We start from the raw sequence: 55136 nt of genomic DNA, 5'->3' as shown, positions 1-55136 counted from the left end.
GTCAGCCATGTCTCGCCGGACAACGCGACGACGCTGAAGTCGATGATCGACAGCGGCTGGCCGGAGTGGCAATCGAAGGGGCTGGTCGAGCTGTTCAACCTGTTCGGCGACAATCTTGCCGCCGTCGTCTCTCCGGACGGGGAGCAACTGCTGGGACGTCCGCTGACGACCATGGGCGCCTATGTCGCGGCCCACAAGGCTGCCTTCGTCTGACGCCGCAGCCTGAATACGTTTGATTGGCGATGGCGCCCCCGCAAGGGGGCGCCTGCTGCTTTTGCGGGATAAGCCAATGCCCCGCACGCAAGCGAAGGAGGGGGCTACGTGATTAACGGGGAAACGAAAAGCTCGGGGTGAGCGCTGCATCCGATTCGCGCCGGATAATTGCGTGCGCTCCTTTCAAAGGGAATTGAAGCTTCGTGCTTATGCCTTGACGGCATTCGGACAATTTGCCGAACTCTGGTTGAGTATCCGCGGAATTTCGAGGACCAGATAATCGATCAGTGTCCTCACCGAGGGCAGGAGGCCCTTCCGGCTGATGAAGGCCGCATAAACGATCGCGGGCCGGGTGTGCCAGTCGGGCAGCACATTGACAAGCTCACCGGTCAGCAGCCATGGCATGCAGATGTGCTCGGGAAGAAGTGAAACCCCGAGCCCTTCGAGCGTGGCCTTGCGCAGCAATTCGAAATCGCTGCAGAACAAACGCGGCGTGAGGCGGAAGTTGCGTGTCTGCCCGTCCGGTCCGACCAGTTCCCAGACATCTTCATCGGCATCCTCGACCATCGACAGCGTGGGGAGGCTCGCCAGGCAATCGATGGTGGGCCTCTGTCCGAAGGTCGCGAAGAATTGCTGGCTCATCACGAGCACGAGCCTGCTGTATCCCAGCGGTCGAACGATCAGGTTGTGGTCGTTGTCGAGGCGCGATCGGGCGCGAATTGCGATGTCGACCCGATCTTCGATGAGGTCGGCGCGGCGATTGATGACTTTCAATTGCACGCGAAGCTTCGGATATCGCTTCATGAAGCCGGGCAACAGATCCTCGACGAGATTCTGGATCAGTCCCTGAGGACAGCTCACCCGAACGATTCCCTGCGGCTCGGCATGGGATTGTGCCGCCGCCGCTTCGGCTGCCTCCGCGCCCGCCAATATGCTCTGGCAGTGCTCATAGAACGCGCGCCCGACATCGGTCATTCGCGACTGGCGCGTCGAGCGTTCGAGCAGGCGGACTTGCAGCCGTTCCTCGAGCTTTGCCACGCGTTTGCTCAAGGTCGCCTTGGGTACGCCGATCTGGCGGGCCGCAGCGGAAAAGCCGTGGTAGGTCACTACCGCGTGGAAATAATAGAAATCGTTCAAGTCGTGCATGGCGGCCAGTGAGGTATGCCTCACGCACGATTATATGCCTTAGCGCTGTAGCGAACTGTCTCCGCGGGGAAACAATGTATCCCGTTTTCACGTCCTTATCACACCATTGGTGCGGACCTAGAATCCCCACGCCTCGATAAGGGGTTTGTCATCAATTGTCAGGGTGCAATTGCGCGTGCAATTCGCGGGAGTGCCCTCCTAATACATGAGCAAACTTCGCAGTGTGCGCGGATCGGCCGTCCTGCATGAATTTCCCCGTGGGCGATCATTCCGCGCCGCAATCAAGAATTTCCTTCTGAGCCCTCTCTTCGGCGCGTGGTGCGCCGAGGCGGATATCGGCCGTTATCGGGGCGACGCGACTTCCAACAGATAGATGGTTTTAAAACGTTCTGGAGAACATGAAATGCGCAAGCTCGTAATTGCACTCGGGTCGGTCGTTGCCTTGAATTCGATGGCGGTATTTGCCGCCGACGAGGATGCCGCAGTGGGATTGCTGCGCAAGAGCAAGTGCCTCAATTGCCATGCCGTGGAAAGCAAGAAGGATGGCCCGGCGTATCGCGAGGTGGCAGCCAAATATCGCGGCAAGGCAGAGGCCGAAGACAAGCTCACCAAGCACATCACGGTGCCGAACAAGGTGAAGATCGACGGGCGCGAGGAGCCGCACCAGATGGTCAAGAGCAAGGATCCGGAGGAAATCCGGAATCTCGTCAGCTGGATTCTTTCCCTGTAAAGCGCCTTTCGATCATTGAAGGCGCGCCATGAAAAAAATACTGAACCGGATTGGCGGCTGGCTGGCCAGGCGCAATCCTTTCCTGCTGATCGGCATTACCGTCGTCGCAACCATTGTGGGCGTGGCCGGCGGATCTGCGGCGATGGACTACACGATGACGGAGGCGTTCTGCACCTCGTGTCATGAAATGCGCAACAACGTGTACGCCGAATACGGCGGCTCCATCCATGACACCAACCGCACCGGAGTGCGGGCGATCTGTCCGGATTGCCATGTCCCGCGCGAGCCGGTGGATAAATGGATCCGCAAGGTCAAGGCGGTAGGGGAGCTTTACCAGCATTTCGTCGTGGGCAAGATCGATACCAAGGAGAAATTCCGGGAGCATCGGGCCGAATTGGCGACGAACGTGTGGACGCGGATGAAGGAAACCGATTCGCGCGAGTGCCGTCACTGCCACACCGCGACCAAGATGAGCTCCGATCTGCAGACCGAGACGGCGCAGGCGCGGCATGAGAAGGGGCGCGAAGAAGGCCTCACCTGCATCGACTGTCATTTCGGCATCGCCCACAACGAGCCGAAGGGCATTACGCCGGCCGACATCGTCGTGAAGCAGAAGTTGTAGCAGCCGGGACGCCCGGCCCGATCGGGGGCCGGGCGTCTTTTAATTTCAGGGAGTCAATATGTCAAAAACAAGCAGGATGGTGATCGTCGGGCTCTTCGCCGTGCTTGGCTTCGTCGCCAACGTCCACGCTGCGACGGAAGGCGGCGCCAGGGACAAGGTGCTCAAGGGCGACCAGGTATGCACCCGGTGCCATGACGGTACGGAATCGTATCCGGTGTTCGATATCGGCAAGACCAAGCACGGCACCGTTGCCGACGGCCGCACCGGCAGCTGTACCGCGTGTCACGGCGCCAGCGAGACCCATATCCGCATTCCCGAGGACGCCACCGAGCGCCCGCAGCCGACGGTGAGCTTCGGTGCCAAATCGAAGACGCCGGTGGCCGAACGCAATGCGCAGTGCCTGAACTGCCACTCGGGCGCCAAGCGCATGCTCTGGCAGGGCAGCACGCACGAGCAGGAAGACCTCGCCTGTACGTCCTGCCATCAGGTGCATGCCCAGCACGACAAGGTGCGCGACAAGCAGACGCAGCCGGAAAAGTGCTTCACCTGCCACAAGGACAAGCGCAACGAGATCAACAAGGCGTCGCGCCATCCCATCAAGGAAGGCAAGGTCGCCTGTTCGGACTGCCACAACCCGCATGGATCGGCCGGCCCGAAGCTGATGGCCCGCGATACCGTGATCGACACTTGCTATGCGTGCCACGCGGAGAAGCGCGGTCCCTTCCTGTGGAACCATCAGCCGGTCACCGAGGATTGCGCGATCTGCCATAACCCGCACGGCAGTTCCAACGCCCGCCTGCTCAAGCAGTCGATGCCCTTCCTGTGCCAGGAATGCCACGAGCCGGGTTCCCACCAGGGGATCGCGCCGTCGTCGCGCACGAACGCCTCTCTCGCGCTGCCCCAGCCCGACATCGCCAGCGCCCGTCAGTGCGTCAACTGCCACACCAATCTGCACGGTGGCAACAGCCCGCTGAATAGCTCGGTCAATCGTTCGCTGGTTCGCTAAGGGAGGACACATCATGAAAACGCAACACATGCACAGCCTCCGCCTGAGCGCCGTCGCCGCGGGCCTGCTGCTCGCCTTCGGGTCGGCATCCGCGCAGGAAATGTCTGCCGAAGAACTGGCGCTGCTGACGCGGCCGGAAAGTTCGGTGAGTGTCGGCGCCGGCTATGTCGGCGGCAGCGGCAGCCGCTTCGGCCTGTACACGGGACTGGAGGACGGCGACACGGCTTTCCTCGGCAACGTCGACGTCAACCGGCGCGACGATGCGACCGGAACGTGGCTGCGCCTGAAAGGGCGCAACCTCGGCTTGGACAATCGCGACCTGCGGATCGACCGCGAGCAGCAGGGCAACTGGTCGTACTTCCTCGAATACGGTCAGATCGAACGACACGATCCGTTGACCTTCACCACGCCGGTTCGCGGACTGGGCAGCACCGAGCAGACGGTCAACGTCGGCGGGCCGATGCTGTCGTACACGCCGGAAGTGAAGCGCGAGACCACCACCCTCGGGCTCGGCAAGCAGCTCGGCGGCGGCTTGAGCGTGCAGGTCCGCTTCCGCAACGAGCAGAAGGACGGCGACCGGCATTTCGGGTTCTACGATCTCGGCGTGGGACCGAAATTCGCCGCAGAACCGATCGACCAGACAACGCAGGAATTCGAGGCGACGCTCGGTTACGTCGGCGACCGGCTGCAGCTGTCGGGCGGCTACCTGGGCTCCTTCTTCCGCAACCAGGACAAGGCGCTGCACCTGAACGGCGCGATCGGCGCGGAATCGGCGTTCAATTCGCACAGCATCTCGCTGCCGCCGGACAACGAGGCGCACAACGTGCATCTGTCCGGCGCGTACCGCTTCTCGCCCACGACGCGCGGCATGTTCAAGGTGTCCTACACGCAGGGCCTGCAGAACGACAGCTTCGCGGTGCCGAACACCTTCGGCCATGACTCGCTCAATGGCCGGGTCGATACCACGCTGGTCACCCTCGGGCTGGCGTCGCGGCCGACCTCCGCGATGACCCTCAACGCGAACCTGCGTTACGAGGACCGCGACGACAAGACCCCGCGCCGCCAGTTCTTCGATCCGGCCGTCCGCTTCTACACCGGCAGCGGCTTCTACCACGACACCTCGCGCCGGACGGTCACGGCGAAGCTCGACGGCACCTATCGCCTGCCGGCTTCAGTGAGCCTGTTCGGTGGCGTGGAGTGGGACGAGCGCACGCGTGAAGTACCTTCCAGCCGCTCGCTCGACTGGCGCCGCAAGACTACCGAATGGTCGGCGCGCATCGGCCTGCGCCGTTCGCTGGCGGAGAACCTCAACGGCAGCCTGAGCTACATCCACAGCGACCGCTCCGGCGGCTCGTACCGCACGACGAGCAGCTATGCCTTCGGCGACTTCTTCTCCGGCAACGGCCTCATCGGCGGCGAGCCCAACCTGAGCACGCAGTACATCAACCCCATCCACTGGGCCGATCGCAGCCGGGACAAGGCGAAGCTGAGCCTCGACTGGTCGCCGCTCGAGACGCTGGCGGTGCAATTCGCCGCGCAGTACTCCAACGACGACTACAAGTCGCACAAGGGATCGCCTGCGGGTAACGACCGGGGCAAGGCGGTGACCTACTCGGCCGACGCCACCTGGTCCCTGTCGGACGACAGCAAGCTCAGTGCCTGGGTGTCGCAGGACGACTCGCGCATGCTGCAGCGCACGGTCATGGGCTACGACAGCAGCGTGCCGCTGTACCTGTGGCGTGCCGACCTGCGCAGCGAGGGCACCAACGCCGGCCTGCGGGCGCAGATCCGCGCGACGGCGAAGCTTGCGCTGGATGCCGAGCTGCGCTGGGCCGACAACCGCAGCGAATTCAAGCTGCGCAATGCGGGCGGAGCCGCGGTGCCCGACATCACCTACCGGCAGACGACGCTCAGCCTGACCGCCGATTACGCGCTGGCCCGCGATCGCGGCCTGAAGCTGCAGTTGATGCACGACCGCTGGCGCGTGAGCGATTCGACGTGGACGGGCGAACACGTCTACGTGGATGGCACTACAGCCAACAGCAGCGCCGACCAGAGCATCAACTTCATCGGCCTGTCCGCGTACTTCAAGTGGATCTGACGGTCAGGGCCGTGTAGCGGCCGGCCGTCGCGGCGGCCTGAAATCCAGGTGGTGGTGGTTTCCGTGAGAGTCCTGCCGGGCTCTCACGGTTTTTTATCCGGTCGGGCACCCGCCCGATCGTCCCGTCATGCGGGAACGATGCGGCGGCCATGCAATCACCCGGGGTGTGTCCGCACCGCGAAAGCCGTTTTCGACAATAATTGCGGGACACGACTGATCGCGGTCTTCGGACGCGGTCGAGTTTTCTACTTTGATTGGCTGGAACAGCCAGCCCCGATTGGAGCCAAGTGATGCGCCTGTTCTCCGCAATGGTACTTGCCTGTTTCTCGATTGCCGCCCACGCTGCCGGCCCGGTGGCGGAAACCCTGCCGTCCGGCGTCACGCTCGAGCGCTACAAGGAGGGGACGGGCACTGCGCCGACGAAGACCGACGTCGTGCGTGTGCATTACCAGGGCACGCTCGCGAACGGACGGGAGTTCGACAGCTCGTACAGCCGCGGACAGCCGGCCGAGTTCCCGGTCAGCGGCGTGATTCCGTGCTGGACCGAAGTGCTGCAGCTGATGAAGCCGGGCGGCTCGGTGCGCATCACCTGTCCGCCGCAGACGGCTTATGGCGCGCGCGGAATCCCCGGGACGATCCCGCCCAACAGCACGCTGACCTTCGTCGTCGAGCTGCTCGAAGTCAAGCGGTAGATCACTCGGGCGGAATGGAGTTGTAACCTTTCGCTCGCACATTGCCTCTAATCTTCAGCAAGCGGAGGGGTACGCCGCATCCCGCGTGATGATGCCTCTCCCGGCCGAGGAGGAGTGCATCATGAGCAAGCCTATCGATCCCGCTGCCGCCGCGCGGAAACCGGCCGCACGTCGCGTTCTCGCGGCGTCCGGATTCACGCTGTCCGCCCTCGCGGCGGCAGTGGCTCTTGCCCTGTCGGCGACGCCGGCACTCGGGGACGCGCAGCCCGGAGGGAACCGGCATTCGGGGCAATACATCTTCCGTTTCGACACCTTCGGTGACGAACAGTTGTGGACCTCCGTGTTGCGCATGCACGAGGTGATCCCCGCGGCGGTGAGCCCGGCCACGGCGCTGGCCGTCGGATTGAAAGTCGATGCGACGGCGCTGCCGCGTAACTTCCTCGCGAAGCACGATCTCAACGATCCGAAGACGACGGTGGAGTTGCTGCGACGCAATGCGGTAGTCGGCGTCGTGGGAAAGGTGAAGGGGCGGCGCCTCGTCTCGGTGGGGATCACGTGTGCGCTGTGCCACTCGACCGTCGACAACTCGGTGGCTCCCGGCGTAGGGCGGCGCCTCGACGGCTGGCCGAACCTCGACCTGAATCCGGGCGCGATCATCGCGCTGTCGCCCGCGTTGCCCGAGGAGGTGAAGGCGGTCTACAACTCCTGGGGCCCCGGCCGCTACGACCCGCGCTTCAACATCGACGGCATCAACGGGCCGCTGGTGATCCCGCCGGCCTACGGACTCGCGGGCGTGCCTTTCGAGACCTTTACCGGCGACGGTCCGATTTCCTACTGGAACAACTACGTCGCGGTGACGCAGATGGGCGGGCACGGCAGCTTTTCCGATCCGCGCCTGGGCATATCGATCGAGCAGACACCGGATCTCGTCACGCCGAAACTGCCCGCACTGCTGGCCTACCAGTTGAGGCAGCCGGCGCCCCGCCCGCCGGAGGGCAGCGTGAACGCCGGGGCGGCGCAGCGCGGCGCGGCGCTCTTCAACGGCACCGCGCGCTGCGGCACCTGCCACATCGCACCGACCTACACCGACGTGCAGAACGGACCGGATGCCGACACGCCGCTGCTGCACGATGCGGCCGAGACGGGGATGGACCCGGGTTATGCGCGGCGCACGGCGACCGGGAGGTACCGCACCACGCCGCTGCGCGCGCTGTGGCAGCATCCGCCGTATTTCCACGACGGCAGCGCCCCGACGCTGGGGGCCGTCGTGGATCACTACGATACGCATTTCGCGCTGGGACTGACGCCCGAGCAGAAGGCCGATCTGGTGGAGTTCCTGAAGTCGCTGTGAGCGGCAGGGCGGCAATTTTCCGTCGGGAGCAGAAATAGTTCATTGACGCCGGCAGGTGGGGGCGACACAGTGGCGGGCATGAAGATCACCATCGTTCCCGCCATCCACCTGCTTCACGAAGCCGCTCACGCCACGCTGGCGACGCATTCGACGCAGCTCGCGGGCTACCCCTACGCGACGGCGCTGCCCTGCGTCGTCGACGCGGCGCAGCGTCCGCTGTTCTGCATCAGCCTGCTTGCCGAGCATACGAAGAACCTGCTCGCGGACCCGCGCGCGAGTCTTTCGGTGGTCGGTACCGAGAACGGCAGCGTCCAGGCCGGGGTGCGCATGACGCTGATCGGCGACGTCGAGCGCTTCGAACCGTCGGCGGAGCTGCTTGCGCGCTATCTGCGCTACCAGCCGGACGCGAAGCAGTACCTCGAGCTCGATTTCGCCTTCTTCCGCCTGCAGCCGAAGCGCATCCGCTATATCGGAGGGCCGGGAAAGATGGGCTGGATCGAGGACGAGCGCTGGGCCGGGCTGCCCGTGCTTCCGGAATCGACGGAGGCGGATCTGCTGCAGCAGCTCGCCGGCAGCGTGCCGGCCGGCACGCATCTGCTCGGGATGGACTGCTTCGGCGTCGATTACGCCGTGAACGGGCAGCGTGCGCGCCAGCGCTTCCCCGAGGTGCGCAGCGCCGAGAACCTCGCCGCCACCGCGCCGCGCATCGTGGCCGGGCTGCTGTGAGCGCGGGCGCGTCGGGATCCCGGTCGGCGTCGTTGCGGGCGGAACGGGCATGACCTCGATCGAAACCACCCTCGCGTTCTTTGCCGTGTCGGTGCTGCTCGGCGCGGCGCCGGGGCCGGACAACCTGTTCGTGCTGATGCAGTCGGCGATGCGCGGGCGCAGGGCGGGAATGCTGGTCGTGCTGGGGTTGTGCACCGGCCTGCTGGGACACACCGCGGCAGTTGCCGTGGGCCTCGCGGCGGTGTTCGCGGCGTCGCCAACGGCCTTCACGGTGTTGAAATTCGTCGGTGCCGCCTATCTGGCGTGGCTCGCATGGCAGGCGCTGAGCGCGCCCGACGGGGCCGATCCGGCCGTCGGCGCGGCGGCGCCGGACGGCTGGCGCATGTATGTGCGCGGGATCGTCATGAATCTGACCAATCCCAAGGTGATCCTGTTCTTCCTCGCCTTCCTGCCGCAGTTCGTCGAAACCGGCGCGGGGCCGGTGGCGCTGCAGGTGATGTGGCTGGGCTTCGTGTTCATCGTCGCGACGCTGCTGACCTTCGGCGCGATCGCGCTGTTCGCGGCGTCGATCGGGCAGCGCCTGCGCAGTTCGGCGACCGCGCGGCGCGTGCTCAACAAATCGGCGGGGCTGGTGTTCCTGGGGCTCGCGGCGCGGCTGGTGCTGGCCGAGCGCTGATAATCAGGCGGCATTCAGTTGCTGGGCAAATCAGGCGATCGTCACGGCGGTGCCGCTGACGGCCACCATCAGCATGCCGTTGGTCTCGCCGAGGACCTCGTAGTCGAGGTCGATGCCGACGATGGCGTTGGCGCCCAGCTTTTCCGCGGCTTCGGCCATTTCCTCGAAGGCGGTGTCGCGCGCCGAGCGCAGCGTCTTCTCGTAGGCGCCCGAGCGTCCGCCGACGAAGTCGCGCACGGCGGCGAACATGTCCTTGAGGAAGTTCGCGCCGATGATGGCCTCCCCGGTGACGACGCCGTGATAGGTGCGGATGGTCTTGCCTTCGACGGTGGGCGTGGTGGTCATCAGCATGGCGTATTCCCGTGAAGTGGAAAGTGGCGAGGAGGTCAGGGCGCGAGCTGGCGCAGGTCGGCCGTCGCGGCCAGGCCGAATTCGTCGCCGAGCAGGTAGTTCACGAGCCGGAACGCGCATTCGTCGGGGCGGGCGAGGGCGCCGTCGCGCTTGAGCGCCTCGAAGCGCGCGCGCACCGGGAAGCGGTCGTCGGGCGTCGCGCGGATTTCGGCCTGCATCGCGGTATCGACCACGCCGGGGGCGAGGCTGCAGATGCGCAGGCCGGGCGTGCCGTCCATCGCGGCAGCGCGCGCGTGCTGGTCGAGCGCGGCCTTGGAAGCGCAATACACGCTCCAGCCGGCATAGGCGCTGCGCGCGGCGCCGCTGGATACATGCAGGATGCGCCGGTCCGCGACCGCGGTGCTGGCGGCGGTGAAGGCGCTGGCGAGCATCAGCGGGGTCGCGGTGTTGAGCGCGATGGCACGCGCGATCGCTTCCGGCGGCAGGACGTCGAGCTGGCCGACCGGCTGCAGCATGCCGGCATTGTTGATGAGCAGCGCCTGCGAGCAGTTGGCGAGGAAGCTGCGCAGCGTTTCGCCGGCGAGCCAGTCGGCGACGACGTCGGTGTCGGCGAGGTCGATGCGCACCTGCGAGAGGTCGTCGGGATAGCGCTCGGCGAGGGCGTCGTTCGCGTGCCGCGCCAACCCCAGCACGGGGATCGTGCGGGCGAGGAGTTCTTCGGCGATCGCGGCGCCGAGTCCCTGGGTATGTCCGGTGAGGATCGCTTTCATTGTCGCCGTGCTCGGTTCAGTCGGCCTGGGCCGCGGCTTCGGCCGTGAGCCAGGTGCGGAAGGCGGCGACGGCCGGGCGCCGCGCGATCGCCTCGTGCATGACCAGATAATAGGCGAAGGGCGAGGGCAGCGGTATGTCGAAGGGGATCGCGAGGCTGCCTTCGGCCACCCGCGATTCGATCAGCGAACGCGACGCGAGCGTGACGCCCTGGCCGGCGAGCACCGCGGAGAGCGCCAGCGCGGCGTTGGCGAAGCGCGTGCCGCGGTGCGGATCGACGCCCGTGACGCCGGCGCGTTCCAGCCACAGCCCCCAGCCGGAGCGGGCGATGCCGTGGCCGGCGTCGCGCAGGGTGTCGTCGTGGATCAGCACGTGGTGCGCGAGGTCGGCCGGCGTGCGCAGCGCCTTGTCGCCGCGCAGCAACGCGGGCGCGCACACCGGAACGTAGTCCGGGGCGAAGAGCCGGTCGACGACATGGCCGGGATAGCTGCCGGTGCCATACAGGATGGCGACCTTGCTCTCGGCGTCGCGCGGGTCGACGGCCAGCGCCGCGACGATGGCCGCCTGGCCGCGGCGGTCCACGGTGTCCGCGGTGCTCGACAGCTGCAACGCGACTTCCGGATGCGCGCCGGTGAAGCCGGCGAGGTGGGGCACCAGCCAGTGGCTCGCGAAGGAGGGCGGCGCGATCACCGTGAGCGGCCCGGCCACCGCCTGGCGGGTGCTCTCGATGGCCGCGGCGAAGCAGTCGAAGCCTTCGCGCACCTTGGGCAGCATCGCACGGCCGTGCTCGGTGAGCGCCAGCGCGCGCGTCATGCGGCGGAACAGCGGTACGCCCAGCCAGTCTTCCAGCGCCTTGATCTGCTGGCTGACGGCCGCGGGGGTCACGCACAGCTCGGCCGCGGCCTGCTTGAAGCTCAGGTGGCGCGCGGCGGCTTCGAAAGTGCGCAGCAGGGCGAGGCCGGGCAGGCGGTAGCTCATCGTGGACAGTTAAGTGTTTCTAATCTGTTACATCATAAATCGTCGTTTGTCGCCGGGCCAGCCGCTGTCTAGACTGCGCTCCACGTCCATCGTGTTGTCCGGCGGCCTCCTCCCTCCTCCACCGCCGGGAATCTTCGATTGATCGGAATGCGCGCCATCGGGTTACCGGTGGCGCGCATTGTTTGCGCGGCCGCTTCCCGTGCCGCGCTTTGGCCATGCCGTTCCGGCACCGGATTCCATGCAGGGCAGGTTTGCGGACTCCTCCGCCGGGCGGTCGTTTGCGCCGGAATGCCGGCGTCCCGTTTTCGTGGAGTCGTGAATCACATGAGTAAAGAAAACCGCATCCATTGTGCGGCGCTGCGCAGCAAGGTCATGTCCGCCAACGAGGCGGCGAGCCTGATCCAGTCGGGCATGAACGTGGGCATGAGCGGCTTCACAGGCGCGGGCTACCCGAAAGCCGTGCCGTCGGCGCTGGCCAAACGCATCATGGACGCGAACGTGAACGGCAAGCGCTTCAAGATCGGCGTGTGGACGGGCGCCTCGACCGCGCCCGACCTCGACGGCGCGCTGGCGATGGTCGACGGCATCGAGATGCGCCTGCCCTACCAGTCGGATCCCACCTGCCGCAAGCGCATCAACGCCGGCGAGATGGAGTACATCGACATCCACCTGTCGCACGTCGCGCAGTTCGTGTGGTTCGGTTTCCTCGGCAAGCTCGACGTCGCGGTGGTCGAGGTCGCGGGCATCCTCGAGGACGGGCGCCTGATCCCTTCGTCGTCGATCGGCAACAACAAGACCTGGCTGGACCAGGCCGACAAGGTGATCCTCGAGGTCAACTCGTGGCAGAGCAGCCAGCTCGAAGGCATGCACGACATCTGGTACGGCACGCAGCTGCCGCCGAACCGCCAGCCGATTCCGCTCGTGCGCAGTTCGGACCGCATCGGCGAGCCCTACCTGCGCTGCGACCCGGAGAAGGTGATCGCGGTCGTCGAGACGCACGCGCCGGACCGCAACTCGGCGTTCACGCCGCCGGACGAGAGCTCGAAGAGAATCGCCGGCCACATCCTGGAATTCCTGCAGTACGAGGTGAAGAAGGGCCGCCTGCCGCGCGAACTGCTGCCGCTGCAGTCGGGCGTGGGCAACATCGCCAACGCCGTGATGGCGGGCCTCAACGAGGGGCCGTTCGAGAACCTGACCGCCTATACCGAGGTGCTGCAGGACGGCATGCTGGAGATGCTCAAGTCCGGCAAGCTCGCGAGCGCGTCGGCGACGGCGTTCTCGCTGAGCAACGAGGCGCTGGCGGAACTCACCGCGGATCTCGGCCGCTACCGCGAGCGCATCATCCTGCGCCCGCAGGAGATCAGCAACCATCCCGAGGTGATCCGCCGCCTGGGCGTGATCGCGATGAACGGCATGATCGAGGCCGACATCTACGGCAACGTCAATTCGACGCACGTGATGGGCTCGCAGATCATGAACGGCATCGGCGGCTCGGGCGACTTCGCGCGCAACGCATATCTGTCGATCTTCATGACGCCGTCGCAGGCGAAGAACGGCGCGATCTCGTGCATCGTGCCGATGGCCTCGCACGTGGATCACACCGAGCACGACGTGCAGGTGCTGGTCACCGAGCAGGGCCTCGCCGACCTGCGCGGGCTGTCGCCCAAGCAGCGCGCGAAGGCGATCATCGAGAATTGCGCGCACCCGAATTTCAAGCCGGCGCTGTCGGACTACTACAAGCGCGCGCTGCAGTTCTCGCCCGGCAAGCAGACGCCGCACCTGCTTGAGGAAGTGTTCAGCTGGCACCTGCGCACGCTGCGCGGCGAGCGGATGTAAGGCGGCGCCAGTCGCCGGCGGCCCGGGAGATGATAAGGGCATTTTCGGGAGCCGGGTTTGCATATAACATGACAACCCCGGCCCGCTGCCGGCTCTGCGTTCCTGCCTGTCCGCACCGGATCGTGCGCCCGCCTGACCGGCCGGGTGCGTGAGCGGGACGGACAGGAGGGTGCCCGCAGACCCGCGGGCATCCCTCCTGTCACGAAGTCCCGCACACATGAACAAACCCCTCAGAATCGTCGTCGCCGTGGCCGCGCTGGGCCTGGCATTGCCCGCGTCGTCGTGGGTGTTCGGCAAGCAGATCGAAACCGCGCTCGACGCGCATTACGGCAAGCTCGGCGAGCTGCCTCATTTCCGGATCGTCGCGCGCGAGTTCGATCGCGGCTGGTTCCGTTCGACGGAGACGGTGACGTTCGAGCTCAACGGCGAACTGCTGCGCGATGCGGCGGGCGCGCCCGGCGACGAGGAGCGTTCCCTGTCGGCCGAGCAGGGGGCGCCGGCCGAGCCCGTGCGTTTCACGCTGCGTTCGGCAATCGTCCACGGACCTCTCCCCGGCATGACGACGATCGCCGCGGCGGTGTCGGACACCGAACTGGTGCTCGACGACTCCGCCCGCGCGGTGGTCGCGCGTCTCTTCGGCGACCGCAAGCCCTTCGAGCTCAATACCGTATATGGTTTTACCGGCGCCGGCACGGCCACGCTGAAGATTCCCGAATTCGTTGCCGAGCAGACCGACGAGAACGGCGCGGCCATGCGCCTGACGTGGCAAGGGCTCACGGCGACCGTCGACTTCGGCCGCGACCTGCGGGATTACAGGCTGCGCGGTGAGGTCCCGGGTGTGCAGATCGAAGACGGCAGCTCGCGGCTGACGGCGACCGGCCTGCGCGTGGAGGCCGATCAGCGGCACATCTTCGACGACGAACCCTTCCTGTTTGCCGGAACGCAGAAGTTCGCCCTGGCCGAGCTGAAACTCGTTCCGCAGGGTGTCTCGGGCGAGCAGGGCGGAGCCGTGACCCCGATGCAGCTCAAGCGGCTGACCTACGACGTGAATGTCCCCGTGAAGGGCGAATTCGTGGACATCAACGCGAAGATGGCGGCCGAGGTCGTGCAGGTGGGCAATCGCAACTTCGGGCCGGCGCACTACGACCTCAGTTTCAACCACATGCATGCGCGCAGTCTCGCGGATCTGAGCCGCGCCGTGATGGGGGTATATCGCGGGGATGTCGCCGCGTCCTCACCGCAGGCGCAGGGCGAGGCGATGCTCGCCGCGATGGAGCGCCCGGCCAAGGCCTTGCTCGCGCAGGGGCCGGAGTTCAGCCTGGATCGCGTCAGTTTCAGCAGCCCGTACGGCGAGGCCGAGGTCGCGGCGCGCCTGCGGGGCAACGATCTTCAGCCGGAAGATCTGGGCAATCCGCTGGCGCTCATGGCCAAGCTGGAGCTGAGCGGGCGCATGTCGTTTCCCGAGCGGCTGCTGACGGACTTGCAGGGGCTCGGCGCGGCGTCGTCGCAGGATCGCCAGGTCGACGCGCAGGCGATGGAGAAGCTGCTCTCGGGCTACGCCGCGCAGGGGCTGTTGCAGCGTGACGCGGGCATCGTGAAGTCGTCGCTCGAGTACAAGGGCGGGCAGCTGAAGGTCAACGGCACGCTCGTCGATCCCTTCTCGATGATGGCGCAGCGCTAAGCGCCAAGCGCCGGGCGCCGGGCGCCACGGCAATGCGAGGCCCGGCGATGCTGTCGGGTGTCAGTCGAACAGGCGCAGGTTTTCGCCCGGCAGCGGCGGGCGCGGGCCGGCCTCGCCGGGCGGCAGCAGGGTGCCGACGCGCACGCCCAGCAGGCGCAGGCGGCGGTCGAGCGGCACGCGCTTCAGGCAGCTGCGCACCGCGGCGAGGATCGTCGCCGCGTCGTCGGTCGCCTGTTCGATCGTGATGTCGCGCGTCACGGTGCGGAAGTCGTCGTAGCGCAGCTTGAGGCCTATCGTGCGCCCGACATAGCCCTTGCGCTTGAGGTCGCCGGCGACGCGGTCGCACAGTTTCACGAGGATGTCGGTCAGCGTGTCGCGGTCGGCGCGCACGTCGAGGTCGCGCTCGAAGGTGGTTTCGCGGCTGATCGACTTGGTTTCGCGCTCCGTCACGACCGGACGCTCGTCGCACCCGTGCGCGACTTCCGTGAGCCAGTGGCCGTAGTGCTGGCCGAATTCCTCGATCAATTTTTCCGGCGCCGCGGCGGCGAGTTCGCCGATGGTGTGGATGCCCAGCGTGTCGAGCTTTTCGCCGGCGCGCGGGCCGATGCCGTTGATCTTGCGCGCGTCGAGCGGCCAGATGCGCGTGGGGATGTCGGCGTAGTCGAGCACGGTGAGGCCGTCGGGCTTCTGCAGGTCCGAGGCGATCTTCGACAGCAGCTTGTTGGGCGTGACGCCGATGGAGCATGACAGCCCGGTCGCCGCGCGCACGGCGTCCTTGATGCGCTGGGCGAGTTCGACGGTTTCGCCGGGCACCTCGGTGAGGTCGATGTAGATCTCGTCGATGCCGCGATCTTCGATCAGCGGGGCGATTTCGGCGACGGCGGCCTTGAACAGGCGCGAGTAGCGGATGTAGTCGTCGAAGTTGGCCGGCAGCAGGATGGCGTCGGGGGCGAGCGCCGCAGCCTTCATCAGCCCCATGCCTGAATGCACCCCGAGCGCGCGGGCGGGGTAGGTCGCGGTGGTGGCGACGCCGCGGCCGACGTAGTGGCGCAGGCGCGGGAAGTCTTCGAGCCGGTCGCCTGCGAGCGCGCCGCGCCGTCCGCCGACGACGACGGGTTGCCCGGCGAGTTGCGGGTAGCGCAGGAGTTCGACGGACGCGAAGAAGGCGTCCATGTCGAGGTGGGCGATGCGGCGTTGCATGGGAGGCGCGGCGTGCGCCGGCGCTTCAGTCGGTCAGCGTCGGGGCGCGTTTGAGGAGGTGGTTGCCGATGTAGGAGGCGACGGTGTCGCCATGCTGGTTGATGGTCTTGTACAGCATGCGGACGATGCCGCGGTCGGGCTTGGAGCGCGAGGGCCTGACTTCGAGGACTTCGAGTTCGGCGTGCAGGGTGTCGCCGGGGCGCACCGGGGCGAGCCAGCGCAGTTCGTCGATGCCGGGGGAGCCGATGCTGGACTCGGCGATGATGCCGGTCTGGATGAAGAGGCGGAAGGTCAGGGCGACGGTCTGGAAACCGCTGGCGATGAGCCCGCCGTAGGGCGATTGGGCGGCGGCGTGGGTGTCGAGGTGGAAGGGTTGGGGGTCGTACACCATCGCGAAGTCGATGATCTGGCCTTCGGTGAGGGTGATGCCGGCGGTGGTGAAGCGTTCGCCGGGGGCGAAGTCGTCGAGGTAGCGGTGGTGGCGCATGGGGTGAGGTCGTCCTGATTTCCTGTCAGGGCGATATTTTGCGGCATCGGGACGTGCGCGGGGGACGGGCGGGTGGATTCGCCTGCCGGGCAGACGCTCGCGGCCTTCGGCTTCCCGGCGCTCACGACAGCCCGGCAGGCGAATCCGCCCGCCCGTCGGAACGGGTGACGGCGTTTCTTACAGCAGGTTCAAGGTCGTAACCGCGTAGGGCGGATGAGCCGAAGGCGTTATCCGCCGTATGGACCTTCCGATTCGCATGCGGCGGAAGGCGCTTCGCTTTTCCGCCCTACGTCTTCCGGTACCCGATAATTACAGCAGGTTCAGGCGCTTCGCGGCTTCGCGCAGCTCGCCGCGGAAATCCGGGTGCGCGATGCCGATCAGGGCCTCGCAGCGCTGCTTGGCGGTCTTGCCGCGCAACTGGGCGACGCCGTATTCGGTGACGACGTAGTTGATGTCGTTCTTGCTGGTCGTGACGTGGGTGCCCGGGGTGAGGGTCGGCACGATGCGCGAGATGGTGTCGTCCTTGGCCGTCGACGGCAGCACGATGAAGGCCTTGCCGCCCTTCGAGCGGTTGGCCGCGCGCACGAAGTCGACCTGGCCGCCGGTGCCGGAGTAGGGCAAGGGGCCGAGGCTTTCCGAGCCGCACTGGCCGAGGAAGTCGACCTGCATCGTCGCGTTGATCGCGACGAGATTGTCGTTCTGCGCGGCGTAGTACGGGTCGTTGGTGATGTCGACGGGATGCATTTCGAGCGTCGGGTTGCGGTGCATGTACTGGTACAGCTTCTTCGAGCCGAGCGCGAAGGTCGCCAGCATCTTGCCGGGCTTGAGCGTCTTCCTGCGGTTCGTCACGGCGCCGGACTCGATCAGGGACAGGATGCCGTCGCCGATCATCTCGGTGTGGATGCCGAGATCGTGCTTGTGTTTCAACTGCATCACGACGGCGTCGGGGATGCCGCCATAGCCGATCTGCAGCGTCGCGCCGTCGTCGATCAGGTCGGCGACGTATTTGCCGATCGCTTCCTGCACCGGCCCGATCGTCGGCAGGCCGACTTCGAGGATGGGGGCGTCGCTTTCGGTCAGTGCCGCGACCTGCGAGATGTGCACGTGGCAGTCGCCGTAGGCGAAGGGCACGTTCGGATTGACTTCGAGGACCACCGCGCGCGCCTTCTTCACCGCGGCCATCGTGTAGTCCGGTCCGAGCGAGAGCGCGAAGTAGCCGTGCTCGTCCATCGGCGAGGCCATCGAGAACACGACGTCGGCGGGGGTCAGGCCGCGGTCGATGAGCTGCGGGATCTCGGAGAAGTAGTTGGGCATGAAGTCCACCCAGCCGGCCTGGCCGCCCGCGCGCGACGCACCGCCGAAGAAGTACGCGCTGTGGCGCACGTTGGCGATGGTTTCGGGATCGAAATAGCCGTACTTGCGCAGCGGCAGGATCTGGCTGACGACGACGTTCTCGAGACTGTGACGGCGCGCCGACAGCGCTTCGAGCAGCGTGGGCGGTTCGCCGACGCCGGTCGGGACGATGACGGTGTCGCCCGACTGCACGAGTCCCGCGGCGTCCGCGGCACTCATCCTTTTTTGCTGATACTGGGTATGTACGCTCATGTCCTTCCTCTCCCTGGTTTCGACTGTCTATGTATCGATTCGGGCGCGATTATAGTCGCGTCCATACTGGTGCGTATGGAAAACGTACGGATGCGTATGGGAGATTCGATTGGCTCCGCCTATCGACGGAGCCGGCAGTCAGCGGGGGGCGGTGGGACCGCGGTGAAAAACCAGTTCCTCGACCGGTTGGCCGCCGACGAGGTGCTGGTCGACGATGCGCTGCATGTTCTCCCGGACGGCATTGTAGTACCACACGCCGTCGGGTTGTACGCACACGATGGGGCCGCCCTTGCAGGCGGCGAAGCAGGACACGCGGGTACGCTTGACGCGCAGTTCGCCGTGATCGAGGCCGGCCGCCTTGAAGGTTTCGCCGAGGCTGTCGAACAGCGCCTGCGCTTCGCCGTTCTGCGTGCAGCGCGGGCCCGTGCATACCAGCAGGTGGCGGCGGTAGGTGCCGAGCTTGGGCTTTTCGGGTGCCGCCGGTGGGGCGTCGGTGCGGGGCTCGGGCGAGTTCGGCGGCGCGCTCATGCGAGCGCTTCGTCCGCGTCGGCCGGTTCGTCGTCGCTGGGGGCGGCGAGTGCGGCGGCGATGTAGTCGGCGGGCAGGCCGTGGCGGCGGGCGAGTTCGTCGACTGACTCGCCGCTGGTGCGGAGCGCTTCGAGCCAGCCGTCGAGGCCGGTCGATAGCGAGCGGCCGGCCTTTTCGCCGTCGCGCGTGTCGCCCGATTCGACGTCGTACTTGTTGGCGTAGCCGCGCGGCGTGACCATCAGACCGTGGCGCACGAAGGTGTTGGAGTTGCCGATCAGCACGGTGCTCAACATGCCGATGTCGCACTCGGTCATCTGCGCCAGCGTCGTGAATTCGATGCGCTGCTTGGGCCGGTAGGCGGACTTCACGATCGCGACCGGGGTGTCCGGGCGGCGGTGCGCGAGGAAGAGGCGCTGCGCTTCGACGATCTGACGGGCGCGGCGGCCGCTTTTCGGGTTGTACAGCGCGACGACGAAGTCCGCGGCGGCCGCGGCGTTGAGCCGGCGCGCGATCGCGGGCCACGGTGTGAGCAGGTCGGACAGCGAGATTGCGCAGAAATCGTGCGTCAGCGGCGCGCCGACGAGGGCGGCGCAGGTGTTGAGCGCAGAGGCGCCGGGGACGATCTCGACTTCGATATCCGAATCAGGCGTCCAGCCGGCCTGGAACAGCACCTCGAAGGTCGGGCCGGCCATGCCGTACACGCCGGCGTCGCCCGAGGAGATCAGCGCGACCTTCTTGCCCTGCCTGGCGCGGTCGAGGGCCTCGATCGCGCGGTCGAGTTCCTCGGTCATCGACTTCTTCACCACCTCCTTGCCTGCGACGAGGTCGGCAACGAGGCGGATGTAGGTGACGTAGCCGATGATGGTGTCGGCCTCGGCGATCGCGGCGCGCGCGCGGCCGCTCATGTGCTCGACGCTGCCGGGCCCGAGGCCCACCAGCATGATCTTGCCTGTTGTCATGGTGCGTATCTCTCTGTGTTGAGGGGTAGGGCAAATGCTCGGCGCACCCCTTTTCGTAGGGCGGATGAGCCGAAGGCCGGATTTGGCAACTGCGCCGCCGTATGTGCCTTTGGTCTGCGGACATTCGGCGGACAGCGCTTCGCTTTTCCGCCCTACAGCGTCGGCGTCAGATCCGCGAGTGCCGGACGCACCCAGCGCGCGACGGCCCAGCCGGAAAGCCCGCCGAGCGCGAGCCATTGCACGGCAGTGGCGAGGGTGGTCGCGAGGGCGAAGGGGCCGGCGAGCGCCTCCATCTGGCGAGCGATCCCGATGTCGTAGCCGGCGAAGGGGCCGCCGGCGAGATGCGGTGCGCCGACGGCAAAGGGCAGTGCGATCAGCGCGAGGCCCAGCAAGCGCAGCGGGCCGCGGACGAAGGCGAGCAAGCCGAGCCCGGCCGCCCCGCTCGCAGCGGCGAGCAGCCACCACGCCTGACGATCGCCGAGCGGCGCGGCGACGCTGCCCGGCAGTTCGGGCGGCAGGCCCAGCGTCGGCAGCCCGAAGACGCAGATCCAGCCGGCCGCGCCCCACACCAGACCCGTGCGGGCCGACGCGAGCGGACGGCCGCGCAGGTGTTCCCAGGTCGTGATCGCCGCGACCAGGACGAGGCCGAAACCGATCGCGTTCAGGACGTTCGCGATGGCGGTCCAGACATGCCGTTCCGTGCCGTCTTCCGGCGCCCACTCTGCCGCGTCGTGGGCGTGTGCGTCGCCGTGGGCCAGGTCGTGATCGTGATCATGCGCGGTCGCCGCGAGCGGCGCGGTCGGTTCCGCCGGCTCGGTCGAACCTTCGAACACCTCCGCGGCGGCGATGAGGGGGATGGCCTGCCAGTGCTGCACGGCACTCACGAGCAGGCCGGCGAGCGCGCCCACCAGCAGGGCGCACAGGACGATGCGACGGAACAGCATGCCGGACTCCGCGCTCAGTGGCAGGGGAAGACGTTGACGTGGCGGGTGTCGTGCGCGGCGTTGTGGGCCGCGGCGATCGGGCTGAAGCCGACGCCATAGACGATGACGGCGCCGAGTAGCACGGCGGTGAGGACGGGCTTGGCGATTGCCATCAGGGCGCTCTTAGGGCGGGCGATTTGCAGGGCGGCTTGCTGTTGCATGGTGGTTCTCCTTCTTCGATGGGTGTGACAGCGTTTGAAAATCAGTTCGATGCCGACATGCGGGCGACGGACACGGTCGCGTTGCGACCGTCCGGGCCGCGCAGCTTGTGCTTCTCGACGATCAGCTGCGTCAGATCCGCCCCGGCGGCGAGCAGCGCCGCGGCTTCGGAAACGGACGGCGTGCCGGTGTAGCGGCGCACCGTTTCGGACGGATTCGGCACGGGCACGTCGGCGAGTGCCGCCGCCGGGTGGAAGGCGATCGTCCAGCCGTGACTGGCTGCGAGTTCGAGCAGCCCGGCCTCGTCGGCCTTGAGGTCGATGCTCGCCACTGCGCGTACGTCGGCGAGTTCTGCGCCGGCCTGGGCGAGCGCCTCGGCGATCGCGCGGGCGATCGTCTCCGACGGCGTGCCGCGGTCGCAGCCGAGACCCAAGGCGACGCCGGACGACGCGAGCTGCGATGACATCACGCCGCTTCCTGCGGCGGACGGTAGATCACGCGGCGCCCGGCGAGGCGTTCGGCCCAGCCGGCGGGCAGTTCCCGGTCGCTGATCCACAGCACCGCGCCGAAACGCTCCGGATCGACGTCCTCGAGGCGCTCGAAGCGCTTCAGGTTCGCCGGCAGCGGACCGCTGCGGCCGTTCGCATGACGTGCCCACCAGTCGCGGCTGCCCGCTTCCTGCACGAGGGCGACCGGTTCGTCGTTCACGACCGCGGCGCTCGCGCGCACGATCTCGTCGTGGCTCGCATCGAAGGTCCAGCCGAGTTCGCGGCCCAGCAGATCGACGGCGAGCGTCTCGCGCGCGTCGGACGCGGTCGTCAGCACCGGCTGCGCGCCGAGCGCCGCTGCGAGCACGCCGGCGAGCGCATTGGCACCGCCGAGGTGGCCCGACAGCATCGGGATCGCGTAACGGCCGCCTTCGTCGAGCACGACGATGCCGGGGTCCTGTTCCTTGTCCTTCAGGTGCGGCGCGATCAGGCGCACGACGGCGCCGAGCGAGACGATCGCGACGATGCCGTCGAAGCCCGCGAAGAGCGCGGGGATCTGGTCGCCGGTCTTGCCGGTGTAGCAGCTGGCGGCGCCGGGGGCGGCAGCCTCGGCTTCGGCGCGGAATTTCTCGGGCGCGAACAGCCGTGCGCCGGGGATCGCCGCGACGACGCGGCCGGCGAGCGCGATGCCATGTTTGGTGATCGAGACCACCGCGACGCGTTCGTTGGCGAAGGGGAGGTTGACGTTCACGCCTCGGCCTCCACCGTCGTCACGATCGTTCCGATTTCTGCAGCGCGCTTGCGGCAGCCGCGACGCAGTTCGCCGCGCGCGCGCTTGGGGTTCTGCACCAGCAGCAGCGACAGGTAATTGACCTTCTCGCCGCGCAGGCTCGCGACGTCCTTGACGACACGCTCCTCGGGCGAGCCGACCTTCTCGACGAAGCAGCTCGTCGCCAGCAAGTCGCGCGCTTCGAGCAGATCGAGGATCTCGTCCATCAGCGGCTTCACCTTCATCAGCACCAGCGTGTCGAACTCGTCGAGCAGATGGTCGATCACCGACACACCGTAGGCTGCGGGGATCACCGCGACGGTTTCATCCTCCTCGGCGAGCGCGACGTCGGCGCAGGCCGCAGCCGCGGCGAAGGAGCTGACGCCGGGAATCGTTTCCACGTCGACTTCCGGCGCGAGTTCGCGCACCGCGCGGGCGAGGTGGCGGAAGGTCGAGTAGGTGGAGGCGTCGCCTTCGACGAGGAAGGCGACGTCGCGCCCTTCGGCGAGGAGCTCGGCGGTGCGGGCCGCGGCGCGCGCCCAGGCTTTCGCGAGCGCGACGGCGTCGCGCGTCATCGGGAACACCAGTTCGACCGCGTCGGCGGGCACATCGATACCTCCGCGCACGACGATGTCGAGCGCGTAGGAACGTTCCTCGGCCTTCTTCACCGGGTAGGTCCAGCGCGCGTCCGACTGCAGCGCGGCCCAGCCGCGGCGCGTGATCAGGTCGGGGTCGCCGGGGCCGAGGGAGACGCCGATCAGGCGGCCATAGCGGGGCGTGGGGAGGGCATCATTCATTGTTGTTCTTTGCTTCGATAGGGGTTCATAAATCGCGTAACCGAATCGACAGGGACTCCTTGTTCCTCCCCCTTCAAGGGGGAGGTTAGGAGGGGGATGGGTTTCCGTCGGGGCAGCTAAACCCATCCCCACCCCAACCCTCCCCTTGAAGGGGAGGGGGTAAACGCGGACCTCAACCTGACATCACGCCACCACTCCGTGCGTTAATAGGAAGGGCCTTGTATGCGGTCACAATCCACACCGGGTTCTGCGCGGCCAGCCGGTGCATGTCGAGGATCGGCTGGCTGCGCGCGGCCGACAGCATCGTCACCTCCCACTCCGCGCCCGCGGCGGCGAGCGCCGTCGTCGCGGTCGCGAGGTTTTCGAGCGTGACAAAATTCATCACGAGGCGGCCGGCGGGACGCAGGCGCGCGAGGCATAGCTCGATCAGCTGCGCGAGTTCGCCGCCCGAGCCGCCGATGAACACCGCGTCCGGATCGGGCCACGCGTCGAGGCCGTCCGGCGCCTTGCCTTCGACCAGCGTGTAGTTCGTCGCCTGCAGGCGCTGCGCGTTCTCGCGCGCGTTAGCGGCGTCGCCGGTGTTCTTCTCGATCGCCCAGACGTGGCCGAGGCGCGCGATGCGCGAGGCTTCCAGTCCGACCGAGCCGGAGCCCGCGCCGATGTCCCAGACAACGCTGTCCGCGCGCAGCCCGAGTTTCGCGAGCGACACCGCGCGCGCTTCGAGCTTGGTGATCAGCCCTTTTTCGGGCTGACGCTGCACGAAGTCGCCGTCCTCGAAACCGAACACCGCGCGCGGTGCGGGCGCAGTGACGCGGTCGATCACGACGATGTTGGGATCGGGGAATTTGCGCGCCGCGGTTTCCCGAAGCGTCAGGTCGGCGAAGATTTCCTCGTCGGGCAGGCACAGGCGCGCGGCGACGGAGATGCACAGCTCGTCGCCGTAGCCCGCGGCGAGGAGGGCGCGCGCGATGCGGTCCGGGCTGTTGTGCGGGCTCGTGAAGGTGGCCACGCGCGCGTGTTCCGCGACCGCACGCACGAGTCCGTACAGGCCGTGGCCGGGCGTCGCGCCGGTGTGCCATTCGCCGGCATCGGCGCCGTGGCAGGAGCGGATCGCCGCGTCCTGCCACGGCTTCTTCAGCCGTGCACAGGCGATCGCGATCGTCGATGGCGCCGGCAGCACTTCCACGCTCGCCGCGCCGATCCTGTCGATCAGGAAGCGCGCGATGCCGTGGCACAGCGGGTCGCCGGTTGCGAGCACGGTCACAGGCAGATGGTCGCCGAGTGCCGCGCGCACCCATTCGGGCGTCTTGCCGAGCGCGCCGTCCATGTCGCGCAGCTCGACCTCGCTGCCGAGATGCGGCGCGACGAGATCCAGCGTGCGGCGCGCGCCGATCACGACGCGGCTCGCGGCCAGCCGTTCGCGGCCGGCAGCCGACAGGCCGTCCCAACCGTCGTCGAGGATGCCCAGGATCAGGCAGCGAGGGTCAGACATTCGGATTCCTCCACGGTGACGATGGGCACGCCCTCGAAATTGCAGGCGAGCACGGTGAGGCGGTGCGGGCCGGGGTAGCGTTCGCGCAGGCTGCGGATCGCACGGACCGCGAGCGCGCGGTGGAAGGGCACCGTGAGACCCAGTTCGGCGAGGCTTTCGGCGGCGAAGCGCGCAGTCTCGGCGGCGCGGATCTGCTCGACGACGTCCGGCGGCGCGCCGACCTCGGTCGCGGCGTCCGCGATCAGCTGACGGTCGATCTCCTCGCGCCATGCGTGCGTCACCGACAGGCCCTGCGCGATCTTCGTCAGCTTGCCGACCATCGCGCCGACGATGACGCGCTGCATCCGGTGCTTCACCGCGGTGGTAAACGCTGCCTTGACGAAGTCGCCCATCTGCACGAAGCAGGCCTCGTCGAGCTCGGGGAATTCGCGCATCGCGCACTTCTCGGTGCGCCCGCCGGTCGTGAACACGACGGCCGTCTGGCCCTGGTTCGCGGCGACGTCGACCGCCTGGATCACGCTCGCGCGGAAGGCCGCGGTCGAGTAAGGGCGCACGATGCCGGTCGTGCCGAGGATCGAGATGCCGCCGAGGATGCCGAGCCGCGCATTGAGCGTCTTCTTCGCCATCTCTTCGCCGCCCGGCACCGAGATCGTCACTTCCAGGCTGTCGCCCGCGGCGAGGATCGCGGCTCCCGCGCGCGCGACGTTTTCGCAGATGTTCCTGCGCGGCACCGGGTTGATCGCCGGGCCGCCGACTTCCAGCCCGAGGCCGGGCTTCGTGACGACCCCGACACCGGGCCCGCCCTTCAGGATCACCTCGCCGCCGCCGTTCGGAATGCGCCGCACGTCGGCGGTCAGGTGCGCCTTGTCGGTCGCGTCCGGGTCGTCGCCGGCGTCCTTGATGCTCACCGCGCGGGCGCAATCGCCATCGATGCGCCCGTCGGTGATGCGGAAGGTGATCTTCATGGTGTTGGGCAGGACGCACTCGATCTCGGCCGGGACGTCCCCCCGCACGAGCCCGAGCGTCGCCGCCGTCGCCGCGGCGGCCGAGTTCGCGCCGGTCGTGAAGCCGGTGCGGTTTCCCCGCTCGCGCTTCGCGTCGCCCTTGCGAACCTTCTCCGGCAAGACGTGGCCAGCTGCCATGCGTGCTCCTGTTAACCGCGCAGCCGAAAGCCGTTCGCCCTGAGCCTGTCGAAGGGCATGGGCAGGGCTTCGACAGGCTCAGCCCGAACGGATGTGTGGGATGCCCGCATGAATAGGCTCGCTCAGGCCGTCAGCTGCTCGCGCTGGCGCGCTTCGGCCAGCCCCAGCAGCGCGTGGATCGCAGCGACGACCAGCGTCGAGCCGCCCTTGCGGCCGCGGATCACGATCCACGGCACGTCGGCGACCTCGGCCATCAGGTCCTTCGACTCGGCCGCCGACACGAAGCCGACCGGCATGCCGATCACCAAGGCAGGGCGCGCGCCTTCCTCGCGGATCAGGCGCACGACTTCGATCAATGCCGTCGGCGCATTGCCGATGCCGACGATCGCGCCGTCGAGCAGGCCCTGGCGGTGCGCCTTGCGCATCGCCTGCACCGCGCGCGTGGTCTCCTCGGCTTTCGCCCGGGCGATCACGTCCGCGTCGGAGATGAACTGGTGCGTGCTCATGCCGAAGTGCGCGAGGCGCGACGCCGACAGGCCGACGCAGATCATCTCGACGTCGGCGACGATGCGCGTGGCGCCGGCGAGGATCGCCTCCAGGCCCGCCGCGACCGCGTCCGGGTGGAAGTCGGTCAGGCCGTTGAATTCGAAGTCCGCGTTCGCGTGGATCATGCGGCGCACGACCGGCCACTGTTCCGGCAGGTAATCGTGGCGGCCGACCTCGGCGTCGATGATGGCGAACGAATCGTGCTCGATCGCGCGTCCGGCGGCGGTGAGCTGTTCGGTAACGACGTTGCTGTGCATGATTCAGGCGTGGGCGGAGTGGGCGCAGCCGGCGTGCGGCGCGTGGTTGTGGGAGCAGCCGTGGCCATGATCGTGGTGGGCATGGCCGTGTTCATGGTGGTGGTGAGGGTCGTGCCCGCCGTGGTCATGATGGCCTGCGGTGTGGCTGTGGTCGTGCAGGTGTTCGGCCTCGGCGGCGAGGCGGTACTTGCAGCCGTCGCATTCGAGCAGCGAGGCTTCACCGGCGTCGGCGACACGCGCCTCGACCAATTCGAAGATGCCCGCGTCGAAACCGAAGTGCGTGCCGAGCGCGAACGCGATCTGCGGGTACTGCGCGCGCAGCCGCGCGAGCTGCGCGTCGATGCGCTCGATCAGCACGCCAGTGAAGAGATACACCGGTACTACCGCGATCTGCGTCATGCCGAGCCGCACCTGGCGCTGCACCGCGGTTTCGAGCCGCGGCCAGGTCACGCCGGTGAAGGCGAGGTCGACGAGTTCGTGGTCGGTGTCCTCGAAGATCCAGCGCGCCATCTTCGCGAGTTCGCCGTTTGCGCCGGCGTCCGACGATCCGCGGCCGAGCAGGATCACGCCGGTCGTGCAGGGGTCCGGCATGTGCAGCGCGTGCATCAGGCGGTCGAGCTGGCCCATCAGCACCTTGAAAATCTCGCGTCCCATGCCGAGGTGGCGCGTGCATTCGAAGGCCACATTCGGGTGGCGTTCGCGCGCGTGCTCGATCGCCGCCGGGATCTCCATCTTCACGTGGCCAGCCGCGTTGAGGATGAAGGGGATCACGATCACGCGCGCAGCACCTGCCGCCGCACGGTCGAGCCCCGCGTCGAGCAGCACATCGGCGTACTCGATGAAGCAGGCCTCGATGCGCCACTCGGGGCGGCGTGCGCGCCACTCCGCGGCAAAGCGTTCGATCTCGTCGTTACCCGCGCGGTTGCGCGAGCCGTGGCCGACCAGCAGGATCGTGGTGTTTTTCATGAGGCGTCTTCCGTGACGGTGGCCCGGCGGAAGCGGTGGCTGAAAGCCGGGTCGTAGAGTTTTGAACGGGCGATCTCGGGCCAGTCGCGGGCGCCCAGCGCGGGGCTCGCGATGATCATCGCCTGCGCGGCGATCTTCTCCGCCTGGCACTTCTTCTTGATGTCGGCGAGGGTGCCGCGGACGATCTTCTCCTCGCCCGGCCAGCTCGCCTTCTGCACGACGAGGATCGGTGCGTCCTCAGGCCAGCCGGCGCGGCGCAGCGCGTCCTGCACCTCGTGCAGCAGCGTGATCGACAGGAAGATGCACAGCGTCGTGCGGTGTGCGGCCAGCGCGTCGAGCTCCTCGCCCGCGGGCATCGGTGTGCGGCCGGCGACGCGCGTCAGGATCACCGTCTGCGTCACCTCCGGCAGCGTCAGCGTCTCGCCCGCCGCAGCGGCCGAGGCCAGCGCCGAGGACACCCCCGGCACGACCTTCCACGCCACGCCGGCCGCATCGAGCAGTCGCGTCATCTCGACCAGTGCGCCGTACAGGCCCGGATCGCCCGTCTGCAGCCGCACGACCGTCTCGCAGCGCGATGCGGCGTCGATCAGCCACGCGCTCATCTCCTCGAGCGTCATGTCCTTGGAATCGCGGATCGCGCAGCCTTCCGGTGCGTAGAGCGTAGCGGCCTGGTCGACCAGCGAACCGGCGAACAGGATGCCGCCCGCCTGTTCGAGCAGGCGCCGCCCCTTCACGGTGATCAGGTCCGGATCGCCCGGACCGGCGCCGACGAACCACACGGTTCCCGGCAAGGACTTGGAATGCATACGGCTCCCCGCGAGCGCATTGAACAAGCTCCGGGGGATGGCGGCAGCCGACGGCACCGACGGACGGCGCGGTCGGGCGCAACTTGTGGCTGGGTCGATGAGTGGCTGCGTTCGGGCGCTTGAGGCCCGTGACAGACGCGATCGGATTCCAGTCGGCAAGCCCACACCCCGGGGCACAAACCTTCCAAATCGATCGGGCCGGTCTTCTGGCTTGCCTTCCACCGGATTCCGCCGCCTTCCCGAGCGCAAGGCTCAGTGGCGTGTGGCGGATCCGTCAGGCTTACAGCAGCGGGGGCTGCGCCGGACTGGTCGAAGGAGCGTGTCCTCCGACGTCACCGGACTTCCCGTTTCACCCCGTCATGCGGTCGCATGGCGGGGAACCCGGATCGAATTCAGCGTAAAGAATAGGGGAAGCGGACAGGGCGCGCAAGTTGCCGTTACGTCATCCGGCAGCCGATCCGGCAAGCGTCTTCGTGCCGCCTGCCCGAGCCGGGTAGTCCGCATTGCCATGAATACTGCCAGCGTATGCAGTCGGCGTTCCGCGCTTCAGCGGATCCGGTTATGCTGGCGGGCATGACACAGATTTCTGCCGATTCCGCCATGATGCAGCCCGTGACAAATTCCTGTGCCGTGCCGTCCTACCTGTCGCGCACCTATCACTGGGCCTATCTCAGCCATCGCACCCTGCCCTGGCTCGACCGCGAATGGGTCGTTTCGGCCATCCTGTGGGGCAATGCCCGGCGCCTGATGCGCGCGGCAGTCGAGGAGTTCGCGCCGGGGCAGCGCCTGCTGCAGGCGGCGTGCGTCTATGGCCCGTTCTCGCGCCTGCTCGCCGAGCGTGTCGGCTGCAACGGGGTGCTCGACGTCATCGACGTGGCACCGATCCAGGTCGCCAACGCCCGCCGCAAGCTCGACGGTCTCGCGCACGCAGACGTGCGCCAGGGCGACCTCGCGCGGCCCGATTGCCTTGCGGCCGGGTCGCACGACGCCGTGTGCTGCTTCTTCCTGCTGCATGAAGTGCCGCCGGTCGAGCGCGCGTGCATCGTGCACAACCTCCTCGGGGCGGTCGAGCCGGGCGGCAAGATCGTGTTCGTCGATTACCACCGCACCCACTCGTGGCACCCCCTGCGCCCGGTCATGGCGCAGGTGTTCCGCTGGCTCGAGCCTTTCGCGCCCTCGCTGCTCGATACCGATATCACCGCGCTTTCGCCGCTGGGCGAGGGTTTCGCATGGAAGAAGACCACCCTGTTCGGTGGTCTCTATCAAAAGATCGTCGGGGTGCGGCGCGGCTGAGCCGCACCCGTCGCGGTGACGTTCAGTTGCCGCGATTGCCCGGCTTCGCGCTGAAGAGCGCGGCGCGCGGCGCGGTGCTGCGCCCCGTATCCTGACGCGCCGGTGCGCGCGGGGCGTCCGTGCGCGGCGCACGGTTGCCGCTGGGCTCCTGGCTGCGCGGTGCGCCGTTCCTGTTCGCCTCGCCGTTGCGTGCATTGCGATTGGCCTGCGTCTCGCCGTTGCGCGCCGGGCGGTTTGCCGGCTTGCCGCTATCGCCCGCCGTGCCCTGTGCGCCCTGGCGCGCCGGCTGGCGGTTGGCGCCGTGCGGCTGCGTGCGCGGCGCCGGGCGTTCTGCAAGCGGCTGGCGCGGCGCACGGCCATCGTTGCGCCGTCCCGACGACTGGCGCGGGTCGCGCGGCGGTCGCTCGCTGTCGCCCGGATCGGGCGCGTGGGTCACGAATTCGGGCACGGTGGCGCGATCGATGGTGCGCTTGATCAGGCGTTCGATCGACGCGAGATAGGGCCTCTCCTCGCTGTCGACGAAGGAGATCGCCTTGCCGGTCGCCCCCGCACGGCCGGTGCGGCCGATGCGGTGCACGTAGTCTTCCGGCACGTTCGGCAGCTCGAAGTTCACCACCTGCGGCAACTGGTCGATGTCCAGGCCGCGCGCCGCGATGTCGGTCGCGACCAGTACCGGCAGCGAGTTGTCCTTGAACTGCGACAGCGCGCGCGTGCGCGCCGCCTGGCTCTTGTTGCCGTGGATCGCGGCGGCGGGAATGCCGTGCTTGCCAAGGTATTCGGCCAGCCGGTTGGCGCCGTGCTTGGTGCGCGTGAACACCAGCACCTGGTGCCAGTCGTGTTCCTTCACCAGATGCACGAGCAGGTCGCGCTTCTGCTTCTGCGGCACCGAATACACCGACTGCTCGACCAGTTCCGTGGTCGTGTTGCGGCGTGCCACCTCGACGCAGCCCGGATTGTTCAGCAGGCCGTTGGCGAGCGAGCGGATCTCGTCCGAGAACGTCGCCGAGAACAGCAGGTTCTGGCGCTGCTTGGGCAGCATCGCGAGCACCTTGCGGATGTCGCGGATGAAGCCCATGTCGAGCATGCGGTCGGCTTCGTCGAGGACGAGGATCTCGACCCCCGACAAGTCGACGGTCTTCTGCCCGGCATGGTCGAGCAGACGTCCCGGCGTCGCGACGAGGATGTCGACGCGCTTCTTCAGCGCCGAGATCTGCGGATTGATGTTCACGCCGCCGAACATGACCATCGAGTTCAGCTGCAGGTGCTTGCCATAGGTCTGCACGGATTCCTCGACCTGGGCCGCGAGTTCGCGCGTCGGGGTGAGGATCAGGCAGCGCGGGCGGCCGGCCTTGGGGGCGCTGGCCGGGGCTGCGGACAGCCTGTGCAGCAGCGGCAGCGTGAAGCCGGCGGTCTTGCCGGTGCCGGTCTGGGCCGCGGCAAGCAGGTCGCCGCCGGCCAGCACCAGCGGAATGGCCTGCGCCTGGATCGGAGTAGGCTGCGTGTAGCCGGACTCGGAAATGGCGCGCAAAAGGGGTTCGGCCAGTCCAAGACTGGCGAAGGAAACTTCGGAATTGATCAAGAAGAATGCTCCAGCGACGGCCTGTCGCTTAGAGCGACACCAATCGAGGCGGGCGGGGTTGTGCGACCGGGAAATGGCCGCAACGGGGTGTTGTCGGAGGGCCTGCGGCCGATTGGCCAAGGACACAGGTGTTGTAATTGTACACACTTTTCGTGCAGCGCAACAAGGGATCTGTGAGGCGATTCGCTCCGGTTTGTGCGGCTTTCACATTGATTTATATGCAAATTGTTGATGCATGTATTACTAAGGTGCAATGTTGCGCTTACTTCTTGTTAAGTATATTCCGCGTTTCGATCATGGTTTCTCGGGGTGCCACACATGGCAGCTGTCCAAAACCGCCTCTCGCGCACTCGCGCACGTCTTGCGTTCCGGCTCGGCTTGCGTGCCACGGCGGGCCTTTCGGCAATGGGGCTGCTTGCGGTCGCCCTGGGCGCTGTCGTGGTGCTGCTCGTGGGGGCGACCTGGTCGGCCCTGGTTGCGGGCAACGTGTTCCTGGCCCTGGCCGCGGTCGTCAGCTTCCTGGTCGCGACGGCTTCGTGCGTGCTGGTGTGCGGCTGGCTGTTCGCGCCGGTTGCCCGGCCCGACGGCGTGCGCCTGCCGCAGGAGCTCGCGGAAGGGCTGTTCCGCCTCATCGAGCGCACCGGCGACCGGTTCGGCGGGATCCGCATCGACGCCGTGTGGGTCGTCGGCGACATGAATGCCGCCATCCTGCAGCGCCCCCGTTGGGGCTGGGTCGGTCCGTTGGAAACCCATCTGATGATTGGCCTGCCGCTGGCCCACAGCGTGACCCGGCGCCAGTTCGGCGCGATCCTCGCGCACGAGTTCGCCCATCTGGCGGCGCAGCGCCGCGGGCTGGACGGCTGGTGGGGGCACCTGCGCGCATGGTGGTTCCGCGCCCTCGACCGCTGCATCGAGGATGCGCCGCGCCTGGGCCGCGCGCTGGAAAAGTGGACCGCGGGCGACCTGCGCGCTGCGATGCGCCTGTCGCGGCTCGAAGAGTTCGAGGCCGACGCCGGCGCGGCGCGCGTGGTCGGTGCGCAGCGGGTCGGCGAGGCGCTCGTCGAGGTCGCGCTGAAGGAGCGTTTCCTCAATGAGGACTATTGGCGCAAGGTCATGGCGCAAAGCCGCACCACGCCCCAGCCGCTGATCCGCCCTTTCCGCGAGATGGGTCTGGGCGTGCTTGCGGGATTCCGCCGCCCGGAGCCCGGCCCGATGGACATCCACGACATGTTCGGCGGTGCCGCGTCCGAGGCCGACTTCCACCCCACGCTGGCCGAACGCCTGCGCGTGCTGCGCGTCGATCCCGAGGTCCCCGTGTGCGGCGGCGAGTCGCTGGCAAACACCTATCTCGGCCCCATCCTGCCGACGCTGTCGTGGGTGTTCGACCGCGCGTGGTGGCAGGACTCGCGGCGCGACTGGCGTCAGCGCTACGAGCGCGCGCGCCGCGACTGAGCGCAGCCGGGGCGCGTCAGGTCCCCGTCGGGCGCTTGCCGCGCGCCTTCTCCAGCTGCTCGCACAGCGTCGTCGCGCCGTCGAGGATGCGCGGCGTGTGGCGCTGGATCAGCTCCGGCGGCACGAAATAGAGGTTTTCGCGCGCCGTCGCGGCAAGCTTGGGCCAGCGCTTCCAGTTGTCCAGCCATTCCGGGCGCGCCTCGCCCATGCCGCTCGCGACGATCACCTCGGGGTCGGCCGCCAGCACGCTTTCCACGCCGATCGTCGGCGCGAGCTGAGTGAGCCTGCCGAACACGTTTTCGCCGCCGCACAGGCGGATCACGTCCGAGATCAGGTGCTCGTCGTTGATCGTCATCAGCGGCTTGTCCCAGATCTGGTAGAACATGCGCACGCGGGGCCGCTGTCCGAAACGCGCGGCGAGCGCTCCCTTGCGCGTGCGGAATGCGTCCGCGGCGGTGCGTCCGGCCGCGTCGGTGCCGGCGAGCCTGGCTATCGTTTCCAGGCTGCGCGCGACGTCGTCCAGGTTGCGCGGTTCGTTCATGAAGACGGGGATGCCCAGCGCCGCGAGCTTGTCCAGGTGCGCGTCGCGGTTGCCGCTCTTCCACGCGATAACGAGGTCGGGCTTGAGCGCCGCGACCGCTTCCATGTCGACGTTGCTGTAGCCGCCCACGCGCGGCAGCTTGCGTGCTGCGTCGGGGTAATCGCTGTACGCGACCGCGCCGACGACGCGTTCCCCGGCACCGGCGGCGAACAACAGCTCGGTGACGTGCGGGGCGAGGCTGACGATGCGCTCGGCCGGGCGGCTGAGCTTCAGTTCGCGGCCGGTGTCGTCGCGGAGCACGATTTCCGCCTGCGCGCTGGCCGCGGCGAGTGCGGTTGCCGCGATTACCGTGGCGATCAGATTGCACACCCCCGGTCGCCCTGAGCTTGTCGAAGGGCGGGAGGCAGACAGGGCTTCGACAGGCTCAGCCCGAACGGATTCGGGTTGTCGGGCAAACGGGATGGCAGCGCGAATGGGGCGGAGGCTGTTGAACGGGGATGGGCGTTGCGTCATCGGCTTCTCAGTCGGGGCGAATCGCCGCGCGGGCGGCGGTGCGGTCCATCGGGGGCGGCGGGGAGGGGGGCGCCAGGGGCTGCGCAGTGAGGCTGCCCTGCGGACCGCTCGCGGCGAGTCGGCGGGCAATTTCGTGGATCCCTTCGAATCGCGCGGCGCACCACGCGGGCGCGAGCAGCGTCGGCGCGTTGGCGGTCGCGGACACGCGGTGATACACGACGCTTGCGGGCGTGCGCCGGATCATCTCCGCGGCGACGTCGGCGTAATGCGCGGCGTCCGGCGGCGCAACCTCGCCACGGCGCCACGCGGCGGCGAGGCGGCTGCCCTTGACGATCATCAGCGGGTGCAGCTTCAGCCCCTCGATCCCGACCTCCAACACGCGGTCCAGCGTATCGAGGCTGCGCTCCGGCGCTTCGCCCGGCAGGCCGACGATGAGGTGCGTGCACACCGGAATTCCCCGCGCGTGTGCGCGCGCCGTCGCATCCGCGTAGGCCGCAAAGCCGTGGCCGCGATTGACGCGCGCGAGCGTGTCGTCGCAGGCGCTCTGCAGGCCCAACTCCAGCCACACCTCGTAGCCGCGCTCGCGGTAGCCTGCGAGGAGATCCAGTGCGGCGTCGGGTACGCAGTCGGGGCGGGTGCCGACACACAGCCCGACGATGTCCGCGCCGGCGAGGGCTTCCTCGTACAACCGCCGCAGCGTCGCCACCTCCGCATACGTGCTGGTGTAGGCCTGGAAGTAGGCGAGGTAGCGGCGCGCGCGGTCGGCGCGGACGCGGCCGGCATCAAGCTGCTGTGCGATCGGCGCCTCGGCCTCGTCGCTGAACGAGCGCACGTTGCAGAAGGTGCAACCGCCGCGCCCGAGCGTGCCGTCGCGGTTGGGGCAGGTGAAGTTGGCGTGCAGCGGCAGCTTGTGCACGCGTTCGCCGAAGCGCGCGCGCAGGTGGCGGCCTATCGTGTTGACGTAATGATCGAGCTGCACGTCAGGCGGCCCTGGGCAAGGCGTCGAGCGCCGCGGCGAGACGCGCCCAGCCGGCTTCGTCCGGCGGCAGGCCGAAGCGCAGGCTCGCCGGTTCGTCGAAGCGGCGCACGAGGATGCCGGCGCGCGCGAGGTGGTCCTGCACCGCGGGTGCGTCCGCATGGCGCACCCACTGGAACAGCGCCGGCCCGGCGGGTTCTCCCAGGCCGCTGTGGCGCAGCAGCTCGGCGAGGCGCGCGGCTTCGCGCTGCAGGCGTTCGCGCATTGCGTCCTGCCATGCCCGGTCGACCAGTGCCGCGCGGGCGACGTGACGTGCGGGTCCGCTCAGCGTCCACGGTCCGAGAAGATCGGCCAGGCGTTCGCGCAACTCCGCCGACGTGAGCACGAAGCCGACGCGCGCACCGGCCAGCCCGAAGAACTTGCCAAGCGAGCGCAGCACGACCAGGTTCGCACGCCCGGTGGCCGCCGCGAGGCTTTCGGTCGGGTCCGCATCGATGAAGGCTTCGTCCACGACCAGCCAGCCGCCGCGCGCCGCGAGCCGCGCGTGCCAGTCGAGCAGCCGATCGCGCGAAAAGCGTGCGCCGGAGGGGTTGTTGGGGTGCACGAGGAGCAGCACGTCGGTGTCGTCGATCGCCTCATCGATCGCCGCGGCCGCGGCCGCGACGGCGCGTAGCGTGCGGCCGCGCCAGGCATGCGGATGTTCGGCGTAGGTCGGTGCGAGCACGGTCACGCGCTCGCCGGGGATCAGCGCCGGCAGGGTCTGGATCGCCGGTTGCGAGCCGGCGACCGGCAGCAGCTGGTCGGTGCCGTAGTAGGCTGCGGCGGCCGCCTCCAGCCCGTCGCCGTCCTCGGGCAGGCGGTGCCAGGCGTCCGCTGGAACGGGCGGGACGGGCCACGCGTGCGGGTTGATGCCCGTCGACAGGTCCAGCCAGTCGGCAAGCGGGATGCCATATTCCTGCGCCGCGCGGCGCAGGCGTCCGCCGTGCTCAAGCATGCGAGATTCGCGGCTGAAGCCGCTCCCACGCCCGGATTGGCGGGATACGCTGCGCTTCTCCCGTCCTACACGCGGTCGTGCGATTGCCTTGCCGCTTCCACATGACAACTCTCTCGAAGCCCATCATCGCGCTCCCGCAAGCGCCGCAACGACCGCGCCGGCGGCAACGACGCCTGCCCACAGCAGCATGCCGTGCTGCATCAGGCGTACTGCGGCGCGTACGCTGGCGGCGTCCGGCGTGCGGCCGCAGCCGAGCGGCGGGCGCTGTTCCTCGCGGCCGTGGTAGATCGCCGCGCCGCCGAGTTGCACCCCGAGCGCGCCGGCGCCTGCCGCCATCACCGGTCCGGCGTTGGGGCTGTCCCAGGCCGGGGCCTGTGCACGCCAGCACGCCAGCGCGTCGCGGCTGCGGCCGAGCAGCGCGTAGGTCAGTGCGGTGAGCCGTGCCGGCAGCCAGTTGAGGACGTCGTCGAGGCGTGCCGCGGCCCAGCCGAAGCGGATGAAGCGTTCGGTGCGGTAGCCCCACATCGCGTCGAGCGTGTTGGCGAGGCGGAACACCAGCGCGCCCGCGCCGCCCGCGACGCAGAACCAGAACAGCGCGCCAAACACCGCGTCGTTGCCGTTCTCGAGCACCGACTCGGTGCCGGCCTTGGCGACGCCGGCCGCATCGAGCGCGCGGGTGTCGCGGCTGACGATCCAGCCGACGCGCTCGCGCGCCATGTCGAGGTCGCCGGCCGCGAGCGGAGCCGCGATCGCCTCGGCATGCTGCGCGAGGCTGCGCGCGCCGAGCGCGAAGTAGAGCAGGCCGATGTCGACCAGCCAGTGCGCGGCGGGATGGCTCGCGCGCAGCAGCAGCGCCAGCGCGAGCCACGGCCCGATCGCCAGCAGCCACGCGAGCAGTCCGCCCGCACGGGTCGGCAGCAAGGGGCACACGCGCGCTTCCAGCCAGCCGGCCCAGCGGCCGAAACCGACCAGCGGATGCCAGCGGCGCGGCTCGCCGAGCAGGTGGTCGAGCGCGATGCCGGCGAGGAGTTTGACGAGCAGGGAAGTCATCGGGGCGTAGCTTATCGGCGATAATCCGCCGCTTTGAACGAGCCGGGATTCTACGCCATGCCGCAAGCAATCACCCTGATGGTGCAGGGGACGACCTCCGACGCAGGCAAGAGCACGCTGGTCGCCGGACTCGCGCGCCTGCTCGCGCGCCGCGGCGTGCGCGTCGCACCGTTCAAGCCGCAGAACATGGCGCTCAATTCGGCGGTGACGGCGGACGGCGGCGAGATCGGCCGCGCGCAGGCGCTGCAGGCGCTCGCGGCAGGACTGGAGCCGCACACCGACTTCAATCCCGTGCTGCTCAAGCCATCCACCGACATCGGCGCGCAGGTCGTCATCCACGGCAAGGTCGCCGCCAACCTGTCGGCGCGCGACTATCACGCCTACAAGCCGACCGCGATGAAGGCCGTGATGCAGTCGTGGGACCGCCTCACGAGCGCCTACGACTGCGTGCTCGTCGAAGGCGCCGGCAGCCCCGCGGAGATCAACCTGCGCGATCGCGACATCGCCAACATGGGCTTCGCCGAAGCCGCCGACGTGCCGGTGATCCTCGTCGCCGACATCGACCGCGGCGGCGTGTTCGCGCATCTGGTCGGCACGCTCGACCTGCTGTCGCCGTCGGAGCAGGCGCGCGTGAAGGGCTTCGTCATCAACCGCTTCCGCGGCGACATCGGCCTGCTGCAATCGGGGCTGGACTGGCTCGAGCAACGCACCGGACGGCCGGTGCTGGGCGTGCTGCCCTACCTGCACGGCCTGTTCCTCGACGCCGAGGACGCGCTCGGCGAGGCCAGTGTCGACAAGCGCGAGGCGCGCCTGCGCGTGGTCGCGCCGGTCTATCCGCGCATCTCCAACCACACCGACCTCGACGCGCTGCGCCTGCATCCCCAGATCGATTTCCGCTGGGTCGGGCCCGGACAGGCGATCCCGCCCGCCGACCTGATCGTGCTGCCCGGCTCCAAGAGCGTGCAGGCCGATCTCGCCTGGCTGCGCGCGCAGGGCTGGGAGCCGGCGATCAAGCGCCACCTGCGCTACGGCGGCAAGGTCGCAGGCATCTGCGGCGGCTTCCAGATGCTCGGCACGTGCCTTGCCGACCCACAGGGGCTGGAAGGGGCGGCGAGCACCGTCGCGGGGCTGGGGCTGCTCGACATGGAAACCGTCCTCGAAGCCGAAAAGCAGCTCGAGAACCGCCGCGGCGCGCTGTGCCTGCCGGGCGGTGCCGCGGTCGCCGGTTACGAGATCCACATGGGCGTGAGCCGCGGCGCGGCCCTCGACCGACCGGCATTGCGTTTCGACGACGGCCGCGCCGACGGGGCGCTTTCGACCGACGGGCAGATCCTCGGCTCCTACCTGCACGGGCTGTTCGACGCGCCCGACGCGCTGACCGCGCTGCTCGCGTGGGCCGGAGCGGGCGAGGTCGAAACGGTCGACCTCGCGGCGCGGCGCGAAGCGGATCTCGACCGGCTGGCGGACAGCGTCGCGCAGAACCTGGATCTCTCTCCGGTATTGCCGGCCGCGTGGCTCGGTTGAACGCCTGAGATCGCGCTTCGCTTCCCCCTCCCTACAAAACTCGAGCACCTTCGACCACGGAAAGGAAATGCGAGGCACGGAATCGTAGGGCGGGAGCAGCGCAGCGAATCCCGCCTCCTTCCGTGCAAAATATTATTTTGCATAACCCAACACCGCTGGTCGATCAAATGAATCTCGCCGCAGGGGAGCGGCGAGATAGAGGGGTGGATTGGCGGGATGCGCTGCGCTCCTCCCGCCCTACGCCAGATTGCACGGCATTTGAGCCTGATAACAGCATCTACGAATCCGTGCTTCCACAAACTCAGGCGGCAATCAATTACAACCGTTCGCCCTGAACTTGGCGAAGGGCGCTGCCAGGGCTTCGACAGGCTCGGCCCGAACGGTATTTGCTTGCCTGCGGGTCAGCTACCCGTGAACACCGGCTTGCGCTTCGCGAAAAACGCGTCCAGCCCCTCACGGTAGTCGTCCGTCGCGAGAAAGTCGAACGCGGCGCGCTTTTCTTCCGCGCTCAGGGCGCCGCCGCGCATCAACCGGTGCACCCACTGCTTGTGCCAGCGCGCAACCAGCGGCGCTCCGGCGACGATGCGCGCGGCGCTCGCACGGGCCTCGTCCAGCACCTTCTCGTCGTCGGTCACGCGGGTCAGCAATCCCTTCTGCAGCGCCTCGCGTGCGTCGAGGATGCGCCCTTCGAGCAGGATCTCCAGCAACACCGCCGGGCCGACCAGATCCAGCAGGCCCGCCATCTCGCCCGGATACATCGAGAAGCCCAGGCGGTTGATCGGGGCGCCGAAGCGCGCCGACTCGCCGGCGATGCGCAAGTCGCAGCAGCCGGCGATCTCCAGCCCGCCGCCGACGCAGGCGCCCTGTATCGCGGCCACGGTCGGAATCGCACACGCGCGGATCGCGTCCAGCGCCGCCGCGACCAGCGTGTCGTGGTAGTGCAGCGCGTCGTCGACGGTCGCGCGCACGGTCAGGAATTCCTCGATGTCGCCGCCCGCCGCGAACGCCTTGTCGCCCGCACCGCGCAGGATCACGCAGCGCAGTGCGGGCGTCGTGGCGATGCGCTCGAATGCTTCGCGCAGCGCAACCCACATTGCGGAGTCGATCGCGTTCAGCTTGTCGGGGTTGGAGAGGGTCAGCGTGGCGATGTCGCCATCGGTGGAAAAGAGGATTTCGCCGCTCATGGCCGGGGTCTGTCCGTCGCTTTGAGAATGGTAGAAAAATTCAATTTATCAAGTAATTAAAAAAACTCCATACGTCGTGGTATGGAGTCTTATAGATGATATATCATCCGCCCGTCGTCACCGGTGCGACAGACATCGGGGCGGCAAAAGGTGGAGTGTGGAGGGGCAGCGTGACACCGTTGCTTTTCTTGGAGGGAGAGGGAATGTCTGTATCAATGTATGCGCACATCAGGCGCAATCCGCGTTTCGCGGAACTCGTGGCGAAGCGGACCCGCTTTGCCACGATCCTGTCGATCGTCGTGCTGACGATCTTCTACGGCTTCGTGATGCTCGTCGCGTTTGCGCCCGATCTCATCGCGCAGCGTCTGTCCGAAGGCAGCAACCTGACCTTCGGCGTCGCCGTCGGCCTGTTCCAGTTCGTGTTCTTCTGGGTGCTGACGCTGATCTACGTGCGTCGCGCCAACGGCGAGTTCGACGACATCAACAACGAAATCGTGCGCGCAGCATGGAAGGAGGAAAAATAATGAGAGCCTCCGTTATCTCGCGCCTCGCCGCCGGCCTGTTCTCGTTGTCCGCGGCCGCTTCGGCCGTTGCCGGCGATGCCATCGCCCAGACGGAAAAGCAGGGCCTCAACCTGCACGCGATCGGCATGTTCTTCCTGTTCGTGGTGCTGACCCTGGTCATCACCTACTGGGCCGCCTCGCGCACCAAGTCGACCGCCGACTTCTACACCGCCGGCGGCGGCATCACCGGCTGGCAGAACGGCCTCGCGATCGCCGGTGACTACATGTCCGCGGCGACCCTGCTGGGTCTCACCGCGATGATGTACACGCAGGGCGTCGACGCGTACATCTACATGATCGCGTTCTTCGTCGGCTGGCCCATTATCCTGTTCCTGATGGCCGAACGCCTGCGCAACCTCGGCAAGTTCACGTTCGCCGACATCACCGCCTACCGCCTCGACCAGGGCAAGGTGCGCACGATGGCCGCCGTCAGCTCGCTGACCGTGGTGTGCTTCTACCTCGTCGCCCAGATGGTCGGCGCCGGCCAGCTCATCAAGCTGCTGTTCGGCCTCGACTACAACATCGCCCTGTTCGTGGTCGGCGCACTGATGATGGTGTACGTCACCTTCGGCGGCATGGTCGCGACGACCTGGGTGCAGATCATCAAGGCCGGCATGCTGCTGATCGGCGGCACGACCGTGATGCTGCTCGCGTTCAGCCAGTTCGGCTTCAGCTTCGACGAGCTGACCACCCGTGCGATGGAAGTGCACAAGCTCGGCGGCAAGCTGCTCGCCCCGGGCAGCCTGCTTGCCGATCCGGTCACCGCGATCTCGCTGGGCCTCGGCCTGATGTTCGGCACCGCCGGCCTGCCGCACATCCTGATGCGCTTCTTCACCGTCACCGACGCCAAGGAAGCCCGCAAGTCCGTGCTCTACGCCTCGGGCATCGTCGCGTACTTCTTCAACGTTATCGCCATCATGGGCCTGTGCGCGATCCTGATCGTCGGCACCAACCCCGAGTTCTTCGAGGCGGGCCAGCTCGGCGGCAAGGTCATCGGCGGCGGCAACATGATCGCGATGCATCTCGCCAAGGCCGTCGGCGGCAACCTGCTGCTGGGCTTCCTGTCGGCCGTGGCCTTCGCGACCATCCTCGCGGTGGTCGCGGGCCTCGCGCTGGCCGGCGCGTCGGCGATCTCGCACGACATCTACGCCCGCGTCATCATGAAGGGCAAGGCGTCGGAGACCACCGAACTGAAGGTGTCCAAGATCGCCACCATCGGCCTCGGCATCGTCGCCGTCCTGCTGGGCATGGCCTTCGAGAAGATGAACATCGCGTTCATGGTCGCGCTCGCCTTCGGCGTTGCAGCTTCCGCCAACTTCCCGGTGCTGATCCTGTCGATGTACTGGAAGGGGCTGACCACGCGCGGCGCACTGTGGGGCGGCTACTCCGGCCTGTTCAGCGCCGTGACCTTCGTCGTGCTGTCGAAGTCGGTGTGGGTGGACGTGCTGCACAATGCAGCCGCGATCTTCCCCTACACCCAGCCGGCGCTGTTCTCGATGCCGATCGCCTTCATCCTCGCGATCGTCGTGTCGAAGATGGACAGCAGCGTTGCCGCACAGAAGGAAATCGAAGCCTTCGAAGACCAGTACGTGCGCGCGCAGACCGGCGTCGGCGCAGCGACGGCTTCGTCGCACTAAGCATCAGCAGGAAGTCCGCGACACGTCATGTGTCGCAGCTTGATACGCAAACCCCCGCGAGGCCCACGCCCCGCGGGGGTTTGTTCTTTTTGAGGTGTTACCGTGAATCCTTCGACGACGCCGACATGTCGGCGTCGTGCGCAAGGTTCTCGCGCGTGGACAGAAGCCGCGTTTGGATTTAGGATGCTTTGCCACAATTGTAGTAAGGATTCCGCCATGCCTACCACCACCTCGATCCGAATCGACCAAACGCTATACAACCAAGCCAAGGCTGATGCCGCTGCCGAGCATCGCACCATTGCCGGCCAGATCGAGTTTTGGGCAAAGGTGGGCCGAGCTGCACTCGACAACCCCGACTTGCCGGTAAGTTTTGTGGCCGAGTCTCTTGCATCGATGGCCGAGGCACGCGAAGACGCCACCTCCTTCGTGCCGCGGAGTCGTGCACAGTGAGCGCCTACGGCGTCCAGCAGACCCGCCGATTTGCCCGGCAGTACAAAAAGCTTCACGACAACGTTGTCGTCGATGTCGACAGCGCAGTCGCCTCCATCGCAGAAAACCCCGCCATCGGCGAGCGCAAGAAAGGAGATTTGGCGGAGTTGCTGGTCGTCAAGTTTCGAAGCCAGGGGCAACTCTATCTGCTCGGGTACACGGTTGCCGAGCAAGTCAGGTTGATCTATCTGGAATCGGTTGGACCGCATGAGAACATTTACCGGGATCTGAAACGAAGCTGAGCCCGGCTGCGGCAGGCTCAGCCCGAACGGTATTTGCCTGCCGGATTAGTAAGCCCTTCTTTGGGGCATGTGCGCACTAACGGTCCTGGGGGCTCAGGCTCAATCGGCTCCGCCGCGCGCCGCGGCGATTTTCGGTGCCTGCGTGCGGGCGACCCGCGTGCACAGGCCCAGCACCGCGCACGCGTCGCTCGTCGTCAGATCCCGGCCGAGCACCAGTCGAACGTCCGCCCTCAGATCGACGTTTGCCGCAGCCATAACGGTGGGGCGGAACGGCAGTAGCGAGGCGAAGGCCTCGGCCGAAGCGCGATAGCCATCGCGGTACTGGATCACCGATGCGGCCTGGTTGTACGGCGCCTGATTCGTTAGCCGCGGACGTGCGAAACCCTGTTGGCCCAGCAGCCCAGCGAGCCGTCGGGCAAGCCCTTCGCCGCCATGACCGTTCGAGATTTCGTAGCGTGCAGCGGGGGCCGGCGCGGCAAGGGCCGCGGCAGGGGGGGGCATCACCGCGGGCGTTTCGACGGCGCGGGGAGCCGCAGCGACGACCGGGGCAGGCGGAGCGGTTGCTGCGATGATCGCGACCGCCTCGGCGACCGCGGCTTCGCGCGGAACAGGGCCGTTGTGCAATTCGAAGACGTTTTCGGCCACCTTCACGAGCGTGGCGCGCGGCGTCGTGCTCACCATGAGCGGGGCAGCCGCTTTCACCATTGTCGGCGCCACCGTCGCGAAACCCAGTGCGGCCGTGCTTGCCTCGACGCTGGTGGTGAGCGGTTTCGCGGGTGCGACGGTCTCCGGCGCGGGCGGAGGCGTCGGTACCAGCGCCGCGATCGGGGTCACGGTCGGGGACGGATCGGCGGTCACCGTGCCGATCGTGATTGCGGGCACGGTCGGCGACGTTTGCGGAGCCGAAGCGGCGCCAAGCGCCGGTGCCGCGGGAGTGCTCGGCTGGGCCGTGTGTGCTGCAGTAATTGCCGGGGCAGACGGCGCCGCCTGCAAGCTTGCTGCGGCCTGCGCGGGCGCAGGCGTTGCAGCCGGCCAGCGGCCGCTTGCGCGGGCGTCGGCAAACTCGGCCTGATCGAGCGCCCCCTGGCGCCGGTAGGCGGTCGCCAGATTGCTCCACGCGCGGCGGTTGCTGCCGTCCAGTTCGACCGCCCGACGCAGCGACGTCGCGGCTGCATCGTCGCGACCCGCGAGCAACAAGGCGTAGCCGAGGTTGTTGTGCAGGTGGCTTGTCGACGGCGAGATGCTCACGGCACGCTCAAGCGCCTGCAGGCCTTCGTCGGTCCGGCCGAGCTGCATCTGCAAGGCCCCGAGCGCGTTCCACGCTGCGGCATGGCTCGGATCGGCGGCAAGCGCCTTGCGGTAGGCGTCGATCGCCTGAGTACTTGCGCCCTGGGCTTCCTTGACCCGGCCAAGCGCGAAATAGCCGTCAGCACTGGCGCCGCCGTGCCGTACCGTCTGCACCGGCGAAATCTTCCAGGCTTTTTCGGGCATGGTCGGTGTGGTACTGCACGCGCCGAGTACGAGCGCGGCGATCACCGGCTTCAAAGTGAATGCACACTTGTTCATCGCCGTTCTCCCTGAAGGGTGTCGGCCACTGTCAATTCCCGCCAGCCATCGTCGGCAGCAGGATGCGGTAGACCTGGATCATCGCCGGCCCAAGCAGCACGAGCATCAGCGAGGGGAAGATGCAGAAGATCAGCGGGAACAGCAGCTTCAGCGCGATCTTCGCCGCGGCCTCCTCGGCGCGCTGGCGGCGGCGCGTGCGCAGCATGTCGGAATGAACCCGCAGGGATGCCGCGATGCTGGTGCCGAAGCGCTCGGCCTGGATAATCATCGCGACGAATCCTTCGACTTCTTCGACGCCGGTGCGCATCGCCAGGTTGCGCAGGGCGCGCGCGCGTTCGAGACCCGCCCGCAATTCGAGCGTGACGAGGTGCAGTTCTTCGGCGAGCGCTTCGCTCTTGTGCTGCATTTCATCGGCGACGCGCACCAGGGCCGCCTCGATGCCAAGGCCGGCTTCGACGCAGACCGTCATGAGGTCGAGAGCATCCGGGAAGGTCTCGAAGATTTCGCGCTGGCGCAAGAAGATCAGGCGGTTCAACACGATGTTCGGCATGTAGTAACCGATCGTCGCCGCGAGAAGCACGGTGAGGAGCATTCCCTGAAACTGAAGCTCCGGCGTCGAGATCAGGACCGCGAAATACGCGACAAGCGGGAGACCCAGGGCAAGCAGCGTCTTGATGCCGAAGAAGGCGATCGGGGCGGAAGGGTTGCGGATGCCGGCGTGCAGGAAGCGCGCTCGCAGCGTCGAGGCTTCGCCCCCGTCCTCGGGCGTTGACAGCTTGGCGAACGGGCCGGTGAGCTTCACGGTGCGCTCGATCCACGCGTCGGCGGCTGGCGCGGTGACTGTCTTGCCGCCTCCGCCGAGTGCCTCCAGACGCTCGGCGGTCGCCGAGCGCGTGAATAGGTTCATCACGAAAAATGCGCCGGCCGTGACTGCAACGAACAGCAGTCCGAGAAACGCGATCTGCGTATATTCCATGTCTGCGTTCTCCTCTGTGCCGCCGGGCTAGACGTGGATGCGGATGATCTTGCGCATCCACAGGACGCCAAACACCATCATCACCAGCGCGCCGTAGATGAAGTTGATGCCGGCGGGGTCCTCCCACAGCACCTTCATGAAACCGGGATTGACGATATTGATCATTGCCGCCGTCGCGAAGGGCAGGCTGCCGAGGATCCACGCGGAAAGACGCCCCTCGGCCGACAGCGTGCGGATCTCGCCGTACAGCTTGAGCCGCGCACGGATGATCGAGCTGATGTTGTCGAGCAGTTCTGCGAGGTTGCCGCCCGAGTCGCGCTGGATCAGTACCGCGATCACGAAGTACGAGAGGTCGGTGCTGTCGGTGCGCGAGGCAAGGTTCAGCAGCGCGGTCTGCTGCGGTACGCCGTAGTTCATCTCGTCGAACAGGATGCGGAACTCACCCCCGATCGGGTCCTTCATCTCCTCGGCTACCATCTTGATCGCGGTCGGGAAGGCGTGACCGGCACGCAGCGCACGGCCCATCAGATCGAGTGCCTCGGGCAGCTGGCGCTCGAACTGCTGCATGTGCCGGGTACGCGCACGGATCACGTACAGCGTCGGCAGCATCGCCAGGATCGCAGCGCCGAATATTCCCAGGACCACCGGTCGGTTCAGCAGCAAGGGGAGTGCAAAACCCACCGCCCCGAGCGCCACCGTCCAACCGAGAAACTGGGCAAGCGTCAGATCGAGTCGCGACTGCACAATGAGGCGGTTCACCCCGCCCAGGCGAGGGATTGCGGCGAGCAGTCGGTCACCGGCCGCGGAACCCGAGGCACTGTCATCCTTGAACAGGGTGGCGGTTTTTGCCCCCTGGACCCCGGTCGCGACCTCCTCCAGTCGGCGATTGAGCCGCTTCACCTCGGGGCTGTGGGTGGAACTCCACCAAAGGTAGGCGCCTTCCAGAAACAGCACCACCGCGATGAAGGTGGCGAGCGCAAACAGCAGCGTCAGAACGTCCATGTCAGCCTCACTCGAAGCGTCGGCCCGGATTGAACATGTCTTCCGGGAGGCGGATGCCGAAGGAGCGCAGACGATCCGCAAAATGCGGGCGCACGCCGGTCGCGGTGAAATGGCCCTGCACCACACCCGTGTCGGAAATACCGGTCTGGCGGAAGGTGAAGATCTCCTGCATCGTGATCACGTCGCCTTCCATACCGGTGATCTCCTGGATGCTCATGAGCTTGCGCTTGCCGTCGGTCAGGCGGCTCGACTGCACGATGACACCGATCGCCCCGGCGATCTGCGCGCGTGCGACCTTGGGTGGCAGGTTCGCCCCAGCCATCCCGATCATGTTCTCCATGCGTCCCAGCGCGTCGCGTGGCGTGTTCGCATGCACCGTGGTCATCGAACCCTCATGGCCGGTGTTCATCGCCTGCAGCACGTCGAAGGCCTCCGCCCCGCGGGTCTCGCCGAGGATGATTCGATCCGGGCGCATGCGCAGCGCATTGCGCACGAGGGCGCGCTGCGTGACCTCACCCTTGCCCTCGATGTTGGGCGGGCGGGTTTCCAAGCGCACGACGTGGGGCTGCTGCAGCTGCAATTCGGCGGCGTCCTCGATCGTGACGATGCGTTCGTCGGTGGGGATGTTGCTCGACAGGATGTTCAGCAGCGTCGTCTTGCCGCTGCCGGTGCCGCCGGAGATCAGGATGTTCACCTTGGAGCGGACGAGCCCTGCAAGCAGCTCGGCCATCGGCGGAGTCAGCGTCTTGTAGTCGATCAGCTTTTCCATCGTCAGCGGAATCGCCGCAAAGCGGCGGATCGACACGACCGGGCCGTCCAGTGCCAGCGGCGGAATGATCGCGTTCACGCGCGAGCCGTCCGGCAGCCGGGCATCGACCATCGGGCTCGATTCATCGACCCGCCGGCCGACGCGCGAGACGATCTTGTCGATGATCTTCATCAGGTGTGCGTCGTCGCTGAACGTGATGTCCGTCATCTCGATCTTGCCGTGGCGTTCCACGTAGATCTGCTGCGAACCGTTGATCAGGATGTCCGACACCGTCGGGTCCGCGAGCAGGGGTTCGATCGGGCCGAGGCCCAGCATCTCGTACTGGATGTCGCGCACGAGATCGCGTCGCTCGTTCGTATTGACGACGACGTTCTCTTCGGCGAGCAGGCGCTCCACCATCAGGCGCAATTCTTCGCGCAGCCGCTCGGGCGCGAGGTTTTCCATCGCCTCCAGGTCGATGCGTGACAGCAGCAACTGATGGATGCGCATCTTCAAGCTTTGATAAGCCTTGCTGGCACCGGCGTCGGGCGCGACCTGCGGGCGCAGGGCGCTGTCCGCCGAGACTGATTCGAGGCGCTGGCGCAGACTCATTTCATGTTCCCCTCAGAAAACGGCGGTCGTGCACCTCAATGGGTGGCAAACAGGCGCGACAGCCAGCCCTTGCCGTTTTTTTCCTGAATGGTGTCGAGCGATGCGGCGATCTCGCGCAGCGCCTTCGTCACCGGACTGTTCTTTGCCAGCCGTGCGATCGGCTCGCCCTGATTCACCGAAGCGGCGACCTCCTCGTAACAGTTCGGCACCGCCTTGAAGACTTTCGCATTCACCGTTCGCTCCAGATCCTGCAAGCTGATCTCGGCGCTCTTCTGATGGCGATTGACGATCAGCCCGACCTTGGACATGGGGTACCCGAGCGAGATCAGTACTGCGACGAGCCGCTTTGCCTCGCGGATGAACGGCAAGGTGAGTTGCACCACCGGGAAGATCATGTCTGCCATGTCGAAGGGTTGCAGGCTCACGGAGTCGAGTGACCGTCCGACATCGACGATGACGAAGTCGTAGTTCGCGCGCGCCACCTTCAGGATCGCTTCGACGTGCTCGGCCTTGACGTCCGTCGCATGCGCCGGATCCTCCGGTGCCGCGAGCAGATGGAAGTTGGGCGCGACCTCGATCATTGCCGAGCCGAGGAACGCGGCGTCCAGTCGATGGATCTGCTGGCAGACCAATGCGAGATTGCTTGCCGGCTTCTGGTCGGTGACGTACATCGCGGCATCGCCGAACTGCAGGTTCAGATCGATCAACGCGACCCGCTTGCCGTGCGCCGTTGCCAGCACCCACGCGAGGTTGGTTGCGAGGAAAGTTGCCCCGCTGCCGCCCTTGCACGAGGTCATTGCGAGGATCTTGCCGTCGGCGGCGGGGCCGGCGGCGACCCCGCGTTTGTGCGTGATGCGGGCCAGCGCCGCCTGGAGTGCTTCGGCCGAGGGGCCGGTCGGCAGGACTTCGCGGACGCCGGCACGGAAGGCCTGCAGCAGAAATTCCGAAGACGTATCCGAGGTGATGATGATGGGATCCACCTGCGGGTATCGGAGCGTCAATTGCTCGAGTGCAGCCAAGCCGCTCGGCTTGAAGGCATCGAGCACGACGATGTCGGGTACCGTGCCGTTGATCGCTCCGATCGGATCGCTCGACGTCGCATGGCCGACGGCAACGTCCATCGTCCTGCCTGCCTGAACCAGCGTCGTGCGCAGGTGCTCGGCGTTCTCGTGGCTGTCGGAAAGGATCTTGATTTTCATCTTAGGGCCTCTGTTGCTCGTGCCGATTTGCTACTGACAGACCGGATTCGCAACATCGTCGACCGAGCTTGCCAAACTCTCGGCGGGAAGTGTTGTTGCAAATGCGGGAAGGCTCAGGCTAAGGGGAACATAGGGAATAAACGTGGCTATCGGAATAGGTTGAATGCTGACGGTCACGTCGGCGCAACTTCCAGCGCCACAGCCCGAAGGTAAATACGCGATTTCAATTTTATCGGTTGGCACTAGCGGAAAAAGGCTGCTCATCCTTGCTCGGATTGCGGTATCACCAACGTCGCACACCACTGCAATGCGCGCGCCCAAGCGCGTGGCTTCGGCAGCGGTATTCCAGTAGAAGAGCATACGCCCCATCTCCATCACGCCGATCAGGAGGCTGAAGAACACTCCGGCGACCAATGCAAATTCGACGGCGGCCGCACCTGTTTGCTGGCGCATGCACCTGCTTCCGTAGGAGAAAGGTCGCTTCATTACATCACCTGTCTCATCGTGACGCTGATTCCGCCGAACGTTATGTTCGGTGCGACAAGTGGCACCAGCGAAGTGAACTGATATCCGGTAATGGCAACCGTAACCAGATTGATTGCGCCGCTACCCGTTGGTTGGTTAAGGTGCGTGCTCGGGTTCGATACTTGGTCGTAAACTTGGATGTGCGCGAACGTCAGTCCCGGCGCAAGAGCACTACCGGTGCAGGCACGATTACCGTGCACTGCAAGGCATCTCGCGGTGTCCCCCCCTTCACCCGGACCTTGCTGCGAAAGGTAACGCGTGGCGTCACGAACCGATTTTGCAAGTGTGTTGTACTGGTAGATTGCACGGCCGAACTCGGTGATGCCAAACGCCATGAGGATGAGTGGAATCATTACGAAGGCGAGTTCGACTGCTGCTACCCCTTGTTGTTTGCGCCCAAAAATCATGATGAATTCCTCACTGAACCAGTGCAGGAACAAGGGGGCCGATACTGCCGGGGCCGCCGACCGCCCCTGATGTTGCGCAAGGACTGGACGACTCGCTAGCGTTGCCGCGATATTCGAGCCACACCTGCTCACCTGCTGCCGGTCCATTGTCGTTCGTCATGGGGTGGAGCATCAGGACGCAGGCATATCCAAGGATTGGGACCGTTTGGGGTGTGGATGTCTTCCAACTCTCGCAGTCTACGAGAGGGACTACTACTGTTCGGCGGTCTCCACCAAACTGTTTATGCTTTGATTGATCGATAGGTTGATATCCATTCAATGCAGGGCCTTGGTACGGCGAATTGTTTGCTCTTGCGTCCCTGTAGTTCGATAGCGTGCCTTCAGCCTCTCCCGCGTATGCATCAAATTTATCGTGCCAATATGTGCTTTCGGGAAGTTCCGTATCGCGATAAGTCATGCCCGTCCAGTCGGGAGGGGCTGAAGCTGGGGTGTCACTGCCCTTGTAGAGGCCGAAACGGGTGTTCCAAGCCTTGCCCAAGGAAGCGATATTCCCCTGCTGACCAACCAAATTGGTCGGGCTGGGTGGTTCAAGGGAGCATTGACCAGCGCCCCGAAGAAGGTTCGCGAGTTCATTTGCACCGCCACCGTCCTCCGGAGTGAAGTCGATCCAGTCGAAACTTCCTGTTGCGGATTCTGTGAGCTTGCTCGTCACCCACTGTCCCACGATAAATCCACTAAACGGGGACGACAGAGGAGCCGAGGGTGGTTTGCAAAGACCGATCGGAATGGCACAGTTCGTTTGCGCCCGACGCAAGGTAGAAACCGCATATGCGGAGACATCGTGCGCACCGATTCCAAGTACCTGCATGAACCACGGCGCGATGCCCTCGGCGCGGGCGGTACACATGACGAAACGCGAATTGGGGGAGGCGCTACTACTTGGGAGGTATGCCGCGTTTGGTGCCAATGCTGTATGAAAGAGCACGTCGCTAGGTGCAATGATCACGGGGCTCGCCTGAAAATCGCGCGTGTTGCGGGCAGCTACTGCAGTGCCCGCTGCGACGGCATTGTTCAAATACGAGTTGTCGCACACCCCGGCAGATGGATCACAGGTCAGTTCCCGAGCGGCTGCGAGCGCGCAGGCATCCGCTGCGTTTTGCAGTTCGGTCTTATTCACGTAGAGGTGACCGAGATCGAGTGCAAGTCCTACAAAACCGACCAGAGCCACCAGCGACAGCGCAGTGATGATCGCGACGGCTCCGCGCTGTTTGCAGCGGAGATTCCTTCGGAAAGCCATTGTCGTCATCCTCGTCTGCGGTCAAGCGAGCTTATTTTCCGGACTGGCCACCGACGCCGATCGAGAACGACGTCGTTTGAGGTTCCGGCTGCACAAAGCTCTTTTGATATTCACCCATCGTGCCTTGCGCTGCCTGGCCGTCGATACCCTTGACCGGGTCGGTATTGCGCGATGCGTCGGGGTCGATCACCTGCTGGGCGGCAATGACCCTGACCGGGTCGCCAAAGCGGGCGTCCCAAAGGGGGGTGGTGGAGCAACCCGCGAGCGTGGCGGCGATGACTCCCGCGAGGATGAGTTTGGCTTGTTGGGTCATGACCGTGTCCTCACTTGGGTTCAAAGCCGCCCGCTGCCGGGTTCGACTGCGATTGTGCAGACTCAGCCGACGAAGGATTTGCTAGCCCCTGCGGCGGCGTTCCCTCCATGCGGCCGAGCAAGTGCAGATCCGAGCGGCTGGGTTCGATAAAGTCGTCGGTCGGCAGCCGGTAATCGGCCGGCAGCGGCTTGACCAGGCGCGGCGTGATCACGAAGACGAGTTCCGAGCGGTCCGTCTGGAAGTCGCTGCTTCGGAACAGGGCGCCCAGAACCGGAATTTCGCCTAGGAAGGGGAAGGCGTTGATATTCGTGGTCACGTTGTTCTTGATCAGGCCGCCGATGGCGAAGCTTTGGCCGTCGTGGAGTTGCACTGTCGTGGCGGCGCGCCGCGTGGTGAATGAGGGGAGGATCGCCAAACCATTAACTCCGGGGGCGCTAATGCCGATGCCGTCGCGATTGAGTTCCGATACCTCGGGTGCAACCTTCAGGTTGATGCGCCCGCCTGCAAGCACCGTGGGCGTGAATTTCAATGCGATACCGAATTCCTTTTCCTCGAGGGTGATCGTCTGCGTTCCGTTGCTATTCGATTGGGCCACCGGGATGAAGATCTTGCCGCCGGAGAGGAAGCTGCCTTCCTGTCCGCTGATCGCCATGACGTTCGGTTCGGCCAGGATCTTCACGAGTCCGTCGTCTTTTTGGGCGTCGAGCGTGACCCGGCCGTCCTTGCCGCGCCGAATGATGTCGATCAATCCGTTTCCACCGGTCAGGAAATCCGACACGACGCTGTACACGACGCCGTCTGTCTTGGCGCTGTGGCTCAAGCGGACGCCGATCTTTTCGGCCAGCGTCTTGGAAATCTCGGCGACTTTGACCTCGAGCATCACCTGCTGTGGTGCGCCGACCTGAAGCATATTCACCACGCGCTCGTTGCGGCCCTTCTGTCCTCCTCCGTCGCGCACGTAGGCTGATGCGATCTCCACCGCACGGTCTACCCTGGTTGCGTCGGTGACGGTGCCGCTCAGCACCAGTGAGTCGTAGGCGGAACTGACCTTGATGCCGGCTTCATCGGGCAGCAGCGTCGCAAGCGCCCCCTGCACCGAGGTCACGTCCATTGCGACCGTGACGTCGAGCGCCGTGCAGCCGCCGGCGCGATCCACCAGCACGACGTTCGTCGAGCCGACGGTCTTGCCAAGCAGGTAGATCTCGTTCGGACTAAGCAGCAGCACGTCGACCTGGGCGACGCCAGGTCGGCCGTCGCTCTGCGACTGTTGCTGCGCCCCCTTGTCGTCCTTTCCGGCGTCCGTGCTGGGGCGCGCCGCCTGTGCGTTTTCCGGGTTGCCGAGCAGGATGCGCGTCACCGGCGTCTGCGGGCGAATGACCGAGGACTTGCCGACGGGGATGGTTACCATCGGGGCAATTTCGACGCGTCCACAGGGCGAACCTCCCCCTTTTGCGACGCCGACGGACTTCATTGCCGGCGGGGTGCCGGTGACGGCCGCCTGCGCCATGCCTGAGAGCGCCAGGGCGACGACCGCGGTAGCGGCATAGCCCGCCAGGGTGCGGCGGAAAATGTTCTTGTTGTTGGTCATGATGTCCTCATGCGTCCATGCGGGTTTGGATTGGGCTAGAAGCACTCGTTGACCTTATTCACGCCGCGGATGACCTCGACGCACACGCTCGCGCGGGGCTCGGGGGCAGGGCGCGGCTTTGCGGCTACGCGGCGCGGCGCGGCAGCCTTGGCCGGGGCCGGTGCGGGCGCAGCTTCGACCGCGGTGCGCAGGAGCATCGCCTTCGTGATGCCGGCCGTTTCGGTCGGGTTGGAGTCGATCTGATTGCGCAGCACCAGCGACAGGTTGCCCACGCTGCGTGCCAGGTCCAGGCGCTCGGCCTGTTCGGGCGTCACTTCGAGCGTGACGGCGTTGACGACCTTGGGCTTCGTCTCGTCGCGATTGGCTTCCTGCGCGACGGCCAGCACGAGGATGCGTTCGAGGACGATCTTCGAGATCATCTTGTCCTCGCTGTTGCGATCCGCTCCGGCAGCTTCCGTGTTGACCATGATGTCGACAAAGTTGCCGGGCAGCGCGAAGCCTGCGACGCCGACCACGTCATTCACGCGAACCGTGATCGCTCGCTTGCCATCCGGCACGACGGCGGACAGCCCCCCTTTGGTGCCGACCGGCGCAAGGCGCGATTCGAGGATCGGCTCGCCAGGCAGGATGCCGGAGATCGCCACACGGCCGTCGAGGGCGGCGAGATCGTTGAAGGCGCCCGTCGGCACGCTGCCGGATGGCCACTCGACGAGCCGGACGGCCTCGGGTGTGACCCGGCCGCCGAGTTGGAGCTCCACCGCGGCAACGGCGATACGGTTGCCATCACCGCCTGCCTTCGTCTGCAGCCATTTCGTTCCCAAAACCACGGCGGCAAGACCGGCGAGCATCGCCACGAAGAGAAAGACGAGACCTTTGGTCTTCATGTGAATCCCCTTGTTTCCGGACCGTCGGCAGTGGTGCCCAGGCCCTGCAAATGCCCGACTCAGCAGGCGCTTCGGTGCGGTGTCGAAGTCGCGAGTACGCTCCCCCGACGCCTCCCCTCAAAACGCGCCCCTAGCGGGACGCAAAGTAGTTGTGCCAAGCCCAGTGCAGCACTTCCGGCGTCAGTCTTGCGGGTTCGCCGCGGTAGCGGGCGAGGTCGGCAATCTGGTTGATGATGTCGCGCGGATAGCAGGCCAGCAGTGGCTGGCCATGAACCTTGTGATACTCGTTCAGCAGCTTCTGGAAGGCTGTTTCATCAAAGGGTACGCCGCGCTCCTCGCAGACACGCGTGAATATGTTCCTGTACTCATCCTCATTCATCGGGCCGATGTGAATTTTGTAACCCAGGCGGCGCAGGAAGGCGGGGTCTGCAACCTCCGAAGGCATCAGGTTGGTAGAGAAGACGAGCACCACGTCGAAGGGCAACGTGAATTTCGTGCCGCTGTGCAGCGCGAGGTAGTCGTGGTGCCGGTCCATCGGCACGATCCAGCGGTTCATCAGCTGTTCGGGTTTCACGAGCTGGCGCCCCAGATCGTCCACGACGAAGAGGCCGTTGTTGGCCTTGACGTGCGGTGGCGCCTGGTAGAAACCGGTACTGGCGTCGTAGTCGAGATCCAGCATGCGCATCGTCAGTTCGCCGCCGGTGATCGCGACAGGACGGCGACAGCGCACCCAGCGCAGGTCAGGGCGCATCAGGTTGTCGAGCACGGCAGGACGATGATCGTCCTCGACTGGCGTGTGGATCAGCGGATCGAAGACCTGGATGATCTCGCCGTCCACGAGAATCGCGTGCGGCACCGCAATGTTGCCTTCGAGCAGCAGCGCCAGGCGCTCGGCGAGATAGGTCTTGCCGGCGCCGGCTGGGCCATAGAGAAACATCGCGCGGCCCGAACCCATCGCGGCGCCGAGCTGGTCGCGCACCTCGGGGTTGATGATCAGGCCTCGGAACGCCTCGTTCACGTCCTCGCGCGTGACGTGCATCTTCGTCACCGACTGCCGCTCGACCTGGGCGACGTAGGCGGCGAGGCTGACGGGGGCCACACCGGCATATTTGCAGCGCCCGAGGTATTCGGTGGCGCGGGCGCGGCCTGCGTCGGTCAGTTCATAGAGGATGTCGCCGTCGGTCTCGCCGCGGCGCATCACCTCGCAGATGCGTTCCGCGCGCATGAAGGCGAGCAGGCTTTCGAGCACGTTGGCGGGTAGCTGCAACTGCTGCGCAATCTCGGTCAGGCGCATCTGACCGCGCACGAACAGCAGTTTCGCCGCCAGTTCGACGAGGAAGAGCGTCGGCAGGCCGGTTTCCTCGAGCGTGCGGGGGGCACGCGGGAAGCCGGCCGGTTCGTCGAAGGGGATGACGCGGGCGCTGGACGGTGCGTTCATTGGCGTGCTCCGTGAAGATGAATCAACTCAACGCCCAGCCCCCGTTGCGGACCAGAATGAGCTGCAGCAGGGTGCCCGCCGCGATTGCGATGGCATAGGGCATGCGCCCGGCCGTCTGCTGCAGCGGTTCGAATCTAGCAGGGTGATGCAAAAACGCGCGACACGGTGTCAACCGGGGGGGCACGGATTGATTTTCATGACGACTTCCTCGCCGGAATTGGATTTTCAATTCGGCTCGAATTGCCCAAGCGGCCACCGGCGTGTGCCGTGGAGGCCCTTTTTGCTCCGCAGTTCACGCCTTCACCCCCGAATCACTCAATTTCGCGATTCTAAGCAGGTTGTACGCCGCGCCAGAGATGAAGGCCGCCATCTGGGTCTTCGCCTGCCCGATGAATCGACTCTTGCGCATTCCACCGACCGTTTTAAGCCAGCCGAAGATTTCCTCGACCCGTTTGCGCTTGCGTTGGCTGATTCGATAGCCCT

Annotated in this window: 56 protein-coding genes and 1 riboswitch (1 of these 57 running past the window's edge); of the genes, 18 read left to right on the top strand and 38 right to left on the bottom strand. The window is 66.7% G+C overall.

What is annotated here, in order from left to right; genetic code table 11:
- On the top strand, nt 1-213 hold the 3' portion of the coding sequence (locus tag BW991_RS00285; protein ID WP_076600106.1) for an SDR family oxidoreductase. It extends 666 nt beyond the left edge of the window; the window shows 213 of its 879 coding nt (coding positions 667-879); its start codon lies beyond the left edge, outside the window; it ends in the stop codon at nt 211-213.
- 207 nt (nt 214-420) lie between these two features.
- On the opposite strand, the gene BW991_RS00280 is transcribed toward BW991_RS00285, so the two are convergent.
- The gene (locus BW991_RS00280; RefSeq protein ID WP_076600105.1) at nt 421-1359 is read right to left on the bottom strand and encodes a LysR family transcriptional regulator; all 939 of its coding nucleotides are present in this window, start codon (nt 1357-1359) and stop codon (nt 421-423) included.
- A 403-nt stretch (nt 1360-1762) separates the two neighbouring features.
- Between BW991_RS00280 and BW991_RS00275 the strand changes: the two genes are divergently transcribed.
- The 8 genes from BW991_RS00275 (at nt 1763) to BW991_RS00240 (ending at nt 9263) form a co-directional block, all read left to right on the top strand.
- Nucleotides 1763-2089 (top strand): c-type cytochrome, encoded by a 327-nt coding sequence (locus tag BW991_RS00275; protein WP_076600104.1) that lies wholly within the window; start codon nt 1763-1765, stop codon nt 2087-2089.
- Nucleotides 2090-2117: 28 nt separating this feature from the next.
- Nucleotides 2118-2711, top strand: a complete 594-nt coding sequence (locus BW991_RS00270; protein WP_076600103.1) for a NapC/NirT family cytochrome c — start codon at nt 2118-2120, stop codon at nt 2709-2711.
- A 58-nt stretch (nt 2712-2769) separates the two neighbouring features.
- Nucleotides 2770-3717, top strand: coding sequence for a DmsE family decaheme c-type cytochrome (locus tag BW991_RS00265; protein ID WP_244551568.1), 948 nt, complete (start codon nt 2770-2772; stop codon nt 3715-3717).
- 13 nt (nt 3718-3730) lie between these two features.
- Nucleotides 3731-5818, top strand: coding sequence for an MtrB/PioB family decaheme-associated outer membrane protein (locus tag BW991_RS00260; protein ID WP_076600101.1), 2088 nt, complete (start codon nt 3731-3733; stop codon nt 5816-5818).
- A 290-nt stretch (nt 5819-6108) separates the two neighbouring features.
- Nucleotides 6109-6510 (top strand): FKBP-type peptidyl-prolyl cis-trans isomerase, encoded by a 402-nt coding sequence (locus BW991_RS00255; RefSeq protein ID WP_076600100.1) that lies wholly within the window; start codon nt 6109-6111, stop codon nt 6508-6510.
- A gap of 121 nt (nt 6511-6631) precedes the next feature.
- Nucleotides 6632-7861, top strand: a complete 1230-nt coding sequence (locus tag BW991_RS00250; RefSeq protein ID WP_076600099.1) for a c-type cytochrome — start codon at nt 6632-6634, stop codon at nt 7859-7861.
- 78 nt (nt 7862-7939) lie between these two features.
- The gene (locus BW991_RS00245; protein WP_076600098.1) at nt 7940-8587 is read left to right on the top strand and encodes a HugZ family pyridoxamine 5'-phosphate oxidase; all 648 of its coding nucleotides are present in this window, start codon (nt 7940-7942) and stop codon (nt 8585-8587) included.
- Between the two features lie 49 nt (nt 8588-8636).
- The gene (locus BW991_RS00240; protein ID WP_076600097.1) at nt 8637-9263 is read left to right on the top strand and encodes a LysE family translocator; all 627 of its coding nucleotides are present in this window, start codon (nt 8637-8639) and stop codon (nt 9261-9263) included.
- 30 nt (nt 9264-9293) lie between these two features.
- Here BW991_RS00240 and BW991_RS00235 read toward each other — a convergent pair whose 3' ends face one another.
- Genes BW991_RS00235 through gcvA form a run of 3 tightly spaced genes read right to left on the bottom strand, consistent with a single transcriptional unit; the run spans nt 9294 to nt 11360 of the window.
- A complete protein-coding gene (locus BW991_RS00235) occupies nt 9294-9614 on the bottom strand; it encodes a heavy metal-binding domain-containing protein (protein ID WP_076600096.1) in 321 nt (106 codons plus the stop codon).
- Between the two features lie 35 nt (nt 9615-9649).
- Nucleotides 9650-10384, bottom strand: a complete 735-nt coding sequence (locus tag BW991_RS00230) for an SDR family oxidoreductase (protein ID WP_076600095.1) — start codon at nt 10382-10384, stop codon at nt 9650-9652.
- 16 nt (nt 10385-10400) lie between these two features.
- Nucleotides 10401-11360, bottom strand: coding sequence for a transcriptional regulator GcvA (gene gcvA, locus BW991_RS00225; protein ID WP_076600094.1), 960 nt, complete (start codon nt 11358-11360; stop codon nt 10401-10403).
- A 324-nt stretch (nt 11361-11684) separates the two neighbouring features.
- Between gcvA and BW991_RS00220 the strand changes: the two genes are divergently transcribed.
- Nucleotides 11685-13196, top strand: a complete 1512-nt coding sequence (locus BW991_RS00220; protein ID WP_076600093.1) for a succinyl-CoA:acetate CoA-transferase ScpC — start codon at nt 11685-11687, stop codon at nt 13194-13196.
- A gap of 217 nt (nt 13197-13413) precedes the next feature.
- Nucleotides 13414-14877, top strand: coding sequence for a YdgA family protein (locus BW991_RS00215; RefSeq protein WP_076600092.1), 1464 nt, complete (start codon nt 13414-13416; stop codon nt 14875-14877).
- A 60-nt stretch (nt 14878-14937) separates the two neighbouring features.
- Here BW991_RS00215 and dinB read toward each other — a convergent pair whose 3' ends face one another.
- The 15 genes from dinB to cobM all read right to left on the bottom strand — a co-directional run bounded on the left by dinB (nt 14938) and on the right by cobM (nt 28061).
- The gene (gene dinB / locus BW991_RS00210) at nt 14938-16077 is read right to left on the bottom strand and encodes a DNA polymerase IV (RefSeq protein ID WP_076600091.1); all 1140 of its coding nucleotides are present in this window, start codon (nt 16075-16077) and stop codon (nt 14938-14940) included.
- A gap of 25 nt (nt 16078-16102) precedes the next feature.
- The gene (locus tag BW991_RS00205) at nt 16103-16564 is read right to left on the bottom strand and encodes a MaoC family dehydratase (protein ID WP_076600090.1); all 462 of its coding nucleotides are present in this window, start codon (nt 16562-16564) and stop codon (nt 16103-16105) included.
- A 309-nt stretch (nt 16565-16873) separates the two neighbouring features.
- A complete protein-coding gene (locus tag BW991_RS00200; RefSeq protein ID WP_076600089.1) occupies nt 16874-18169 on the bottom strand; it encodes an acetyl-CoA hydrolase/transferase family protein in 1296 nt (431 codons plus the stop codon).
- 138 nt (nt 18170-18307) lie between these two features.
- Nucleotides 18308-18697, bottom strand: coding sequence for a (2Fe-2S) ferredoxin domain-containing protein (locus BW991_RS00195; protein ID WP_076600088.1), 390 nt, complete (start codon nt 18695-18697; stop codon nt 18308-18310).
- On the bottom strand, nt 18694-19656 hold the full coding sequence (gene cobJ, locus BW991_RS00190; protein WP_076600087.1) for a precorrin-3B C(17)-methyltransferase: 963 nt from the start codon (nt 19654-19656) through the stop codon (nt 18694-18696). The genes BW991_RS00195 and cobJ overlap by 4 nt, the downstream gene beginning before the upstream one ends.
- Before the next feature lie 152 nt (nt 19657-19808).
- Nucleotides 19809-20600 carry a CbtA family protein gene (locus BW991_RS00185; RefSeq protein WP_076600086.1) on the bottom strand — a complete coding sequence of 264 codons (792 nt, stop codon included), beginning with the start codon at nt 20598-20600 and terminating at the stop codon, nt 19809-19811.
- 14 nt (nt 20601-20614) lie between these two features.
- Nucleotides 20615-20800: a CbtB domain-containing protein gene (locus BW991_RS00180; RefSeq protein ID WP_076600085.1), complete on the bottom strand. Its 186-nt coding sequence runs from the start codon at nt 20798-20800 to the stop codon at nt 20615-20617.
- Between the two features lie 41 nt (nt 20801-20841).
- The gene (locus BW991_RS00175; protein ID WP_076600084.1) at nt 20842-21264 is read right to left on the bottom strand and encodes a cobalamin biosynthesis protein; all 423 of its coding nucleotides are present in this window, start codon (nt 21262-21264) and stop codon (nt 20842-20844) included.
- Entirely contained in the window at nt 21264-22037 is a 774-nt protein-coding gene (locus tag BW991_RS00170; protein ID WP_076600083.1) for a cobalamin biosynthesis central domain-containing protein, read from the bottom strand. The genes BW991_RS00175 and BW991_RS00170 overlap by 1 nt, the downstream gene beginning before the upstream one ends.
- Nucleotides 22034-22852 (bottom strand): precorrin-2 C(20)-methyltransferase, encoded by an 819-nt coding sequence (gene cobI / locus BW991_RS00165; RefSeq protein ID WP_076600082.1) that lies wholly within the window; start codon nt 22850-22852, stop codon nt 22034-22036. The genes BW991_RS00170 and cobI overlap by 4 nt, the downstream gene beginning before the upstream one ends.
- A 172-nt stretch (nt 22853-23024) precedes the next feature.
- Nucleotides 23025-24344, bottom strand: a complete 1320-nt coding sequence (gene cbiE, locus BW991_RS00160) for a precorrin-6y C5,15-methyltransferase (decarboxylating) subunit CbiE (RefSeq protein WP_076600510.1) — start codon at nt 24342-24344, stop codon at nt 23025-23027.
- Nucleotides 24323-25486, bottom strand: coding sequence for a cobalt-precorrin-5B (C(1))-methyltransferase (locus BW991_RS00155; protein WP_076600081.1), 1164 nt, complete (start codon nt 25484-25486; stop codon nt 24323-24325). Before BW991_RS00155 ends, cbiE begins: the two co-directional genes overlap by 22 nt.
- Nucleotides 25487-25608: 122 nt before the next feature.
- On the bottom strand, nt 25609-26289 hold the full coding sequence (locus BW991_RS00150; RefSeq protein WP_076600080.1) for a precorrin-8X methylmutase: 681 nt from the start codon (nt 26287-26289) through the stop codon (nt 25609-25611).
- A gap of 3 nt (nt 26290-26292) precedes the next feature.
- Nucleotides 26293-27255, bottom strand: coding sequence for a sirohydrochlorin chelatase (locus tag BW991_RS00145; protein WP_076600079.1), 963 nt, complete (start codon nt 27253-27255; stop codon nt 26293-26295).
- Complete coding sequence (gene cobM, locus BW991_RS00140) at nt 27252-28061, bottom strand: precorrin-4 C(11)-methyltransferase (protein ID WP_076600078.1); 810 nt, start codon at nt 28059-28061, stop codon at nt 27252-27254. The genes BW991_RS00145 and cobM overlap by 4 nt, the downstream gene beginning before the upstream one ends.
- Nucleotides 28062-28240: 179 nt before the next feature.
- A riboswitch (cobalamin riboswitch) is annotated at nt 28241-28462 on the bottom strand.
- A gap of 199 nt (nt 28463-28661) precedes the next feature.
- Between cobM and rquA the strand changes: the two genes are divergently transcribed.
- Complete coding sequence (gene rquA / locus BW991_RS00135; RefSeq protein ID WP_244551567.1) at nt 28662-29354, top strand: rhodoquinone biosynthesis methyltransferase RquA; 693 nt, start codon at nt 28662-28664, stop codon at nt 29352-29354.
- A 22-nt stretch (nt 29355-29376) separates the two neighbouring features.
- On the opposite strand, the gene BW991_RS00130 is transcribed toward rquA, so the two are convergent.
- Nucleotides 29377-30930: a DEAD/DEAH box helicase gene (locus BW991_RS00130; protein ID WP_076600509.1), complete on the bottom strand. Its 1554-nt coding sequence runs from the start codon at nt 30928-30930 to the stop codon at nt 29377-29379.
- A gap of 321 nt (nt 30931-31251) precedes the next feature.
- Between BW991_RS00130 and BW991_RS00125 the strand changes: the two genes are divergently transcribed.
- Nucleotides 31252-32385 carry a M48 family metallopeptidase gene (locus BW991_RS00125; protein WP_076600076.1) on the top strand — a complete coding sequence of 378 codons (1134 nt, stop codon included), beginning with the start codon at nt 31252-31254 and terminating at the stop codon, nt 32383-32385.
- Nucleotides 32386-32401: 16 nt separating this feature from the next.
- Here BW991_RS00125 and BW991_RS00120 read toward each other — a convergent pair whose 3' ends face one another.
- The 4 genes from BW991_RS00120 to cbiB all read right to left on the bottom strand — a co-directional run bounded on the left by BW991_RS00120 (nt 32402) and on the right by cbiB (nt 36459).
- Entirely contained in the window at nt 32402-33295 is an 894-nt protein-coding gene (locus tag BW991_RS00120) for a cobalamin-binding protein (protein ID WP_088179553.1), read from the bottom strand.
- Between the two features lie 151 nt (nt 33296-33446).
- On the bottom strand, nt 33447-34418 hold the full coding sequence (gene mnmL, locus BW991_RS00115) for a tRNA modification radical SAM protein MnmL/YtqA (protein WP_076600075.1): 972 nt from the start codon (nt 34416-34418) through the stop codon (nt 33447-33449).
- 1 nt (nt 34419) lies between these two features.
- Nucleotides 34420-35409: a threonine-phosphate decarboxylase CobD gene (cobD, locus tag BW991_RS00110; protein ID WP_076600074.1), complete on the bottom strand. Its 990-nt coding sequence runs from the start codon at nt 35407-35409 to the stop codon at nt 34420-34422.
- Between the two features lie 123 nt (nt 35410-35532).
- Complete coding sequence (gene cbiB, locus BW991_RS00105; RefSeq protein WP_076600073.1) at nt 35533-36459, bottom strand: adenosylcobinamide-phosphate synthase CbiB; 927 nt, start codon at nt 36457-36459, stop codon at nt 35533-35535.
- A 57-nt stretch (nt 36460-36516) separates the two neighbouring features.
- Between cbiB and BW991_RS00100 the strand changes: the two genes are divergently transcribed.
- A complete protein-coding gene (locus tag BW991_RS00100) occupies nt 36517-37983 on the top strand; it encodes a cobyric acid synthase (RefSeq protein ID WP_076600072.1) in 1467 nt (488 codons plus the stop codon).
- A 401-nt stretch (nt 37984-38384) separates the two neighbouring features.
- Here BW991_RS00100 and BW991_RS00095 read toward each other — a convergent pair whose 3' ends face one another.
- On the bottom strand, nt 38385-39167 hold the full coding sequence (locus BW991_RS00095) for an enoyl-CoA hydratase/isomerase family protein (protein ID WP_076600071.1): 783 nt from the start codon (nt 39165-39167) through the stop codon (nt 38385-38387).
- Between the two features lie 203 nt (nt 39168-39370).
- On the opposite strand from BW991_RS00095, the gene BW991_RS00090 reads away from it, so the two are divergent.
- The 4 genes from BW991_RS00090 (at nt 39371) to BW991_RS00075 (ending at nt 42098) form a co-directional block, all read left to right on the top strand.
- Nucleotides 39371-39691 carry a DUF485 domain-containing protein gene (locus BW991_RS00090; protein ID WP_425290197.1) on the top strand — a complete coding sequence of 107 codons (321 nt, stop codon included), beginning with the start codon at nt 39371-39373 and terminating at the stop codon, nt 39689-39691.
- The gene (locus BW991_RS00085) at nt 39691-41367 is read left to right on the top strand and encodes a cation acetate symporter (RefSeq protein WP_076600069.1); all 1677 of its coding nucleotides are present in this window, start codon (nt 39691-39693) and stop codon (nt 41365-41367) included. The genes BW991_RS00090 and BW991_RS00085 overlap by 1 nt, the downstream gene beginning before the upstream one ends.
- Nucleotides 41368-41583: 216 nt before the next feature.
- Complete coding sequence (locus BW991_RS00080; protein ID WP_076600068.1) at nt 41584-41817, top strand: ParD-like family protein; 234 nt, start codon at nt 41584-41586, stop codon at nt 41815-41817.
- On the top strand, nt 41814-42098 hold the full coding sequence (locus BW991_RS00075) for a type II toxin-antitoxin system RelE/ParE family toxin (RefSeq protein ID WP_076600067.1): 285 nt from the start codon (nt 41814-41816) through the stop codon (nt 42096-42098). The genes BW991_RS00080 and BW991_RS00075 overlap by 4 nt, the downstream gene beginning before the upstream one ends.
- Before the next feature lie 99 nt (nt 42099-42197).
- Here BW991_RS00075 and BW991_RS00070 read toward each other — a convergent pair whose 3' ends face one another.
- The 13 genes from BW991_RS00070 to BW991_RS00005 all read right to left on the bottom strand — a co-directional run.
- Entirely contained in the window at nt 42198-43634 is a 1437-nt protein-coding gene (locus BW991_RS00070; RefSeq protein WP_244551578.1) for a LytR C-terminal domain-containing protein, read from the bottom strand.
- Between the two features lie 61 nt (nt 43635-43695).
- Entirely contained in the window at nt 43696-44640 is a 945-nt protein-coding gene (locus BW991_RS00065; RefSeq protein WP_076600065.1) for a type II secretion system F family protein, read from the bottom strand.
- Nucleotides 44641-44667: 27 nt separating this feature from the next.
- Nucleotides 44668-45642 carry a type II secretion system F family protein gene (locus BW991_RS00060; protein ID WP_076600064.1) on the bottom strand — a complete coding sequence of 325 codons (975 nt, stop codon included), beginning with the start codon at nt 45640-45642 and terminating at the stop codon, nt 44668-44670.
- 7 nt (nt 45643-45649) lie between these two features.
- The gene (locus tag BW991_RS00055; RefSeq protein WP_076600063.1) at nt 45650-47002 is read right to left on the bottom strand and encodes a TadA family conjugal transfer-associated ATPase; all 1353 of its coding nucleotides are present in this window, start codon (nt 47000-47002) and stop codon (nt 45650-45652) included.
- Between the two features lie 35 nt (nt 47003-47037).
- Nucleotides 47038-48201 (bottom strand): CpaE/TadZ family protein, encoded by a 1164-nt coding sequence (locus BW991_RS00050; RefSeq protein WP_076600062.1) that lies wholly within the window; start codon nt 48199-48201, stop codon nt 47038-47040.
- Nucleotides 48202-48231: 30 nt separating this feature from the next.
- Nucleotides 48232-48654, bottom strand: coding sequence for a TadE/TadG family type IV pilus assembly protein (locus BW991_RS00045; protein ID WP_212566839.1), 423 nt, complete (start codon nt 48652-48654; stop codon nt 48232-48234).
- A 32-nt stretch (nt 48655-48686) separates the two neighbouring features.
- Entirely contained in the window at nt 48687-49133 is a 447-nt protein-coding gene (locus BW991_RS00040; RefSeq protein ID WP_076600060.1) for a TadE/TadG family type IV pilus assembly protein, read from the bottom strand.
- Nucleotides 49134-49143: 10 nt separating this feature from the next.
- Nucleotides 49144-50439, bottom strand: a complete 1296-nt coding sequence (locus tag BW991_RS00035; protein ID WP_076600059.1) for a pilus assembly protein TadG-related protein — start codon at nt 50437-50439, stop codon at nt 49144-49146.
- 22 nt (nt 50440-50461) lie between these two features.
- Nucleotides 50462-50743 carry a pilus assembly protein gene (locus BW991_RS00030; protein ID WP_076600058.1) on the bottom strand — a complete coding sequence of 94 codons (282 nt, stop codon included), beginning with the start codon at nt 50741-50743 and terminating at the stop codon, nt 50462-50464.
- A 10-nt stretch (nt 50744-50753) separates the two neighbouring features.
- Complete coding sequence (locus tag BW991_RS00025; protein WP_076600057.1) at nt 50754-52331, bottom strand: type II and III secretion system protein family protein; 1578 nt, start codon at nt 52329-52331, stop codon at nt 50754-50756.
- A 35-nt stretch (nt 52332-52366) separates the two neighbouring features.
- Nucleotides 52367-53215 (bottom strand): Flp pilus assembly protein CpaB, encoded by an 849-nt coding sequence (gene cpaB, locus BW991_RS00020; RefSeq protein WP_076600056.1) that lies wholly within the window; start codon nt 53213-53215, stop codon nt 52367-52369.
- A 130-nt stretch (nt 53216-53345) separates the two neighbouring features.
- Nucleotides 53346-54653, bottom strand: a complete 1308-nt coding sequence (locus BW991_RS00015) for an ATPase (protein ID WP_076600055.1) — start codon at nt 54651-54653, stop codon at nt 53346-53348.
- Between the two features lie 292 nt (nt 54654-54945).
- Nucleotides 54946-55136 (bottom strand): transposase (locus tag BW991_RS00005; protein WP_139335874.1); only part of this gene is annotated, 191 nt, incomplete at its 5' end.

The sequence above is a fragment of the Aromatoleum tolulyticum genome (assembly GCF_900156155.1).
Lineage (GTDB): Bacteria > Pseudomonadota > Gammaproteobacteria > Burkholderiales > Rhodocyclaceae > Aromatoleum > Aromatoleum tolulyticum.
Note: the sequence above shows the minus strand (reverse complement) of the source record. Positions and strands in the feature narration are given on the sequence as shown.

What these genes read in the sequence shown, in the direction of transcription:
- BW991_RS00030 (WP_076600058.1), bottom strand. Translation starts at nt 50,743, where the DNA reads ATGACCCAACAAGCCAAACTCATCCTCGCGGGAGTCATCGCCGCCACG.
- cobD (WP_076600074.1), bottom strand. Translation starts at nt 35,409, where the DNA reads ATGCTTGAGCACGGCGGACGCCTGCGCCGCGCGGCGCAGGAATATGGC.
- cpaB (WP_076600056.1), bottom strand. Translation starts at nt 53,215, where the DNA reads ATGAAGACCAAAGGTCTCGTCTTTCTCTTCGTGGCGATGCTCGCCGGT.
- BW991_RS00220 (WP_076600093.1), top strand. Translation starts at nt 11,685, where the DNA reads ATGAGTAAAGAAAACCGCATCCATTGTGCGGCGCTGCGCAGCAAGGTC.
- BW991_RS00180 (WP_076600085.1), bottom strand. Translation starts at nt 20,800, where the DNA reads ATGCAACAGCAAGCCGCCCTGCAAATCGCCCGCCCTAAGAGCGCCCTG.
- BW991_RS00065 (WP_076600065.1), bottom strand. Translation starts at nt 44,640, where the DNA reads ATGGAATATACGCAGATCGCGTTTCTCGGACTGCTGTTCGTTGCAGTC.
- BW991_RS00215 (WP_076600092.1), top strand. Translation starts at nt 13,414, where the DNA reads ATGAACAAACCCCTCAGAATCGTCGTCGCCGTGGCCGCGCTGGGCCTG.
- BW991_RS00150 (WP_076600080.1), bottom strand. Translation starts at nt 26,289, where the DNA reads ATGCACAGCAACGTCGTTACCGAACAGCTCACCGCCGCCGGACGCGCG.
- BW991_RS00035 (WP_076600059.1), bottom strand. Translation starts at nt 50,439, where the DNA reads ATGACGACAATGGCTTTCCGAAGGAATCTCCGCTGCAAACAGCGCGGA.
- BW991_RS00275 (WP_076600104.1), top strand. Translation starts at nt 1,763, where the DNA reads ATGCGCAAGCTCGTAATTGCACTCGGGTCGGTCGTTGCCTTGAATTCG.
- BW991_RS00240 (WP_076600097.1), top strand. Translation starts at nt 8,637, where the DNA reads ATGACCTCGATCGAAACCACCCTCGCGTTCTTTGCCGTGTCGGTGCTG.
- BW991_RS00200 (WP_076600089.1), bottom strand. Translation starts at nt 18,169, where the DNA reads ATGAGCGTACATACCCAGTATCAGCAAAAAAGGATGAGTGCCGCGGAC.
- BW991_RS00085 (WP_076600069.1), top strand. Translation starts at nt 39,691, where the DNA reads ATGAGAGCCTCCGTTATCTCGCGCCTCGCCGCCGGCCTGTTCTCGTTG.
- BW991_RS00090 (WP_425290197.1), top strand. Translation starts at nt 39,371, where the DNA reads ATGTCTGTATCAATGTATGCGCACATCAGGCGCAATCCGCGTTTCGCG.
- BW991_RS00270 (WP_076600103.1), top strand. Translation starts at nt 2,118, where the DNA reads ATGAAAAAAATACTGAACCGGATTGGCGGCTGGCTGGCCAGGCGCAAT.
- BW991_RS00100 (WP_076600072.1), top strand. Translation starts at nt 36,517, where the DNA reads ATGCCGCAAGCAATCACCCTGATGGTGCAGGGGACGACCTCCGACGCA.
- dinB (WP_076600091.1), bottom strand. Translation starts at nt 16,077, where the DNA reads ATGCAACGCCGCATCGCCCACCTCGACATGGACGCCTTCTTCGCGTCC.
- BW991_RS00050 (WP_076600062.1), bottom strand. Translation starts at nt 48,201, where the DNA reads ATGAAAATCAAGATCCTTTCCGACAGCCACGAGAACGCCGAGCACCTG.
- BW991_RS00095 (WP_076600071.1), bottom strand. Translation starts at nt 39,167, where the DNA reads ATGAGCGGCGAAATCCTCTTTTCCACCGATGGCGACATCGCCACGCTG.
- BW991_RS00145 (WP_076600079.1), bottom strand. Translation starts at nt 27,255, where the DNA reads ATGAAAAACACCACGATCCTGCTGGTCGGCCACGGCTCGCGCAACCGC.
- cobI (WP_076600082.1), bottom strand. Translation starts at nt 22,852, where the DNA reads ATGAATGATGCCCTCCCCACGCCCCGCTATGGCCGCCTGATCGGCGTC.
- BW991_RS00235 (WP_076600096.1), bottom strand. Translation starts at nt 9,614, where the DNA reads ATGCTGATGACCACCACGCCCACCGTCGAAGGCAAGACCATCCGCACC.
- BW991_RS00040 (WP_076600060.1), bottom strand. Translation starts at nt 49,133, where the DNA reads ATGATTTTTGGGCGCAAACAACAAGGGGTAGCAGCAGTCGAACTCGCC.
- BW991_RS00265 (WP_244551568.1), top strand. Translation starts at nt 2,770, where the DNA reads ATGTCAAAAACAAGCAGGATGGTGATCGTCGGGCTCTTCGCCGTGCTT.
- BW991_RS00205 (WP_076600090.1), bottom strand. Translation starts at nt 16,564, where the DNA reads ATGCGCCACCACCGCTACCTCGACGACTTCGCCCCCGGCGAACGCTTC.
- BW991_RS00255 (WP_076600100.1), top strand. Translation starts at nt 6,109, where the DNA reads ATGCGCCTGTTCTCCGCAATGGTACTTGCCTGTTTCTCGATTGCCGCC.
- BW991_RS00230 (WP_076600095.1), bottom strand. Translation starts at nt 10,384, where the DNA reads ATGAAAGCGATCCTCACCGGACATACCCAGGGACTCGGCGCCGCGATC.
- cobJ (WP_076600087.1), bottom strand. Translation starts at nt 19,656, where the DNA reads ATGACAACAGGCAAGATCATGCTGGTGGGCCTCGGGCCCGGCAGCGTC.
- BW991_RS00260 (WP_076600101.1), top strand. Translation starts at nt 3,731, where the DNA reads ATGAAAACGCAACACATGCACAGCCTCCGCCTGAGCGCCGTCGCCGCG.
- cbiE (WP_076600510.1), bottom strand. Translation starts at nt 24,344, where the DNA reads ATGTCTGACCCTCGCTGCCTGATCCTGGGCATCCTCGACGACGGTTGG.
- rquA (WP_244551567.1), top strand. Translation starts at nt 28,662, where the DNA reads ATGATGCAGCCCGTGACAAATTCCTGTGCCGTGCCGTCCTACCTGTCG.
- BW991_RS00125 (WP_076600076.1), top strand. Translation starts at nt 31,252, where the DNA reads ATGGCAGCTGTCCAAAACCGCCTCTCGCGCACTCGCGCACGTCTTGCG.
- BW991_RS00015 (WP_076600055.1), bottom strand. Translation starts at nt 54,653, where the DNA reads ATGAACGCACCGTCCAGCGCCCGCGTCATCCCCTTCGACGAACCGGCC.
- cbiB (WP_076600073.1), bottom strand. Translation starts at nt 36,459, where the DNA reads ATGACTTCCCTGCTCGTCAAACTCCTCGCCGGCATCGCGCTCGACCAC.
- cobM (WP_076600078.1), bottom strand. Translation starts at nt 28,061, where the DNA reads ATGCATTCCAAGTCCTTGCCGGGAACCGTGTGGTTCGTCGGCGCCGGT.
- BW991_RS00185 (WP_076600086.1), bottom strand. Translation starts at nt 20,600, where the DNA reads ATGCTGTTCCGTCGCATCGTCCTGTGCGCCCTGCTGGTGGGCGCGCTC.
- BW991_RS00045 (WP_212566839.1), bottom strand. Translation starts at nt 48,654, where the DNA reads ATGCGCCAGCAAACAGGTGCGGCCGCCGTCGAATTTGCATTGGTCGCC.
- BW991_RS00055 (WP_076600063.1), bottom strand. Translation starts at nt 47,002, where the DNA reads ATGAGTCTGCGCCAGCGCCTCGAATCAGTCTCGGCGGACAGCGCCCTG.
- BW991_RS00280 (WP_076600105.1), bottom strand. Translation starts at nt 1,359, where the DNA reads ATGCACGACTTGAACGATTTCTATTATTTCCACGCGGTAGTGACCTAC.
- BW991_RS00155 (WP_076600081.1), bottom strand. Translation starts at nt 25,486, where the DNA reads ATGGCAGCTGGCCACGTCTTGCCGGAGAAGGTTCGCAAGGGCGACGCG.
- gcvA (WP_076600094.1), bottom strand. Translation starts at nt 11,360, where the DNA reads ATGAGCTACCGCCTGCCCGGCCTCGCCCTGCTGCGCACTTTCGAAGCC.
- BW991_RS00195 (WP_076600088.1), bottom strand. Translation starts at nt 18,697, where the DNA reads ATGAGCGCGCCGCCGAACTCGCCCGAGCCCCGCACCGACGCCCCACCG.
- BW991_RS00175 (WP_076600084.1), bottom strand. Translation starts at nt 21,264, where the DNA reads ATGTCATCGCAGCTCGCGTCGTCCGGCGTCGCCTTGGGTCTCGGCTGC.
- BW991_RS00250 (WP_076600099.1), top strand. Translation starts at nt 6,632, where the DNA reads ATGAGCAAGCCTATCGATCCCGCTGCCGCCGCGCGGAAACCGGCCGCA.
- BW991_RS00080 (WP_076600068.1), top strand. Translation starts at nt 41,584, where the DNA reads ATGCCTACCACCACCTCGATCCGAATCGACCAAACGCTATACAACCAA.
- BW991_RS00245 (WP_076600098.1), top strand. Translation starts at nt 7,940, where the DNA reads ATGAAGATCACCATCGTTCCCGCCATCCACCTGCTTCACGAAGCCGCT.
- BW991_RS00060 (WP_076600064.1), bottom strand. Translation starts at nt 45,642, where the DNA reads ATGGACGTTCTGACGCTGCTGTTTGCGCTCGCCACCTTCATCGCGGTG.
- BW991_RS00025 (WP_076600057.1), bottom strand. Translation starts at nt 52,331, where the DNA reads ATGACCAACAACAAGAACATTTTCCGCCGCACCCTGGCGGGCTATGCC.